The organism is Acinetobacter sp. YH1901141 (genome assembly GCF_013416935.1).
In the GTDB taxonomy this organism is placed as follows: domain Bacteria; phylum Pseudomonadota; class Gammaproteobacteria; order Pseudomonadales; family Moraxellaceae; genus Acinetobacter; species Acinetobacter towneri.
The window spans coordinates 1-46,141 of record NZ_VPEY01000021.1 but is presented as its reverse complement, the minus strand read 5'-3'; the positions used below and the strand labels follow the sequence as shown (position 1 = coordinate 46,141).

Below are 46,141 nucleotides of genomic sequence, written 5' to 3'. Positions count from 1 at the left end.
GACTGGCAGTACTTTTATAATCATGAACGACCTCATATGTCAGTAAATGGTTGTCCACCTATTTTTAAACAATAACAAGGCTTTAGATTTTCTACCCATTAATTCAATTAAAAATGGGGGTATTACCCTCTTTTTTTCCTTTATTTTATGCAGTTGTGAGCGCAAACTCGATCAAATATTGTCTATCAATCTGTGTGCTGCTTTAAAAATTCGCTGATTTTTATAAAGAAAAATTAATAAAATTGTGTTGAAAATATAAAGCGATATGAAACTTGAGAATTGCATAATTTTATACATCTATTTAATATAAAAATACAAGTTATTGAAAAATATGTGTTTATTTTTATATTTTTTGTCATAAATTGACATTGGGGTGGAATAAATAATGAAAAGTGTGACTCGGTTTTCGCTTAGTCTATTAAGTGTATGTATATTATCATCCATGCTTGCCGCATGTGGTGGTGGCGGTGGTGGCGAGGGAGATACCGCTGGGAATTCAAATCAAGAAAATCCAATACCACCGGAAAATCCTCAGCAACCACCTGTGGGCAATGTGGCTAATCCTTATCCTGAACCTAAACAAGATGTCATCAATCAATCGGTACTCGGGTTTTATGATTACAACGCTAATTCTGAATCACGTGAAGTGCGTAATGATTTAGATGGTGATTTTCAGGCAATGATTCAATTTGCTCAAGGGCATGTGGTTGACCCGAATGGTAACGAGGTGAAAAAAATGCCACGTCTAACCGCAGAAAAAGAAGCATTATTATTGGTTACGCCAAATCAAGGCATGGGCAATATCGACACTTTACAGCTTGAAGTGTATCAAAATGAGCGCTTGTTACGTCGTGTTGCTTTACTTGATCCAACCCAGATTACTGCTTCAGACCAGAGCAATCAAGATGGTCGTGCCGAGGTACTGTATAGTAAGCGTGCGTGGTCGGCTAAATTAAATTGGGATGAAGTACGTCCTAGTTTAAAGCTGCGTTTGGTTGATTCTAAAAACCGTAGTGGTGCACTTGACGCAGAAAAAATTGATTTTGCAGCACCGGGTGAATTGGTACTCAACAATATTCGTATTGGTCTACTAACTGCACCACCGAAATCGGGCGGGCATTATATGTTATTAGAGCCTGAAAAAGCGGGTACCGATTATTTCCAAACCATTCCTGCGGCACAAATGACCGTGGCAAAATATGATGACATTCAGCTAGATCGAGTGATGGTCGCCAACGGCACGATTTACGATACCCAAAGTGCGGGTGAAGGTGGTGTCTATTCGGGGGACATGCGGGAAAATACTGCAAAATCGACCTTTAGTGTGGGAATTAACTTAGCCAACTGGGGTGTGACCAGTGCCTCTATGCAAAGTCAGCAACAGCCACAACTTACACAAACTGTAATTGCCCATCATGCACGAGGTAAATATACAAATGGTGATCAAACGCATGGTTTAAGTGGCGGTAATGGTATGTTGACTCTGTATGATTCTGTGGGCAACGAGTTCAGCCATGAAATTGGACATCATTATGGTCTAGGGCATTATCCGGGTTCACAAGGTGAAAATATGTTCTGGGCTGCACACCATGCAGACAGCGGTTGGGGCTATATTGCGTATCGTAATAAAATGCGCGGTAATTTAGCGTGGCATACTCGAAACTTGGGTGATGGCAAAAATGGTGTGCCTAACTTCCTGAAACAATATGCTTATAGTTGGGATGCGATGTCAGGTGGTGCAACCAACAGTAGCATTTCGCGTTATACCCATTACACGGGTTACAGTACCCATATTCGGATTCAACCCCACTTTGGGGCGCGACATGTTTGGGATGAAAGCTCACCAAGTGGTTATAAAATTTGGAATAAAGACACACGCCAAATGGAAGTGGTTTATCCAAAAGTACCAAGCTCCAATCAGGTTTGGTACAACAGTGCCGATGGTTACTATTTAAAACCGCGCTTATTTGGTGTGCCTGTAATTACTATTATTGGCGGATATGATCCTGAAACTCAGCAAGGTGTGTTGTATCCTGCTGCACGCAGTAACTGGGGTAATGTTTATAATTTACCTGGGGCAAATCGTGCTGCTGAAAATGCCGCATGTTGGTTAGATGTTCAATATGCCAATCGTAATCAGAACGTGGCATTGGCACCTAACCGTATGACCAGCAATGCCAATAAACTGCATGTCAATTTAGCACTTGCTGAGCAGCCAAAACAGGTGAATTTATACTGTAAAAAAGCCAATCATGCCGAGAAGTTATTATCGACACTGAATATTCCGCAATATAGCGATAGTATTCAACCTGCGGTAAAAATTGGTCGTACACATGGCTATGAAGCTTTAAGAAAAGTTGAAATGCCTGATTTTCAGAAGCAGTTGGAAGCGCAAGCCAGTCAAGCTGTGGTGGCTTTAAAACCTGCTGCACCACTATTGTATGATTCTTATGCAGATTATCGTCAAGAGCTAAGTGCAACTGCACAGCAACAATTACAGCGTTATGAACAACAGCAAAATACGATTTATCGTTTAAACCGCTGGATGAATGTTTATCGTGCCGATTTAGAAAAGACTAAGCCTGAAGCGGAAACAGCATTGCACAATTTTGTGGAGCGATTGGGTTTAGGCAATGAAAATATTGTGGCTGAAGCAACACTAATGAAAAACAGAAATAACTGTTTGAAAGTTGAAACTTTGGCGAGTGGTCAGAAAAATGCTTACATTAGTGGAGCAAGTGGCTGTACAGGCGATGCAACTGAGCAGTGGATTTATGATGGTTTGGGGCGTATTCACAGCAAAGCAGAAATGGATCAGTGCTTAACCAACAACGGCAATGTGGTCTCACTTGCAAGCTGCAGTACATCTAAAGACAGTCAGGTCTGGGAAATGCACACAGCTTCGGGAACGATTCGTCAGGGGAGTCAGTGTTTTGATTTAGAGCATGGCTACCTAAAAGAAAACCGCGCGCGTTTAATTCGTTATGGTTGCACAGGTGGTGCGAATCAGCAATGGACGCAATTAAAGGCTAATAACAGTTTGCAACTGGCTTATTTAAGTCCACAAAATTTACGACTGATGCTGAAATAATTCTTCGTCTGAATTATTCATCTTCATTAATTTAAAACACCTTTTGACCAGTTCAGGAGGTGTTTTTTATTTTATGGTGGCAGGTGTATTTGAAGTGATGTAATTGGCGTGCAGAAACTAAAGATTGCTTAATTTGATAAATTATCGAAACAGCAGGCACAAAAAAAGCCCTTAACGGGCTTCTTTTGTTTAACACTTAGTTAGAAGCTAAAGCTTTAACTTGAGCGTTTAAACGGCTCTTATGACGAGCTGCTTTGTTCTTATGGATGATGCCTTTATCAGCCATACGGTCAATTACTGGAACAGCTTTTTTGTAAGCTTCAGTAGCAACCGCATAATCACCTGCAGCAATAGCAGCGATTGTGCGTTTTAAATAAGTACGAACCATAGAACGTAAGCTTGCGTTGTGTTTACGTGCTTTAACGTTTTGACGAGCACGTTTTCTAGCTTGAGCAGAGTTTGCCACTCGTGCACTCCTTGAAATAGATTGGTCTGGGCGGGCTGCAATTACTTCCGAAAACCAACATCAGAAGAATTATCACCAGCCCGTAAACAAGTGCCATATTTTGATGAAACTAGACAGTTAAGTCAAGTCTTGACATGCTTTGACAACATTTTAGCTGCAGAAAAATCAGAAAGAAACAGGTAGATTAGCTTTAAGCCTCAGAGATTGTTTAAAAAATGACAAATTCTATTCAAAATGCAATTGTAATTGGTGCGAATGGTTTAGTTGGGCAGCAATTGGTCAAACAGCTTAATCAGCTGCCTGAATGTAAAAATATCACCGTTGTTTTGCGTAGACCTTGCTCGGAATTAAATCGCTTAGAAAAAGTCCAGACGTTACTCCTCGAAGACTTTTTATTGCTCAATGATGAAGATGTGAGCGGTTATAGTCATGCATTCAGTTGTTTAGGCACAACCTTAAAAAAGGCAGGCTCAAAGCAGGGATTTTATGCTGTGGACTATACCATCAATGCACATTTTGCCGAATTATTGCAGGCGAAGGGTACGCATTACATATTGGTCAGTGCTTTGGGAGCAGAAGCCAAATCAGCCGTATTTTATAATCGTGTCAAAGGTGAGCTAGAACAATATATTGAAAGTTTGGATTTAGACAAAGTATCAATTTTGCGTCCATCTTTATTATTGGGTGAGCGCAACGAACAACGGCGTTTAGAAGATTTAGGACAAAAGCTGTATCTTAAAATATCACGATTTATTCCCGATCATTTTACATATAAGCCAGTAAGTGCTACGCAAGTGGCTCATACTATGGTCGAGGCAGCGCAATCGCAAATTCATAAATTTCAAATTTATGATAATTTACAAATACAAAAAACCAAGTAAAAGGGGAACAACGTGTCTACAGTACCATTCGTAACTTGTGACTTATTAGATGACCATCCAGAACATGACCTTCAAGTGGTGATTCCATCTTTGGATGGTAAATTTTTCAAAAGTTACGGTGCACGTAAAACTTTTGGTGGTCAAATTGTGACTGTAAAATGCTTTGAAGATAACTCACGTGTAAAAGAGTTATTGGCAACCGATGGCACAGGCAAAGTTTTGGTGGTAGATGGTGGGGCATCTATGCGCTGTGCCTTAATGGGTGACTTGATTGCTGAATCCGCAGTGAAAAATCACTGGAATGGCGTGATCATTTACGGCTGTGTACGTGATGTCGATGCAATTGCAGCACTTGATTTAGGCGTACATGCTTTGGCTTCAATTCCACAAAAAAGTAACCGCAAAGGCGTGGGTGAAGTAGATGTGAGTTTGCATTTTGGACAAGTCACTTTTAATTCGGGCGATTATGTCTATGCCGATAACAACGGTATTATTGTGGCAAAGGAAAAATTGGTCGATTTATAAGCGGTTTGATGGCACAGCCATCAAATTGCTGAGCACATCACAAGGAAAACAAAATGGTGCATCATCAAATTAAAGTCATTCAGGCAATGGCATCTATGCTTACCGAAGGTGGGCGCGGTGTGAATGGGACAGCATTTCCCAAGCAGCCCGAAAAAGCCTTAAAGTTATATGAGTTTGAAGGTTCACCATTCTGCCGTCGTGTACGCGAAGTCATGACCTTGTTAAATTTGGATTATGAAGTTTATCCATGTCCCAAAGGCGGCACAAAATATCGACCTTTGGTGAAACAATTAGGCGGTAAAACCCAGTTTCCATTTTTAATTGATGAAAATACAGGTGATCAGCTCTATGAATCACAGCAGATCATTTATCATTTATTCAAGCATTATGGCAAAAGTGGAAAAACGCCCAAAAAATACGCGCATTTTCCTAAAATTCCTTATGTTGCGCTTGCGGGCACATTATTGAATGGTGCACGTGGTGTGTGGATTAATCAGCAAATTGTAGAGCGCGCTGCACCTGAACAATTGATTGAACTGTGGGGTTTTGAGGGAAGTCCTTATACACGTGTAGTACGTGGTGTATTGACTGAACTGGAGTTGCCATTCAAATTTCATAATGTAGCCAAAGAGCGTTGGCAAGATCAAGGCTTGGCAAAATTACGTTTAAAACCGGGTAAATATGTGCCACTGGCAGGTGGTAAGCGTGAGCAGGTATTAAAAGTTATGGGTGATAATATTCAAGTCCCATTTTTAATCGATCCAAATACCCAGACTCAGCTTTTTGAATCGGCCAAGATTGTGAAGTATTTACAGCAAACTTATGGCAAATAAGCTTTAAGTCATTTTTTGATTGTTATAAAAGCATCTTCAAGATGCTTTTTTGCATTTGGCAGGATGCAAAATATGCATCATTATAAATAGCCTAAGCAAAGTGGGGTTGAAACACTGACTTATAACATCAGGGGAGCATAAATCACCCTGATCAGTTGCATCTATTTTAGTGAAGCATTTAAACTCTGCAGCATTCACTTTGATTTCGCCAATTTATAGGTTCAAAATGTTCAGCAAACTTACAGGGTTGTTTAAAAATAAAGCCAATCTCGAAGAAATTGCCTATTTAGAAGCACAGAATATTCAATGGGATGCGGAACAAGGCTATATTGTCGATGGTATTTTGCTTAACGATGTTTTGGCAGAGCGTTTAAATTATTTATCCAACCGCCGTATGCAGCAGTTTGATGATTTGGCACAGCTGTATTCTACAGCTATGATTATCAATGAAAAAATTGATCTGGAAATTGCGCAACAGCGTTTTAACACAATGCTTGGTAATACCGAAGAAAACTTACTGGAATTTAAAGCGATTGTTAAAAAATTGAATGATTATTATCGACAGTTTTTACGTGATCAAAAGTAAAGAGGCGTGTGTATCAAACTTTAAAGCTCGCTGTTTTATAAAATTTTGCAATTAAATACGCTGTAATGGTGGATGAAAAAAATTACGTAAAACCGTCAATTCATCGTGCTAGTATAAGCCCCATGTTGTTTAGACCCTAAAGCTATATACATGTTCCAACACGAAATTTCCCAACTCAATTTAGCACAACTGAAAGCTGGCGAAAAACGCTGGATTGGTAATCTACAAGGTTCTGCCGCAGCATTATTATTTAAAGAAATTGGTCAGCAGAATCAGCATTTATTTGTGATTGTCGCGCGCAATCAACAACATTTGGCGCAGTTAGAAAGCGAATTAGAATTTTACGGGGTAAAACCGACTATTTTCCCCGATTGGGAAATTTTGCCTTATGACCGCTTGTCACCGCATCAAGATATTGTGTCGGAGCGTTTGGCGATTTTATCCAATATGCCGCAGCAAGGTGTATTGTTGGTTTCGGCAACCACTTTGGCACAACGTGTTGCACCAACCTCATGGGTGTTAGGCGAGCATTTCGATATTCGTGTTGGGCAAAAGTTTGCTTTGGAACAACAAAAGCAGCGTTTGGTACAAGCAGGCTATCATCTGGTCGATACAGTCTATGATCATGGTGAATTCGCTGTGCGTGGCAGTATTATGGATATTTATGCTTCGGGACAGGAAGCACCCATCCGTATTGATTTATTTGATGATGAAGTTGAAACCTTAAAGTTTTTTGATCCAGAAACGCAGCGTACCACCCAAAGTTTGCAGAATTTTACGGTTTTACCCGCCAAAGAATTTCCATTAAAAGAAGGTCGTGCGATTTTCCGTGACCGCTATGCAGAAAGTTTCCCAACGGCAAACCCGAAAAAGAACCCTGTGTATCAGGATGTGTTAGAAGGCATTGCATCGCCTGGTTTAGAGTTTTATTTTCCGTTATTCTTCACTCAAGCACAGCTTGAAGGTCAAAATACATTACTTTCATACTTACCAAAGCATAGCATTGTCATTACAGATAAGGCGGTGGATGACTGTTTAACTCAATTTTGGAAAGATGTGCTGTATCGTTATGAGGACAGACGTCATAACATCGACCAGCCGATTTTGCCGCCTGAGCAATTATTCCTACAACCAAATCAATTATTAGAACAACTGAATCAATTTGGACGTGTGATTGCATCGCCCGAAGCTTTTGAGCAAAAAGCAGGTGTAGTGAACTTAAGCACACTTGTACCACCACGTTTGGCGGTTGATCCTAAACAAGAACAACCCTTTCATGCCGTTAAGCAATATATTGATGCGGCCAATCATCCTGTTTTATTGGTGGCAGAAAGTGCAGGTCGTCGTGAAACCTTAAAAGATGCGTTGCGTGCCGCTTTGGGTGAAATTCCACAAGTGGAGAGTTTTGAGGCATTTCAGCAGTCTTTACAAGCCATTGCGATTACCAATGCACCTTTAGATCGCGGCTTGGTCATTCAAGATCAATTGAGTGTAATCTCAGAAAATCAGTTGTATGAACATCGTGTGGTGCAGCGCCGTCGTAAACGTCAGCAGGAAGTTTCTGAAGAGTTTTTAATTCGCAGTTTGACCGAGTTAAGCATTGGTGCACCTGTGGTACATATTGATTATGGCGTAGGGCGTTATGCAGGTTTAATTACTTTAAATATTGATGAGCAAGAGCATGAGTTTTTACAACTTGATTATGCCGATGCTGCAAAAGTGTATGTACCTGTTACCAATTTGCATTTAATCAGCCGTTATAGCGGTGGTGATCCAGACCTTGCGCCTTTGCATAAATTAGGCACAGATGCATGGAATAAAGCCAAACGCAAAGCGTTGGAACAAATTCACGATGTGGCAGCAGAATTACTGCATATTCAGGCACGTCGTCAATCTAAACCGGGTTTTGCTTTTGAGTTGGATCATAGTCTTTATATGCAATTTGCCAGTGGCTTTGCTTATGAAGAAACCCTAGACCAAGCCAATGCAATTGAAGCGACTTTACATGACATGCAACTGGCAAAACCAATGGATCGTTTGGTCTGTGGTGATGTTGGTTTTGGTAAAACCGAAGTCGCCATGCGGGCTGCATTTGTCGCGGTACAGAATAATAAACAAGTCGCGGTATTGGTTCCGACCACATTGTTGGCACAACAGCATTATGAATCTTTTAAAGACCGTTTTGCCGACTGGCCTGTGCGTATTGAAGTCTTATCGCGTTTTGGTTCAAGCAAATCTCATCAAAAAACCATTGAAGATTTAGCTGAAGGCAAAGTCGATATTGTGATTGGGACGCACAAAATTCTGCAAGAAAATATTCAGTTCAAGCAGTTGGGTTTAATGATTGTCGATGAAGAACATCGTTTTGGGGTGCGTGACAAAGAACGTATTAAAGCGCTGCGCGCCGATGTGGATATGCTGACTTTAACCGCAACGCCAATTCCACGTACCTTAAATATGGCATTTAGCGGTATGCGCGATTTATCCATTATTGCTACACCACCTGCACGCCGTTTAGCGGTCAAAACCTTTGTGCAAGAGCATACAGGCGATACGGTGAAAGAAGCCATTTTACGTGAATTGTTACGTGGTGGTCAGGTGTATTTCCTGCATAATGAAGTGGAAACCATTGAGCGTAGTGCTGAAACCATTCGTGAATTGGTACCAGAAGCGCGGGTTGCAGTTGCGCATGGGCAAATGCGCGAGCGTGAATTAGAGCAAGTCATGCAGCAGTTTTATCATAAAGAATATAACGTGTTGGTTTGCTCAACCATTATTGAAACAGGGATTGATGTTCCAAATGCCAATACCATTTTAATTGAACGTGCAGATAAACTCGGATTGGCGCAGTTGCACCAACTACGTGGTCGTGTTGGACGTTCGCATCACCAAGCTTATGCGTATTTGCTGGTACCTTCCATTAAGGGCTTAAAAGGCGATGCTGAAAAACGCTTGGATGCGATTCAGCGTGCCTCAACTTTGGGTGCAGGTTTTATGCTGGCAACCGAAGACTTGGAAATTCGTGGTGCGGGCGAATTACTGGGTGAGCAACAAAGCGGTTCAATGCAAGCTATTGGTTATAGCCTGTATATGGAAATGCTGGAAAAAGCCACCAAAGCCATTCAAAAAGGTAAAACCCCTAACTTCGATGCACCATTGTCTTTAACTGCAGAAATCAACCTGCACATGCCTGCTTTAATTCCAGATGATTATTTGGGCGATGTGCATCAGCGCTTATTGTTCTACAAACGCATTAGTAATACCGATACTCAAGAAAAGCTTGATCATATCCGTATGGAGTTGATTGACCGTTTTGGTATTCCACCACAAGCGGTGAAACAATTATTTGCTGTACATCAACTGCGTTTAAAAGCAGAGCAGTTGGGCATCACTAAAATTGATATTGGTACAAATGGCGGTCATATCGAATTTTCACCAGATACACCTGTGCAAGCCATGAGCATCATTCAAATGATGCAAAAACATCCGACCTATTTCCGTATGGATGGTGGACAGCGTTTAAAAGTGATGGTGATGTTGGAGGAAGCTGAAAAGCGGATTCAATTTATTGCCGATCTATTAAACAGCCTGCTAAAAACTTTGCACAGCTGAGTTTAAAAATGCAAATTGATCCAAATATCATATCGGTAAATTTATGAATATTTGCTAAGAAACCTCTGATTCTATAATGAATATTATTCATGATGAATTTGGTTAAAATTGCACTTTATTTACATCGAAACATGATGGGAATCATACTCAGTTCACTAGGGATGTGATAGTATTACCCATCATTACAATTTGCGTCATTTATAAAGATATGTTTAGTTTGCATCCACAACTTGCTCAAGATACTTTTTTTGTAGGCGACTTTCCTCTGTCAACATGTCGTTTAATGAATGATATGCAATTCCCTTGGTTAATTCTAATTCCACGTGTGCCAGGGGTTACAGAACTATACGAATTAAGCCAGGCAGACCAAGAACAATTTTTACGTGAATCTAGCTGGTTATCTAGCCAATTATCACGTGTATTCCGTGCCGATAAAATGAATGTGGCGGCTTTAGGTAATATGGTTCCACAATTGCATTTTCATCACGTCGTGCGTTATCAAAATGATGTGGCTTGGCCTAAACCAGTTTGGGGTACGCCAGCTGTACCATACAGCAATGAAGTTTTGGCTCACATGCGTCAAACCTTGATGCTTGCTCTGCGTGGTCAAGGCGATATGCCATTTGACTGGCGAATGGATTAATTGAAATGAATTGCCACGCAGGATGCGTGGCTTTTTAATCCTAGATTGGAGTAGGCCGCGGTGTTCATGTACAATTGGATGGAAAGAGATCCCAAACAATTCGAATTTCTGCATCGTTTAGTCGGGTATGCAAGTTTATCCCTGATTATGGTGGTCTATCACTACACCTACGCCGATACCAATTATCAAATTTACCTTCCGTTTTTTCTTACTTTTTTATTACTGATAATTCCTAAATTTTCGCGTTGGCTGCAATATAAATATAGTCATCAAGCCAAGCGTAATATCCTGTTTATTATTGATATTGTGGTAGTCGCAGTATGTTTGTCTGCGGTACATCTGAATTTGGTACTTACTTTTGCCGCTTTATTTGCGCTGCTATATACCGCCATTTATATTAAAGTTTCTTTCTTTTTGGTGGCATTGGCATCCTTATTGGCGGTCACAGTTTTTTATTTTTGTAATATTTTTATTTTTGGTTTTAACGAATATTTTGAACAAAGCAGTACCGAACTTACGATTTTAGCCTTTTTATGTATGATCTTTTACTTTGGCATGGGCAGTGCCTATCAGGCACGTCGTATCCGCTATACCACGGCAAAGAAAGACCATTACTACACACAAATGAACCGCTATATGGAATTTGCGAATCAGCTTAGTCGCTATGCACCTTTGCAGTTGTGGCAATCGATTATGAAAGGTGAGTCGGAAGCGAAAATTGAATATAAACGTAAAAAAATGACGATTTTCTTTTCTGATATTCAAGGCTTTACTGAACTTTCTGAAACACTAATTCCAGATGATTTAGCATTCCTGCTCAATGATTATTTAAGCCACATGACCGAAATTGCCAAGCAATATGAAGCGACGGTGGATAAGTTTATGGGTGATGCGATTTTAATTTTCTTTGGTGATCCAAATACGCAAGGTGTTGAACAAGATGCTAAAACTTGTGTAGAGATGGCTATTGCGATGCGTCAGCAAATGAAATTGTTACGCGAACGTTGGGTCAAAATGGGCTATCCGCCTTTACATATTCGTATGGGTATCAGTACAGGATATTGCCACGTTGGGAACTACGGTGCAGCACATCGGATGGCATATACCATTGTTGGGCGTGATGCTAACTTAGCTGCACGTTTGCAAAGTGCGGCCGAAGTTGATGAAATTTTACTTTCAGATGACACTTATAAACTGATTAAAAATGATTATTTGTGTGCTCCGAAAGCACCGATCTTTTTAAAGGGGATTCAAGGTCCTGTAAAAACTTGGCAAGTGATGGAAAAATATGCGGCCAGCAAGTCGGATTATCAGCGTTGGTTTGACTACGAATATAAAGGTTTTCATTTGTTGCTTAATTTGGATGAAGTGCAGAATTTTGAATATCCTGAGCTAATTACCGTATTAGAAAAAATGATTAAAAGAATTCAAACGCAGCAAAAGCTGACCAACTCACAGGGCATTGTAAAACTTAATCTTGAAGATGAAGTGATTGAACATCCACCTGTTGAAGAAATTGCCAAAACTCATATTCCTGAAAAACACTAAAATTTTTCTTATAATGTAGATCTCGTTTAACTTTTAAATCCTCAAAAATTTTAAATCTAAAGTTGTGCAATAAAAAAACTGCGCCGTAGCGCAGTTTTTTAGAATTAGCATCATTTTATGATTAATGATTTTCTGAAGCATGGTTAATGGTGTATTTTGGAATTTCGACTTCCAAGTCTTCATTGACCACTTTAACCTGACAAGATAAGCGTGAATCAGGCTCTAAACCCCAAGCACGGTCTAATAAGTCAGCTTCAACATCATCCATTTCTTCTAGGCTGTCAAAGCCTTTACGAACAACAACGTGGCAAGTGGTACATGCACAAGACATATCGCAAGCATGTTCAATTTTAATGCCATTTTCAAGTAAGCTTTCGCATAAGTTGGCATTTTGTTCGACTTCAAACTCAGCACCTTCTGGGCAGAATTGCGCATGTGGAAGTACTTTAATACGTGGCATAATCTTTACCTTAAATTAGTTTGAGTTTGACCAGTCGTCGAGTTTAGTGCCTTTAAGTGCTGTATCAATATGTTGATTCATACGAATTGCAGCAAAAGCATCACTGTGTATTTTAAGCTGTTCAACAGCATGTTCAATGGCTTTAATGTCTTGTCCAGTCAATTCGGCTTCCAACTGCGCTTTGGCAGTATTTAAAGCTTCTAATTGTTCTGGGCTTAATAGTTGTGCATCTACTTTTAAGGCTTGTTGTAAAGCTTCAAGTTCACGTTGTGCTTCAACTTTGGTTTCATGCAAATGACGCAATTGCTTGTCTTCTTCTGCATATTTGAAACCATCTAGCAGCAAACGCTCGGTATCTGCTTCAGATAAACCATAAGATGGCTTGATGTCGATATTTGCAGTCACACCAGAAGTGGTTTCTTTAGCAGAAACACTGAGCAAGCCATCAGCATCGACTTGGAACGTAACTTCAATGCGTGCCTGACCCGCAGTCATTGGTGGAATACCGTGTAGCACAAAACGACCTAAGCTACGACAATGTTCTACCAAATCACGCTCACCTTGTACCACATGAATCAACATGGCAGTTTGGCCATCTTGATAAGTGGTAAATTCTTGGCGACGTGCTACAGGAATTGCAGTATTGCGTGAAATTAAGCGTTCCACCAAACCGCCCATGGTTTCTAAACCCAAAGACAGTGGGGTAACGTCTAATAGCAACGAACCATCTTTGCTGTTACCAATTAGTTGATTGGCGGTAATTGATGCACCAATTGCAACCACTTCATCTGGGTTAATTGTGCATAATGGTTCTTGATTAAATACTTCACGAACAGCTTTTTGCACGGCATAAGAACGTGTTGAACCACCAACTAAAACTACATTTTGAATGTCATCTAGGTCAAGTTTGGCATCGCGTAATACACGTTTGCATACACTAATGGTTTTATCTAAAGCAACCTGAATAATACTTTCAAAGTTTGCGCGGTCTAATTGCAGCGTGTGCTCTAACAGTTTTAATTCAACACTTTCTGCATTGCTGAGCGCTTCTTTGGCTTTACGTGCAGACACAATAAAGTGTGCATATTCTGCATCATCTAAACTTTCAATATTCAGCTGTTTTTTTGCCCATTTTACAATCAGACGATCTAAGTCATCACCACCTAAAGCAGTGTGGCCGCCTGTGGCTAAAACTTCAAAAACACCTTGAGAGAAACGTAAAATAGAAACGTCAAACGTACCACCGCCCAAGTCGTAAATCACATAGTTACGGTCTTGAGCCAAGTTGGTGTCTTGATCTAAACCGTAGGCAACCGCTGCTGCAGTCGGTTCATTCAATAAACGCAATACTTTTAAACCTGCAAGCTCGGCAGCGTCACGTGTGGCTTGGCGTTGAGCTTCATCAAAATAAGCAGGAACAGTAATCACTGCACCATTTACAGGGTTTTGTAAGCTGGCTTCTGCGCGGTCTTTGAGTTGTTTAAGTAATTCTGCCGAAATTTCAACAGGTGTTTTACGGCCTTGAGCTGTTTCAAAAGCAGGCATTTGATTGTCTTCACCCACTAACGTGTATGGATGTTGAAATTTAATGTCCGCTTTAGAACGACCCATAAAACGCTTGACTGAAACAATCGTGTTTTTAGGGTCTGTAGTAATAAATGGCGCAGCAGCATTGCCATAATGTGTATTTTGCTCTGCATAATGGACGATAGAAGGCAGTAGCACGCGACCTTGCTCATCATGCAAGACTTTGGCTTTACCAGAAAGAACTGTGGCAACCAATGAATGAGTGGTGCCTAAGTCAATGCCAATCGCAATGCGATGTTCATGCGGTGCACTTGATTGACCTGGTTCTGCAATTTGCAAGAGCGCCATTATGTAAAATCCTTTGCCCGTTAAATATTAAAATACAAACTAAAATTAAAAATCATCGTCTAAATCAAAACTGTCATCATCAAGGAAACGATCTTCAGCTTTGTCTAGGTCAGCCATAACTTTCATGAAAAAGCGTAATTTACGCACAGTGTCACGCGCTTCTGCCCAATCTTCTTCGGCATAGTCAATTTTAAATTCACGGACTAAGCCATCAACCCATTGTTGTACTTCAACCTTTAATGACTGTAAGTCATCGGCACAGTTGGCATCATCCAATTGCTCACGAATTTCCAAGGCATCTTGTAAAAATTCAAAGTCATGGATGGATTGATCGAGATGATAATCTTGCTTTTTCAATGAGAGTAAATATGCAGCACGACTGTCTACCGCAGAGAGTTGTTTAAACGCCTGATTAATTTTACTAGATTTAATCAAGGCTTGATCTTTGTCTTCGGCTTTGTCGGGGTGATATTGCTGCTGTAGCTTTAAAAATTCAGCTTTTAAAGTAGCGAAATCAATATCGAGTGCAACAGGAAGATTAAACAACTCAAAATGATTCATGGGAGATGGAATCCGCAATTAGTGTGCAAAATTGGCTGCATAAATGCAATTAAAACAGTGTATTGTACACTGTTTTAAGCTAAAAAGAGGGAGGTGGCGTTATACCGTGAACGATTCACCGCAGCCACATTCACCTTTTTTATTGGGGTTGTTAAACTCGAAACCTTCGTTTAAACCATTTTTGACATAGTCCATTTCCATGCCATCTAGGTAAACTAGGCTTTTCGGATCAACGAAAACTTTAACACCAAACTGTTCAAACATTTGGTCGTGCGTATCGACTTCATCTACAAATTCGAGTACATAAGCCAAACCAGAACAGCCTGAAGTTTTCACACCAACGCGAATACCTTGACCCTTACCGCGATTCTTTAAGTAATTGCTGATATGAGTTGCAGCATTTTCAGTTAAATTGATCATGAAAACTCCGTTTGTTTTTCCACAAAACTTAGCAAATTAAGCTTTGGTCTTTTTGCTGCGATAGTCTTCTACAGCAGCTTTAATTGCATCTTCTGCCAATACAGAGCAGTGTACTTTCACTGGTGGAAGGGCAAGTTCGGTAGCAATATCAATGTTCTTGATCGCTTGTGCTTCATCTAAAGTTTTACCTTTAAGCCACTCAGTAACCAAAGAACTAGAAGCAATGGCAGAACCACAACCATAAGTTTTGAAACGTGCTTCTTCAATCACGCCTTCGTCATTCACTTGAATTTGCAGACGCATTACATCGCCACATGCAGGTGCGCCCACCATACCTGTACCAACGTTTTCAGCATTTTTGTCTAAAACGCCAACATTACGAGGGTTTTCGTAATGATCAATTACTTTATCGCTATAAGCCATGTCGCTTCTCCAAACCTCGGGGTCAGCCTTAATATAAATATGGGGGTGAAATTACCTTTATCAATCTAATGGCTTCCTGTCAAAGCCATTAGATTTGGGATGAATTAGTGTTCAGTCCATTCTACTTTAGAAAGGTCAATCCCTTCTTTATACATATCCCAAAGCGGTGAAAGTTCACGTAACTTTTCAACAGCAGCTTTAGTCACAGTTAGGACATGATCAATATCTTCTTCAGTGGTGTATTTACCAAAACTGAAACGAATTGAGCTGTGTGCAAGTTCGTCTGAAAGACCTAGTGCACGTAATACATAAGATGGCTCTAAAGTCGCTGAAGTACACGCAGAACCTGAAGATACCGCAGCATCTTTAAGAGACATCATTAAAGATTCACCTTCAACAAAGTTGAAGCTGACGTTTAAATAGTTGGCTACGTTTAGTGTTGGGTGACCATTCAGGAAAACTTGTTCCATGGTGTTCAAGCCATTCCAAAGTTTGTCGCGCAATACACGTAAACGGGCTTGTTCAGAAGCCAAGTTTTTGCCTGCAAGTTCAAATGCTTCGCCCATACCTACAATTTGGTGGGTTGCAAGTGTGCCTGAACGCATGCCACGCTCATGACCGCCACCATGCATTTGTGCTTTTAAGCGTACGCGTGGACTGCGGCGTACAAATAGCGCACCAATACCTTTAGGGCCATAGATTTTGTGTGCAGAGAAGCTCATTAAGTCTACTTTTAAGGTAGATAAATCAATTTCTACCTTACCTGCAGCTTGCGCAGCATCAACGTGGAAGAAGATTTTTTTGGCACGGGTGATTTCGCCAATTGCAGCGACATCGGTAATCGTACCAATTTCGTTATTGACCATCATCAACGACACTAAAATTGTGTCTGGACGAATTGCCGCTTCAACCATTTCAGGTGTAATTAAACCTGTTTGTGGTTGTGGCTCTAAGTACGTGATTTCAAAACCTTCAGATTCAAGCTCACGGCAGGTATCTAAAATGGCTTTGTGTTCAATTTTAGAGGTAATAATGTGTTTGCCTTTAGACGCATAGAATTGTGCTACGCCTTTTAGTGCAAGGTTATCTGATTCTGTTGCACCAGAAGTCCACACGATTTCACGTGGGTCTGCTTTGATCAAGTTCGCAACTTGTTCACGTGCATATTCAACTTTTTCTTCTGCTTGCCAGCCATAAGCGTGCGAACGAGAAGCGGCATTACCGAAAGTCCCATCAAAAGTCAGGCACTCCATCATGCGTTCTGCAACTTGAGGATCTACAGGAGTGGTTGCTGCGTAGTCAAGATAAATTGGACGTTTCATGTCAAATACCTGTAACCGATAACAGAGCTGAATCAAACGGTGCTGTGTTCTGGCGAATGGCAACAGTTTGTACGTTGTCACGCGCAACTAAATCAGCAAGTGAGATTTTAGCGAGATAGTCGGCAATATGATGGGAGAGTTCCTGCCATAAGTCGTGAGTCAAGCACATTGCACCATTTTGACAGTTGCCTTTATGGTCGCAACGCGTTGCATCAACAGTTTCGTTTACGGCTTCAATGATTTCTAGCACAGTGATTTCATTTGCACTACGTGCTAAATGGTAACCACCGTTAGCACCGCGAACACTAGACACTAAGCCGTGGCGCTTAAGTTTTGCGAATAACTGCTCAAGATAAGCAACAGAAATAGTTTGACGGGCTGCAATTTCAGCAAGCGTGATCGTTTGTTCAGTTGGCTGCAAAGCTAAATCAAGTAGAGCAGTCACTGCGTAGCGACCGCGAGTTGTTAAGCGCATGATTCGATACACATGATTAGACTAGATATGGGTATTCTATGAATCCCGACTAAATTAGTCAAGTATTTTATTATGATATCGTGCGCGAGGATTTACGCTGTTTTTCTTGATATTTTAATGCGTTTAAACGATCCATAAATTATACACTAATAACGTAATTAATAGTACTGTTATTACACCAAAGGCGATGTTAATGCGCTTTTGACGGCGTTCAATGCGACGAATACGGTTTTTATGCTGTTTAAGCTCAACTTGTAGGGTGTTGATCTTAGAGCGTTGTTCATCAATTTTGTCTAAAAGTGGGGCAATGCGCTTTTTAGAACCAATCACTTCTTGTTCTTGCGGTGCTTCTTTCAGCCATTGTTTCCAGTCAGCTAAAACTTTGGGTGCACTAAAATGCAAAATTAGATCACGAAACTCATCTTTAAGGGTAATGTCACCATCTATACGCATGTGTTTAATACTGCGACGATTACCTAAAATAAAGATTTTAAATAAATCTATGAGGGTGGTGCGCACATCTAAATCGACAGCTTGTTCAGGTGCTTTGCTGTCAAATAAGATGCCGTTTGGATTGAATTCCACGTAAATGTCGAAATAAGGAATATAGCTATTAATTTTAATGGTGATTTTCTGGTCGACAAACTTTTTAGCCTGCAAAGCGACCACACGATCATGTTTTAGAATAAAGCTAAAAATTGTTTCCAGCACAATCATGAGCATGGTCAGCAACAAATGTGGATTACTTTGTCTTTGTTGCGAATCACTCATAAAATCAAGTCCCTAAATCTAAAGTTGAATTCCTTGTTTTGCGCTTCGTTGAGAATACATTCTAAGAAGCGCAGCGAATAATCTTGCTTTGTAGAACAGTTTAGCAAAACGATCAAGTATTTAATTTGCTATTATGAAAGCATTTTGTAGGTTTATTACATTTATGTGCGCATAAAATAAGCAGGAGAGAGGTTCATGGAAAAAACGAGGGATAGCGTAGAAGAGCATTTGCTTGAATCAGAAACCACATTGAAAAATAAAGATAAATTACGCTCAGGACGTAAATCATCACTCGATTTTCGTAAATATACCAAGCAAATTTGGCTAGCAGGTTTAGGTGCATTTTCACGCGCAGAAGAAGAAGGCAATAAATTGTTTGACTCTCTGGTCAAGGTGGGTGAGGAATTAGAATCTAAAACTACAGAAATTGCCGATCAAACAGTTGAAAAAGTGTCTGAAAAAGCCAAAGAGTCGGTCATTGATACTAAAGATAAAGTTGAGCGTTTAATTGACCATAGCGTCAATCATTCTTTAAATAGAATTGGCTTGGTGACAGCAAAAGACCTACAACATTTGGAGCAATTGGTACTGCAATTACATGCCAAAGTCGATGCGTTGATTGAAGAAAGTAAACAATTAAAAGAAGATGTTGCGAAAAAGTAATTCTGTGCAAAGGGGGCTTAAATGATGTTGCTTTATTATACATCGGGTATTTTAGGGCAAAACTGAATAGAGGCTAATAGTTCCATCGTTTTACCATTTATTTTGCATAAAAGCGTGCAGGGAGTATTGCTTTTACCCTCAAAGCATTGCTATAAAGGCGTTACGGTAATTTAAATTAAATCTCTGGACCTTAAATAAACGATATTAAGAGGACGTAATTTTCATGAATAAATCAGAATTAATCGATGCAATTGCAGAGAAAGGGGGGTTGTCTAAGACTGATGCAGGTAAGGCCTTAGACGCAACAATTGCTTCTATTACTGAAGCGCTTAAAGCGGGTGATACTGTAACCCTCGTTGGTTTTGGTACATTTAATGTGAAAGAGCGTGCTGCTCGCACAGGTCGTAACCCACAAACAGGTGCTACACTTGAAATTAAAGCAAGCAAAGTACCAAGCTTTAAAGCGGGTAAAGGTTTAAAAGATTCAGTAGCATAATCTTTTAAAATGCCAAGAAAGCGCGCCAATTGGCGCGTTTTTTATTAATAATGTCAATAAACGGCTTCAACGCATTCATTCGTTGAGGGTTTTCAGTTAAAATCTCGCACAAATAAAATATTGGAATACTTATGGAATCTTTTCGTAAAGTTATTAAGGGTTGGTTGGGCAAAGTTTTGCTCGTCTTGTTCTTGACCCCTTTAGCACTTGTAGGTATTGAAGGATATTTTAGTGGAGGTCAGTCTGAAGACACTGCACAAACAGTCAATGGTCAGCAAATTTCAAAACGAGAATTAGATAATCTGACCAATTCCTTGAAAGAACAATACTTGGCCTATACCAATGGTGATGAAACACTATTGAATCAAAATTATATTCAAAACAAAGCCAAAGATACGTTGGTTGCACGTACCTTGTTATTACAACAAGCTGAGAAATTAGGGATTTCTTTGAGCGATGCACAAATTGAACAAATGATTGCACAGCAACCGAATTTCCAACAAGATGGCAAGTTTTCTGAAAGCTTGTATGCGAACTATCTGCAATCTGTAGGCATGACCAATCAGGCGCTTGTGGCAAATTTACGCCAAGACCATGCGTTAAAAATGCTGAGTGCTAGCTTTACCGATTATGCTTTAGTTAGCCCGTCTGATATTCAGCAAATTGCCAATTTACAAACCCAGCAACGTACTTTGCATTTATCTAGCATTAAGTTAGATGACTACAAGAAAAACATCACCACAAATGCACAAGAGATTGCTGCGTATTATGAACAGCACGCCAATGCCTTTAAACAGGTTGCTAGCGTTGATGTCGATTACATTGTGGTGACTCCAGCCAATATTGCACCTGCAAATACGGCTGTCACTGACGCAGAGTTACAACAGGCTTATCAAAAGTTTGTCGAAACTCAAAAAGGTGCTGCTGTACCGACAGTGAAACATATTTTAATCACCACCGATGCGCGTGATGATGCCGCAGCTAAAAAACTTGCAGAGCAAGCCGCAGCTGAAATTAAGCAAGGTACAAGCTTTACTGCAGCTGCACAAAAGTATTCGGATGATCCTGAGTCTAAAGCCAAAGGTGGTGAGGTTGCAGGTTATGAAGCAGGCGTATTTGGCGATGCCTTTGACAAAGCCGTGGGTAGCTTAAAATCTGGTGAAGTATCACAGCCGATTAAAACTCAATATGGCTATCATGTGATTCAAACAGAAGGTGCTACAGTTCAAGTCCCTGCGTTTGAAACTCAAAAAGCACGTTTAATGGCAGAGTTGCAAAAAGCCAAAACTGAAAATGCGTATACCGATACCATCAACAGCTTAAATGAATTGGTGGTGAGTAGTGATGCTTTAGATGTGGTAGCGGAAGAAGTGAAAACAGCCAAAGTCGAATCTATCACTGGTTTAACTTTAGCGTCACAGCATCCTGTTTTAAGTCAGCCAACTGTCAAAGTTAAATTGTTTAATGATGATGTGAAAAATGGCGACCGTAACGCATCTAGTAATATTACTTTAGCGAATGGTGATGTGGTATGGGTTAAAGTGCGTAATTACCATGCTGCAGGTGTGCAAACTTTGGAAGAGGCAACACCACGCGTAAAAGCTAAATTGATTGAGAAAAAAGCCTTTGATGCAGCCAAAAAAGATATTCAAGCCACATTGGATGCCTTTAAAACTCAGCCTGCAGCGACCGTTTTGGCCAAAAACCAAATCCGTTTTGAAAATGCAGGCACATTCACCCGTGCAGATGGTTTGTTAAAGCGCGAAATTGAACGTGCTGCTTTTAGTGTACTTGCACCTAAGCAAGGCATGTGGTCAGTGACTACAGCATCTTTACCGAATGAACTGGTTGTGGTTGCTGTATCGAATGTAAATGACACCACTTCGAATGCTTTAACGCCTGAACAGCTCAAAGAATTGGCGCAGTTATATCAACAACTTCGTGCTCAGCAAGAGTTGGATGACTACACTCAATATTTGAAGTCTCAAGCGAAAATCAAATAGTCATATTTATCATCAAAGAAAAAACCAGCAAATTTGCTGGTTTTTTTGTGCTTGTGAAAGCGTTGACTAAGAATATTTGTGGCTCATTCAGCGCGGATTTTTAATTCATAACCTGTGTATTTGCGAATGTTAATCACGCCAGTATCTAATATGAGATATTGTCCTTTAATACCTTGTAACTTACCGCGAATAATTGGGGTTTTATCCAAATTATGCGATTTGATCTTTTCAGGATATTGCTCTACAGGATAGACAAACTCACGTGGTGGCTCTTGATCTAACAATTCAACGGTTTCATTGAATTCTAAGTTTTGACTAAATTCATCACGAATAGTTTGAATTTTAGGTGCAAACTCTTCAATGAGCTGTTCGCGCACTTCAATTAAGTTCAAAGGTGCTGCTTCACCTTTAAGCAGTTTACGCCAGTCCGTTTTATCTGCCACTTGTGAACCAAACATGATTTCGAGTTGCCCAGATAAACGGCGTGAACCAACTTTCATAATTGGCAAGGCTTGGGTTGCACCTTGATCAAGCCAGCGTGTTGGCATTTGTCCTAGACGGGTAATTCCCACTTTTAAAGCGCTGGAGTTGGCTAAATAGACAATATGTGGTTGAAAGCAGACCTCATGTGCAAAACTATCTTCACGACAAGTCCCTAAATGATAATGACAGGTTTCAGGTTTCATAATGCACATATCGCAAGAAGCCTTAGTTTTAAAGCATTTAAAACAATGACCCTGAGAATATGATTTTGGGGTTTTGACACCACAAGAAACACAGTAAATATTGCCTGTCCATTCCAGTTCAATTTCTTGACCAAGCTGAAAAGGCAGATCAATTTCTGAACGGTCTAGAATAAATTTATATTCAACATTTGCCTTGTGTACCTGTTCATCAGTTACACTATGGTCCTTAAGACCTGCGTGCATTTTATGGCAAATGCCTTGTAGTTCCATAAGAATACTCTCTCAAAAAATGAAGGAATGCAGTGATGGCTGAAATGCGTTTAATTCAAGCATTGATTGATGATTTGTCTCAACAACAGCCAATTTCGACTGCATTGTGTATAGGGCAAAATATTGAAGCAAGCCCGAAGCATAACAATCAAGCGGCTGATGAGCAGCCAACTATCCAATGGCAGTATTTTAGCGCATTGGCATTTTTAAATCTGCCTTTTACCCAACGTTTTGATTTGGCAGTTATATTTTTGGATGCTTCAGATTTTGCTTTGCAGACGCCGCAACACACCTCGCAAATTTTGGTGAAGCTACGTGACTTATTTGCAAAGCGTATTGTGGTGGTTGCTACGCGTCAAGATGAGCAATTGCTTAGAGCGCTTGGTTTTACGCAATTGATTGAACATCGCTTTGAGGAACATCATTTATGCTTATGGCAATTTAATATTTTGACTTATAAGCACGTGCCTGATTGGTTTAACTCTAAGTTTTGGGCGAACCCTGAAAATTGGGATAAATTCCGTTGGTAAGTGCTGGATTAAACTAACAAAAACTTAATAATGTTAAATGCTTAACATAAATTTAGGATATTGCAAAATTTAACAATTTCAAGCGCGAAATTCAGTCAAAACTTCGTATGCTGTCATAAGGGCATATTGAGGAACATAAAATGACCAATTTAAGCAATATTGTTGAAATTTTAGCAAAGCAGGCATTGGGCGCGAATCAGCAATCTAATCAATCTCAAGGTGGATTGGGCGATATTTTAGGCTCGGTTTTGGGGCAACTTGGTGCTAATAACCAACAATCTGCACAAGGGGGCTTGGGTGGGATTTTGGGTTCTGTATTAGGTCAGTTGGGTGGGCAACAACAGCGTTCTGCTGCAGGTGCTTCAGGTGCACAAAGTTTATTGATTGCAGTCTTGCCTTTAGTATTGGCATGGATTCAAAAACAGGGTGGGTTGCAAGGCGCTTTAGATAAACTAAAAGGACAAGGCTTAACCAGTCAGGTGGAGGATTGGGTGTCTACAGGCCCAGGTGAAAATGCGCATGTAGGTGCTGAACAAGTTCAAAGTTTATTTGATGATGCCGATGTAGAGCAGGTTGCACAGCAAACTCAGGCGCCAAAGCAAGATATTTATAATGCGATTTCTGCAGTATTGCCGCAAATTATTGATTCATTGACACCACAAGGTGAGCAAACGAGTAAGCAAGAAGCCAATGACGATATTCAGCAAGTGATGAATTTAGTGTCTGGGTTTTTAAAACGTTAATATTGAAAAATTCAGCTTGGTAAAACTGACTTTAATAAACAAAGCCAGCACATTTGCTGGCTTTGTTTTATTTGGTTTTTTAAGCATGCATTAAAAAAACACGCCGAAGCGTGTTTTTATGTTTTAAGTGTGGTTTAGACTTAGAAGTCGTAACGGAAACCTAAAGAAAGACCTAAGGCATCTTCGTCAGCCACACCAGCAACGCTGTTAGAGCGACCTTGTGACCATGGTGTTAGGTTAGATTTAGTGTCATTAAGCATTGTTGCAAGGTTAGCATATACGCGCACTGCCTTGTCTAAACGGTGCTCAACACCTACTGCTACTAATGTTGCGTTTGCATCATCAGCATCTACGTCACGGTGGAAGACTTGACCACGTACATAAGTTTTCGGTGCAACTTTATAGTCAGCCGCTACACCAAATACTTGCACATCTGGGTTTGCAGTATCATTGTCATGTGTTAAATACTGGTATAAAGCACCTAAGTTAAATTCAGGTGTGATTTTATAGGCAGCTGCAACACGGAAGCCATCACGTTCACCGCGGCTTGCTTCTTCTTCATAGTGCTCATAAGCTGCTGCAAAGTCTACGTTACCTTCTTTATAAGTTAAAGCTAAGTCGTAAGCTTTATCTTTATCTTTTGCAGCATCAGGGCTGTTTTGTTCGTGTAGTGATAAAGCACCAGTTACGTTAAAGCCGCCACCAAATTTAGGAGTTTGATATTCAATCGTATTGGCATTACGCTCATCAAAACGTAAATTACCCGCACGGGTTACGTTACGGATGTCACCCACCATGTCACCAAAGAAGTTGACTGGACCACGTGCAGCTTTAAATGGGCTGTCAAAACGACCTACACGCGCTTGACCAAAATCACCTTTTAAACCAACAAAAGTATCGCGCGTAGCAAACTCTAAATCATCATTTGCAGAGCCGCTAGCAAAGTTAATTTCTTGCTCGATTTGACCGAAAACAGTCATGCCATTTTCTAATTTTTGTTCAGCTTTAAAGCCTAAACGTGATGAGTTTGAAGAAAGACCAACTTCGTTATAGTCTTTACCATCATCAAGATAGTCTAAAGATACGTGTGCACGACCATAAACTTTAACATCAGCAGCCATAGCTAATGCTGGTGTTAAGAAGGTTGCCCCAACTGCTAATGCGCAAAGCGTTTTTTTCATGTGTAGCTCCAATACAGACTATTGTTTTTAGTCCTAAACATTGTTCAGAAGTAGAGTTGATCTACCGCTGTTCTCTATTGGTGCTAAGTATTCCTTACAAATGCGACAGTAATATTAAGGAAATATTTCTAAATTATTAAAAAGAACAAATTAGATCAAAAACTTACTTTTATTCGCATTTTTTTAATGACTGAGTTTTAAATTTTAAAAAAATATATGAAATGAATAACTTAATTGTAAGCCGATTGACATGTTATTGTCATAAACAACTTTAAAACATGCAGAGTCAAAGCTTGAGACGAAAAAAATGGAGCAGCTGCTCCATTCATTTTGTATGACATTTTTGAAATTTTTAAAGCGCTGCTTTAATTTTTTCTGCTTGGGCTTTAATTTTTTCTTGATCGCCCATTTGTGCAGCATGTTTCCCAAGTTGATGAACCGAGGTCGGAATTAAGTGAAAATGCACGTGGGGGACAGTTTGACCTGCGCTTGTACCTGACAATTGCATTAACACGATACCATCTACACCTAAAGCTTGCTCCATTGCTTTCGCAATTTTTTGCACAATTTGAATAGTATAGGCTGCTGCATCTGCAGGTAAATCTAACAAAGTCACTGCAGGCGTTTTAGGAATCACGAGAGTGTGACCATCGGCTTGCGGCATGATGTCCATAAACGCAAGCACTTGATCATCTTCATACACTTTAATTGCAGGAAGCTCGCCACGTAGAATTCTTGCAAAAATATTTTGATCATCGTAAGCCATTATGATTCCTTAAATTCAGCCTATGCTATTTCAGAACGGTTATTTACAGTTCAGTTCTTTTTGACGTTCTTTGATTGCGTCAAGACGTTGTTGTTCTTTTTCAGAAAACTTAGGTTTGGTTGTATAGCAGTTGTCATTACCAAAACGTGCTTTAGCTTCTGGGTCTTTGAAGCAGAACCCTTTAGATGCATAAATAACATCGTGGTCATTTTTAAGTTTTTGACATTCTTGTTCAGATGCAAAAGCAGTTGAACTTGCCCCAATTAAAGTTGCAAGGCTTGCAAATACGGCAATGCTAAACTTGTTCATAAGAGTTTCCTCTATTTAATGATGGTGTGACTAGCCACTTAATACACATTATTGGGTTTATGGCTGTATATTCAATGGCGAGTTCTTACTCTAGGGTAATATTACTCCATAATTCATACATTTTCACAGCAGTGGAAAAATCACTGTCTTTTTCTGCGGTTAAATTCGCTGCTTGAATCAGGCTTTGGGTTAAAGCCAATACAGGTGCAGGCAAAGCTGCTTCATGGACTAAATTTAATGCGATACCTGTGTCTTTAGCCAGTAAAGGGAGTGCAAAAGTATTTGGAAAAGCGCGATTCAGTACTCGCTGCGGCAAAATCATTTCCGTTACTGCGCTTTTACCACTTGAAGCATTTATGCATTGCAAGGCCTGATTTAAGTTTACGCCATGTGCTTTTAAGGTGGTAAAACCTTCAGCTGCAGCACACAAACTCACTGCCATTAACATATTATTCACCGCTTTTACGGCAAAGCCAGCACCGGGTTCCCCCACATGCTGAATCACTTTACCAAAAGCCTGAATTGCAGGTAAGGCTTTTTCAAAAGCAGTTGCTTTACCACCAATCATGACTGTTAAGGTGGCATTTTCTGCACCAATCGTTTGTCCACTTACAGGTGCATCTAAAAAGTCGATCTGTTGTGTTTCAAGTTGTTGTACCAATTTTTTAGCACTTTCGGGTACGCCACTGGTGCAATCGACCCAGACTGAACCTGCTTTCAGCGGAACTTGTGCAATCAGGTTTTCAACTTCGGTACTGGTAGGCAAGCAAGAAAAAATAATATCTGCCTGAACCGCTTGAGCCAATTCAACCGCTTGTGTGCCGTATTCAGCAGCATGTTGCTCGGCTTTGGCAAAGTTACGATTCCAGACATAGACCGTATCAAAATGTTTAGGTAAATGGGCTGCCATGCGGTAGCCCATTGCGCCTAAGCCAATAAATGCAACAGATTGAATCATGTTTTTGCTCTCTTTATGCAATTTTGCTAGATCGTTGTTCTAACCAAGTGGTCAGTTTAGGCCAGAATTCATTGGCACTTTTTTGACTGGACATTAAACCCAAATGTCCACCTGGAATAAGAGTAAACGTGACATCGGTACTACTTGTCAATTCACATAAAGGTTGAGCAGCTTCAGCAGTGACAATTTGATCGCTATCACCCGCACCGACCAAAAGTGAACAATGAATATTTTTAAGGTCTATCTGATGTTGTTTGAGTTGAATATGACCTTGTTTGAGTGGGTTTTGCAGCCATACATTCAATACCATGTCCTGATTAATCCCACCCGGATAATCAATCATATTATTTAAAAAATTGGCTAAAGTTGCGTTTTCATGCAAGGTTTGTAAGTCGTGCAGATTCGACAGCATCTGTTTATTGCTTTCCAGCCATGCTCTAGGGTCTAAAATCTTAAAACCAATCGCATTGATTAAACCCGGTGTATGAATTAAATGCTTTGGAATTTTTCCTGAATAAAAGGCATGTTGCAATTTGGGATATTTAGAAATCAGTTGATTGGTCAGTTGAAAGAGTTTACCAACCCGCCCCGAAGCATAGCTATCTACAGGGCTACCCAAAACCATCAAGTTTTTAATATGAGTTGTTTGTTGGTCGGCGGTATAAAGCATGGCAAAAATACCCGCCATACTCCAACCATGTAGTGAAATTTGTTCGACTTTGGCGTGTTGTAAAATGAGTTGAATACAATTAGGGATTGCATCCTGAATAAAAGCCATAAAATTTAAATGACAATGTTGATAGGTCAATTGTCCCCAATCAACCAAATACACATCAAAACCGCTATGCTGAAAATGTTTCACTAAAGAGCGATAAGGATATAAGTCATAAATCGACATGGTAATTGCTAAAGGCGCAACAAAAACCAGCGGCTCTTTATATTGCTTATCTGGCGAAGCGTAATAGCGAATCTGCGCATACTTATAACGTGCCACGATGTCGTATGGCGTGGTCTGAGATAAGATCAAATCACGGCTTTTAAATAAGCGAGTGCTGAGGTTTTTAAGCTTTTTTCGGTGCGGATTAAATTTTCTTTGTAGCTGATTCATGAGGTGTTCCATCACACGTGGCGCCGATTTGAATGAAGTCTAAGCGATATTTATACATTTTACCTTGACCTTAAATGCGCTTGGCGCTCAAAATGTTGGCAATTATTTAACAAACAGGTCTTAGGACTAAGTTTAGGGCTGAGCAGTAAAGATGAGTCAACACGACGACATTGAATATCAATTAGATACTTTGGCAATTCGTACCGGACACAACCGTACAATTGAAGGCGAACACAGTGAGCCAATTTTCCTGACTTCATCATTTGTTTGTGAAAATGCTGCCGATGCAGCTGCAAAATTCTCAGGTGAAATTGAAGGCAATACCTATTCACGTTATACCAATCCAACTGTACAGGCTTTTGAAAAACGCTTGGCAGTATTAGATGGTGCAGAACGTGCGGTTGCGACAAGTTCGGGTATGGCGGCCGTTCATGCGATCACTTTGGCTTATCTTAAAGCGGGTGATCATGTAGTCTGTTCACGTGCTGTATTTGGCTCGATCATTTCACTATTTGAAAAATACGTGATGAAGTTTGGTGTCGATGTCACTTTTGTTGATTTAGAAGATTTAGACAGTTGGAAGCAAGCGATTCGTCCAAATACGCGTTTGTTATTTATTGAAACACCATCAAATCCATTGGCTCAGGTGGGTGACTTGCAAGCGATTGCCGATATTGCACATGCACATGGTGCGTTATTTGCGGTAGATAACACTTTCTGTACGCCCGTTTTGCAACAACCACTAAAATTTGGTGCAGACCTTATTATTTATTCATCAACCAAATATATTGATGGTCAGGGGCGTGCTTTGGGTGGTGCGGTTGTTGGTAAAGACAAGTTGGTCGAAGAAATCAACAGCGTTATTCGTACCTTGGGCAATTCATTAAGTCCGTTTAATGCATGGATTTTCTTAAAAGGCTTGGAAACATTAAGCCTGCGTATGAAAGCGCATTGTGCCAGCGCACAAAAACTTGCAGAGTGGCTAGATGCACATCCAAAAGTGGAAAAAGTGTATTATGCGGGACTGCCACATCACGTAGGGCATGAACTCGCGAAAAAACAACAGTCTGGTTTTGGTGGTGTTGTATCGTTTGTAGTGAAAGGCGAGCGTGAAGGCGCGTGGACTGTGATTGACAACACACGCTTCCTATCTATCACCAGTAATTTGGGCGATGTAAAATCAACCATTACCCATCCTGCAACAACATCGCATGGCAGAATGACCCCAGAAGCCAAACAAGCAGCAGGTATCAGCGAAGGTTTAATTCGTGTTTCTGTTGGCTTGGAAGATATTGATGATATTATTCGCGACATCGAGCGCGGTTTAGACCTCATTTAAAACTAAATAGATCATTTGTTCGGAGATTTTTATGAACATTAATATGTTGATGCAGCAAGCACAGCGCATGCAAAAAGAAGTGGAAAACAACATTAAAAAAGCCAAAGAAGAACTTGCGCAAACTGAAGTGCATGCAGAAGCAGGTGGTGGTTTAGTGAAAGTGACTATGACCTGCCGTAATGTGGTCAAACGCATTGAAATCAACCCTGAATTATTGCAAGACGATGCAGACATGATTGAAGATTTGATTGCCGCTGCAATGAATGATGCTGCCCGTCAAGCCGAAGCAATTTCTGAAGAAAAAATGAAGTCTGCAAACTCAGGCATGGGCTTGCCACCGGGCTTGGCTGGTTTATTCTAAGGAACGGCGTATGTTTAGTGATCGTTTTGATCAACTGGTACAAGCGCTACGCATTTTGCCAAGTGTTGGGCCTAAATCGGCTCAACGCATGGCATTGCACCTGATTATGAAAAATAGAGAAGGTGCAGTCGGTTTGGCTCATGCTTTGAATGAAGCCACTAGCTATATTCACGAATGTTCGATTTGCCATTCATTAACTGAAGATGAAGTTTGCAATATTTGTGCCTCACATGATCGGGATGCACATTTGCTGTGTGTCGTGGAGTCTCCAGCCGATGTGATGGCCATTGAGCAAAGCGGTAGTTTTCGTGGAAAATACCATGTCTTGGGTGGGCATTTATCGCCTTTAGATGGCATTGGGCCTGACGAAATTGGTATTCCATATTTGGTTCAGCGTTTAAGTGATGGCAACATTACTGAGGTGATTTTGGCGACCAATGCAACCGTAGAAGGTCAGGCGACAGCACACTATTTGGTAGAAGCGACCAAACATTTGCCTGTGCAGATGACCCGTATCGCGCAAGGTGTGCCGCAAGGTGGCGAACTTGAATATGTCGATAGTCATACTTTAAGTCAGGCGGTGCATAATCGGATGCGAATGAAATAAGCATTTAGGTGCTTATTTCATGTGGATGTTTATTTCGCATGTGTGGCTATTTTATATGAATAATCAATTGATAAATCATCCATGAAAAGGATTACTTGCCTTTAAAGCCAATAAAAATCAAATTAAGATAAAAAAACGATAAAAAATTTAAATTTTCACTGTATCGACTTAGAAATAAGATAAAAATTGAAAATACTGGACATATTTTTATAGCTAAATGCTATTTAATGTTTAAAATGAACACCTAGAGAATCCTGTTTTACCTGCTCGCTATGTTCCAATTTATTCACCAACAAAAAGACTTTGAAAATGTCTTGGCATTAATGAGCCAAAACAGCATTTATGGTTTAGACACCGAATTTATTAAGGTCGATACTTTATGGCCAAAATTGGGTGTATTCCAAATTAATGTGAATGATCAGGTCTATTTGTTAGATGGGACTTCGTTAAATTTAAGTGCATTTTGGGAAAAACTGTTTCAAGCGCAGCAAAATATTTTTCATGCCTGCGGTGAAGATATTGATTTAATTTATCATTATGCGCAGCAAAAAAACTTAGATAACGTGTTTGATACCCAAGTTGGCATGTCATTTTTAGGGCATGGTTTACAAGTCAGTTATCAAAACGCTTTAAAAACCATGCTCAATGTCGATATTGATAAAGGGCAAACTCGCTCAGACTGGCTTGCACGTCCGTTGTCCGATGAGCAGTTAAATTATGCTGCCAATGATGTGTTGTATCTAATGCAATTGGCAGATAAGGTACAAACCGACTTAAAACAAAATTATTTACTGGATTTTGCACAAGAAGATTGCCGCAATTTAACTCAGGAAATTGGTGAAGAAACACCTTTAGAGTTGTTGTATCAGGATGTGGGCAACTATCGTCATTCACGCCGTCAACTCATGCAATTGCAACAATTGGCCGTTTGGCGTGAGCAAATGGTAAAAGCCTTAAACCAACCACGTAGTTTTATTTTGCGTAATTCTACTATGCTGGACTTGGTCGAGAAAAATCCTAAAAATCAGTTCCAGCTCAGTACTATTAAAGATTTACGTGCGCATATTGTGCGTGAACATGGCAAAACTATTTTAGATTTAATTAAATATTTGCCTGATCAATCACAATGGCCATTACGTATGGCGCGACCAATTCGTCATTCTTCAAAAGAAGTGGGCGAAAATGTAGAACAGGTGATTCAACGTGCCGTACAGGAAACTCAAATTCCAAAAGAAGTTTTGCTGCGTAAAAAATGGCTCAATGCGCTTTATCAGCATGTGGTATTTCATAACGATGAGCAAGATTTGCCTAACTATTTGTTAGGTTGGCGTTATGAATTACTCACCAAGCCTTTAATTGAAGTTTTACATGCCGACGAGCGTTATTTGTCTGGTCAGATGAAAGTTGCTGAATAAATCAAACCGATCCACATTTTAAATAAAGCCGTTTTTCACCTGAAAATGGATGAATTTTCACGCCATTCTTTGTTTGAGTGTAAACATAGACCAATGCGTTAATAATGGTTAATGTATCTCGGTTTTTTTTGTTGTATCCTTTGCCTGAGTTTTTAGAGTTTTGTTGTTTATGCACTGTTCAATTTATAAATCGAGCAAAAAAGATGAGATGTATTTATACATCGCCCGTCCTGAGCAAACTGAAGATCAAGCAGAAGCGTTTAACCCGCTAGAGGTTTTACCTGAGCCAATGCGAGTTGCATTTGGTCGTGCGACATTTGTAATGGATTTGCAACTGTCTGAAAGCCGTAAGTTGGCACGTGTGAATGTTTTGCATGTCATGGATTCTATTCAAACACGTGGCTTCTTTATTCAAGTGCCACCAGAAGGCTTAATTAACCCAAATGCCGTTGAACCAGAAGGTTTACGTGGTGCTTAAGCTTTATTCAGGAGTTGAGAAATGAATAGTGTGATGACTGGATTGGATTCAATTCCTGAAACTGCAATTGCTGTTTCTGTTTATTTGTTGGGGAGTGCCATTATTTTATGGTGCTGGTACGAAATTGCCAAACGCTTGCCCAATCCGTTAGGTGGTATCACTTGGATTGTGCTGTTTGCAATTTTACTTACCCCAACAGTATCAGAAGGCAGCAATGCAGCACTTGCCCCAGCCATCTTTGGACTTCTTTTTGGTGTTTTAACCAAAGAAACCCCATTGGTTTGGTCTAATTTATCTGCCATTTTATTTGTGATCGGTCTTGGCTTATTGATCGGTTATTTCTGGTCAAGATACTGTCTTAAACAAACGACTTATAAAGCCAAGAAAAATACCTCACCACTGTAACTAAAACAATTAAGGTAAAATCATGTCTGTTGATGCGCAACAATTTTCGGGTACAGATCAGTACATTGCGACTGATAGTTTAAAACTTGCGGTGAAAGCCGCACGTGCTTTGCAAAAACCGCTTTTGGTGAAAGGTGAGCCAGGTACAGGTAAAACCTTATTGGCAGAGCAAGTTGCTAAAAGTTTGGGTTTAAAGTTGATTACATGGCACATTAAATCGACCACCAAAGCGCAGCAAGGTTTATATGAATATGATGCAGTGTCGCGTTTGCGTGACAGCCAACTGGGCGATGACCGTGTGTATGACGTTAAAAACTATATTAAACCCGGGAAATTGTGGGAAGCATTTACCAGCGAAGAACGCTGTGTGTTGTTGATTGATGAAATTGACAAGGCAGATATTGAATTCCCAAATGACCTGCTACATGAACTCGATAAAATGTCGTTTTATGTTTATGAAACAGGCGAAACCATTACGGCAACACAACGTCCAATCGTGATCATCACATCAAATAATGAAAAAGAGCTGCCAGACGCTTTTTTACGTCGTTGTTTCTTCCATTATATTGATTTCCCAGATGAAGCGACCATGCGCGATATTATCGATGTGCATTTCCCGAATATTTCAAGCACATTGGTTTCAGAAGCTTTACAAGTTTTCTTTAAATTGCGCCAAGTTCCGGGCTTAAAAAAACCACCATCTACGTCTGAATTAATTGATTGGTTAAGCCTATTGATGGCAGATGACATGCCGGAAGATATTTTGCGTAATAGCGATAAAAGCAAAGCCATTCCGCCTTTATACGGTGCATTAATCAAAAATGAACAAGATGTGCAATTGCTTGAGCGTTTAGCCTTTATGTCGCGCCGTTAAGGGAGGACAACGCCATGTTCGTGCGCTTGTTTTATACCTTGCGACGTTACGGTGTACCTGTCACCACACGTGAATTGATTGACTTAAATCAGGCGGTGGCATCGGGTCTGGTTTTTGCAGATCAAGATGAATTCTATCAACTTGTTAAAACCGTCATGGTCAAAGATGAGCGTTTTTTTGACAAGTTTGACCGTGCCATGAAAGATTATTTTGATGGCATTTCCACTTTTGATTTAGATGATTTACTGCAGCAAGTTCATCAATTGCCTAAAGACTGGTTCGACTTAGAACTATTAGAAAAACATCTCACGCCAGAACAACGCGAAGAGCTGAAAAAAGCAGGTTCTTTAGAAGAATTGATGAAAATGCTGGAAGAGCGTTTACGCGAGCAGCATAAAAAGCATCAGGGTGGCAACCGTATGATTGGTACGGGCGGTACATCACCGTTTGGTGCTTTTGGTGATCATCCTGAAGGTGTACGCATTGGTGGGCCTGGACGTAAGCGTTCAGCTGTTAAAGTCTGGGAGCAGCGTCAGTATCGAAATTTAGACGATGAACAGATTTTAGGTACACGACAAATGCAATTGGCACTGCGTCGTTTGCGTAAATTTGCCCGTCAAGGTGCAGCTGAAGAATTGGATATTGATGGCACTATCCGAGAAACTGCCAAACAGGGCATTTTAGATGTGCAATTGGTGCCAGAACGTCGTAATCGCGTCAAAGTGTTGATGTTGTTTGATGTGGGTGGCTCGATGGATGCACACATCGCCCAATGTGAAAAACTGTTTAGTGCGGCCAAAACTGAGTTTAAAACCCTCGAATATTTTTATTTCCACAACTGTTTATACGACTATGTTTGGAAAGACAATTTACGCCGTAGCAGTACCCGTATGAATACGTGGGATTTATTTAATACCTATGGACGCGACTATCGGGTAATTGTGGTCGGTGATGCGAGTATGGCACCTTATGAGCTGAATTCGATTGGTGGTTCGGTAGAATATATGAATGATGAGGCAGGGCAAGTTTGGTTACAACGTCTGCGTCAGCATTTTGAAAAAACCGCATGGCTGAATCCTGAACAGGAAGGCTATTGGCATTACACACATACCATTGGTTTAATTCGACAAATTTTTGAAAATCATATGTATCCAATGACTTTAAAAGGCATTGAAGATATGACGAAATATTTGGCGCGATAAGCGCCATTTTTTCCATTAATTTTTTATCAATATCAGTTATTGCATGCATATTGATGAAATAGCAATACGATAAGCAACGTGAATTTCAATTTGAGGGGATCGAGATGGAACATCAAATTAATGGCATCGCATTACCGAATGAAGAAGGTTTTTTCGGACAATATGGCGGGCAGTTTATTCCACCGCATTTAAAAGAAGCCATGGATGAAATTAACCTTGCTTATGAAGAAATTCGTCATACAGCAGAATTTCAAAATGAATTAAAAGATTTATTTGCAAATTATGTAGGGCGCCCGAGTCCTTTGTTTCATGCAAAGCGTTTATCTGAACAGTTGGGTGGTGCGCAAATTTATTTGAAACGTGAAGATTTAAATCATACAGGTGCACATAAAATCAATCACTGTTTAGGTGAAGCATTGCTAGCCAAATATATGGGTAAAACCAAAGTGATTGCAGAAACAGGTGCGGGACAGCATGGTGTCGCGTTGGCAACAGCATGTGCGCTTGTGGGCATTCCATGTGAAATTCACATGGGACAAGTTGATATTGAAAAAGAACATCCAAACGTCGTGAAAATGAAAATTTTAGGTGCTAACCTGATTTCAGTCACACGTGGTACAGCGACTTTAAAAGATGCTGTAGACAGTGCTTTTGAAGAATACTTAAAAGACCCGAAAAATTATATTTATGCAATTGGTTCGGTGGTTGGCCCACACCCATTTCCAAAAATGGTACGTGATTTCCAAGCAATTATTGGCGATGAAATTAAAATGCAAAGCCAAGAACGCTTTGGAGTAAATCCAGATTATATCGTGGCATGTGTGGGCGGTGGTTCAAACGCAGTGGGTGCATTTACCGCATTCTTAAATGACCCAGAAGTTAAGCTTGTGGGTGTAGAACCTGCAGGTCATGGTTTAGATACAGATCAGCACTCTGCAACCTTAACTTTGGGTAAACCGGGTCAATTACACGGTATGGCGTGTTATGTGCTTGAAGATGAACAAGGCGAGCCATTGCCAGTACATTCAATTGCTTCAGGTTTGGATTATCCGGGTGTGGGGCCGCAACATAGCTTCTTAAAAGACATTGGTCGCGTGGAGTATTCAACGGCAACTGACCAAGAATGTTTAGATGCCTTTATGACGTTGTCACGTGTAGAGGGTATTGTACCTGCTTTGGAAAGCTCACATGCGGTGGCGTGGGCATTACGTGAAGCACCAAAAATGGCAAAAAACGTGAAAATTGTGGTTAATCTTTCAGGTCGTGGTGATAAAGATTCAGACTATGTAGCAGAAAAATTAGGTTTGAATTAATTCTACTGAATATGAAAAACCGCCTAAATGTGTAAGTTTAGGCGGTTTTTTTATCTTTACTTTATATTTGGCAGGTTTTATAAAACAGTGTCTTAGCTTGCAATATATTGTTGTAACTGCTCGATCAGTTTGCGCTGATCATCCATAGTCGCTTTCACCAAGTCACCAATCGACACTAAACCTACCAACTGCTCACCTTCAAGTACAGGTAAGTGACGTAAATGATGGTCAGTAATTAAGTTTAAGCATTCTTTCACACTGGTGTTTTTGGTCACGGTCAGTACTTTAGCAGTCATAATTTCACTAACCGTTGTGCTTTTAGAAGTTCGTTCCATCAAAATAACTTTACGGGTGTAATCACGCTCAGACAGAATACCAACCACATGATTGTTTTGATCGGTAACCACCAACGCACCAATGCCTTTTTCAGCCATTAAACTAATTGCTTCTAAAACCGTTGCTTCTGGGCGAATTGTGTAAATTTCGTGATGTGCTTTATCTTGTAAAACGTGAGTTACCTTGGTCATATTCTGTGTCCTGATTTGTTGTTTATTGTTTGACTTTTAAAGTAACGTGAATTGTAAAAATTGCAAATACTTTAGAGTCACGATTGTTGATTTTTACGTCAATTCTATTCAGTTTTTATTTAAGCAATATTTAACGCAGGTTCATTAAAAAAGAAATGCTTCATTTGTGAAGTGGTCAGTTTAATTTTTTGACTTGACGAACCAAACAAGGTTGGCGTGACATTTAAACGGGTGAGCGTTGGTAATAAAAAAGTTTCAAAATCCTGCGCGGAAATTTTACGAGGACTATATTGTGGCCAGTGTTTAGCAGCATATTTATGCGCTTGTACCGCATTTAACCAAAAAGGGAAAATATAATCATCGTGATCTGAACTCATTGCCCAACCTTGATGGAATAAACCCCAAAGTACACCGCAGTACATCATTGATTTTAATAGTGTAACTTTAAGCAGAAAATCCTTTGGTAAAGGGTGGAGTTGGTTAATCTGATTCATAATCAAGCAAGGTTGTAAAATTTGGCTATATTGTAAAAAGAATTGATGAATATACCGTTTAAGCTTTGCTTAAAATCGTAAACAAATATGTATTTATGGTTGGAGCATCTAAAAAAAGGGTCAAAAAAAACGCCACCTAAGTGACGTTTTATTATGCTTGCATGGTGGCCATGTTTTGCCAGTATTGCGCTTTCAATGAATCACGTTCTACGCGGAAACCTTGATAATACAGTTCTGCTAAGAACATTGCCGCTTTACCATGTCCTGCACGTGCAGCTTCTTCGAGTTGTTTTACCGCGTCTTGGAAGTTCATTTGTGAATGAATCGTGTTTACTGCATTTGCATAAACATGCTCTAAGTCATGGTGAGAGATCGTTTGAATCATATTAAACTCCTTATTGTAATTATGATTACTTATTTAAGCCTACCTTTTAGGCTTCATATCAATTTAACGCTTTATTGTTAAACTAATATTACAATTTGATTGAATTGTCAAATAATTATCGGGGTTAATGAGCATATTTCAAGTTTACATGATTAAACATTGAACAAGTTTAATTTTGATTAAACTAAAGCTCTAAGCATGATAAAAAAGGAGAACAACATGACAAGATCCGTAGACGGATGTGCTTTTGATGTACCTCCATTGACTTCTCAAATTATTGAGTTGGCACATCATCACCGTAAAAAACTAGATGAGGTAATTTTCCGTCGAGATGTTCATTTAGGTGAATACTGCTTGGCGCAACGTAAACGTGTGGCTGACTTTGCTAAAACTTTAGAGCGAAGCGATCGTATAGAGTTTTATCGTAATTATGATGGTGAATTACTCCGTATTGCCGATGAAGATGAACTGCATCCTGCCGAAGCAGAGGGCGGTGTCAGTGTATTTGCTATTTTCTTGGTGCTTGCAGTCATTGCATTGGTTTTATACTTTGCGGTAATTCGTGGCACGATTGGCTAAAGCTAAATCCTTTGTAGAATTTGTAGAAAAAGGCTCAATTTTTACTGTGACGATACAGTAAAATTGAGCTGTTTAACTTGTACATCTCACAAGGGCATCCTACACTAAGGCGATTAGAGGTAGGTCATGCACAACGCAATTCAAAAAACGATTCAATTTATTTCTCAACTGAAACTCGAGCAAATTTATAATATTGTTGTGCTGAGTATCATTTTTATTATTTTAACTTTAGCAAGTGTTGCGCTTTATCGCCCAGTTGGGGTGCAACAATTTCAAAATGTTGAGCGTTTGTCACAACAATCTATGTATGCCAATACCCAAGACATGGCAGTTCATTTACTCAATCAACGTCCGATTCGTTATGTGCATTATTTAAAGTTGATGCAGGCACATCAAATGGAGCAAGATCGGGCTCAACAACTTCCTGCCTTGGTGCAAGAGTAATTTTTTCTGTTGGCATGTTATTCATATTGTGCGGTGTCGGTGTTAAAGATGTTGGTGCGAGTAAATTGTCCTGCAGCATTTTTACCAATGCGGCTTTATCTAAATGTTCGCTCACAATTACTAAAGTTAAACGATCAGGATGCAAATGTTTGCGAATTGCACGTTGCACATCTTCAGCGGTAACTTTTTCCACTCGTTCTGCATAATCACTTAAATAATTTGCAGGAAGTCGATAAAAACCGATGTGCCCAAGCTGGGCATTAATACTGGCATTGCTGCTGTATTGATTCGGAAATGCACGAATTAAACCTGCTTTGGTTTCTTTTAATTGTTCTAAATTCATAGGTTGTTGTACAAACTGAATTAAGCTCTGGTGAGCGACTTGAATACTATCGAGTAACTGATCTTGGCGCGTAGAATAGCCTAAGCTAAACAAACCCGCTGCTTGGGTAAAACGAAACGAACTGCTAACACCGTAAGTGTAGCCACGTTTTACTCGTAATTCTTTCATCAAAATTGAATTGAAACTGCTGCCGCCCAGCATTTTATTGGCAATTTCTAAAGCCAAATAGTCAGGATCATCCCGTGTAGTCGCAAGTTGTGCAATACTGACATGCGCCTGTTGTGACCGGTAGGGAATATGCTGGATGTTGAAACGTGTTGCAGGTGTAGGCTGTGGCAAAGCTGTTGCTGCAACACCTTGGGCAATATGTGCGCTGATGGTATTGGCAAGTTTTTCTGCTTCTTTTAAGGTTAATTTGCCTGTAATGGCAATGTTCATATTTTGCGCGACCAGAAACTGATCTCTAAATTGTTGTAAGTGCTTTGGTTGAATCCGTTTGATGCTGCCATTGGTGCCTGTAATGGGTTCTGAATAGGCATGTTGTCCGTAAATTGCGCGATATAAGCGAATATTCATTAAACGGCTTGGATTTTCTTGCAGTTGTTTTTGCCCAATTTGTGTATTGCTTTGCACACGCTGGATATTAGAACGCTCAAAAGTTGCATGTTTCAGTATTTCCAGCATCATTTTGACGGCAGTTTGCATTTTCTGCGGATCAGACAGTGTTCTTAGCCGTACCACAAACATATCGCGGTACGCCGTGGTACTAAAACGTGCGCCTGTGGTTTCAAAGGCTGCGGCAATTTCCTCTGCCTTATAACGCTTGGTGCCTTCATCAATCAGTTGGGCTGCCATATTGGCAACGCCAAATAAACCTTTTTCAATTTCTGCATCGCGGGCAGAACCTGCATTAAAAGTCAGTTGGATATCAACCATTGGCAAAGCAGGATTTTCGACAAATAAAGTGCGTACGTGTCGATGATTTTTTAATTCATATACCTGTGGAGCGCGAACATCGACCAATTCATTTACGGCATTTAAACTGTGCAGCAAGCTCAAAGATTGTAAAGGCGTACTTACATCTGTTTCAGCAAAATCATGCGCTGCTCTGGTGGCAGTTTCCATCGCAAAGCCAGCAGAACATAGGCTAAAACTAGTGCTTAAAATAAGCGTGCTGAATAGATGTTTTTTCATGAAAATCACAGTTTAAGGTGTTGTGCTTTGAGGTAATAAATACAAGGTGCTAAGTCTGTCTTTGTTAAAGTAACTTTGCGCAACACGTTGCAGATCCTGGGCAGTAATCGCTTGGAAGTGTTGTGGTAAAACATCGATTAAACGGTGACTGAATCCATTGACTTCCAAATTGCCAATGGTTCGGGCTTGTCCTGCCAAATCATCCTGACTATAAATCCAATTGGCCACAAATTGAGTCACCACGCGCTCAATTTCACTTGAATTGACCAAATCCTGTTTTAGCGTATCCACTTCGTTTTGAATCGCGACCTGTGCTTCGCTTAACGTTACACCTGCTGCAGGCAATGCTGAAATACTAAACAAACTATCCCCACGTTGATACGGGTCATAACTGACACTGACTGAGCTAAGAATCTTATTGTTTCTGACCAAGCGCTGTTCTAAACGTGAAGTAATTCCACTGTCTAACAGTTGTTTGATGATAGTGAGCGCGAAGGCATCTTGAGGATTTTTAGCTGTTGCCAATGAACCGACATTCCAAGCCATATATAAATTAGGAACTTGCACAGTCGCAGACAATTCCATGTGCCGATAACCTAATTGTTCAAACTCCAACACATCATTGCGCGGTGGCGTAGGTGCTTTCGGAATATCTCCAAAATACTTTTGGACTTGCAACAATGCGGCTTGATGATCTACATCGCCCACAATCACTAGAATAGCATTATTGGGGCGATACCATTTTTTGTACCACGCCTGTACATCTTGCAGCTGAATGCTTTGCAAGTTTTTCATGTGCCCAATAATGGGTTGGCGATAATGACTGGTTGGGTAGGTAATCCATTTAAAGCGTTCAAAAGCCAAAGCCCGTGGATTATCATCGGTACGTTGCCGCCGTTCTTCCATCACCACCTTAATTTCAGGCTCAAAGTCTTGTTGGCGAAGTAACAAATTACTCATTCTGTCGGCTTCCAACTCTAAAGCCAGTGGGAAATAAGTTTTGGGATAGAGCTGATAATAATTCGTGTAATTGGTAAAGGTTGCTGCATTGACACTGCCACCATAAATACGACTTAAACGGGTAAATTCATCATTCGGCACCTTGGCTGTACCTTTAAACATCATGTGTTCAAGTACGTGCGAAATCCCAAGTGTATTTCCCGACTCATCGCTACTGCCCACTTTGTACCAAATTTGAGTCATCACCATGGGAGAACGATGGTCTTCACGGATAATGACTTTTAAACCATTGTTGAGTGTGGTTTCAAAAGTGTTATTCGCAGCTAAAACTTCAGCATGGCTAATCGAAGCTGTTAAACCCCAAAGCAACGCACAAACAGACTTCATCGAAAATTGGAACATAAGCAAGTGGAGATCAATCGTTATCGGCTTATCTTTCAGAAATTAAAGCGGAAAGGCAAGGATTGCTGTAGGTATTTTTTGTATGCGGCTATGTGGTTGGAATACGAGGTAAAAGCAATTGGTTTATGTTAGAATCCGATTTTTTAACGCGATGCTTTTCAAGGATTCGGCATGCAACAGCAATCTAATGGGCAAAATAAATTTTTGATTGATGCTGATATCGGAGATGATGATGTCACATTACCGAATTTACCAGCGGTAAATATTCCGATTGTTGAAACAACACCTCTACAACAAGCAGAAACCTCTGAACATGCTGCAGAAACATCATCAGACACGGATGCGCCTGCGAAAGGTGGTTTCTTTAGTCGCATGAAAGAAGGGTTAACCAAAACCCGTAAAAACTTTGCCGATGGCATGGTGAATATTCTGATTGGCGGTAAAGAAATTGATGATGAATTATTAGAAGAAGTCGAAGAACAACTGTTGGTTGCAGATATTGGTGTAGATGCAACGAAAACCATTATTGCCAATTTGACCGAGCGTACTGCGCGTGGCGACTTAATTTATTCACATTCTTTATATAAGGCTTTGCAAGAAGAATTAGTGGCTTTGCTTGCGCCACGGGTAAAACCTTTACATATTGATGCCAATAAAACCCCTTATGTGATTTTAGTCGTGGGTGTGAATGGTGTAGGTAAAACCACAACCATTGGCAAGTTAGCGAAACGCTTACAAGGCGAAGGTAAAAAAGTCATGTTGGCCGCAGGGGATACTTTCCGTGCTGCAGCGACAGAACAATTGCAGATTTGGGGTGAGCGTAACGATGTTGCCGTTGTTGCACAAGGTCACGGTGCAGACAGTGCTTCTGTTATTTTCGATGCGTTTGAAAGTGCGCGTGCCAAAGGCATTGATGTGTTAATTGCAGATACTGCTGGACGTTTGCATAACAAAAGCAACCTGATGCAAGAATTGACTAAAGTTAAGCGTGTGATGCAAAAAGTTGATGCGACTGCACCGCATGAAGTGATGTTGGTCGTAGATGCAGGCACAGGTCAAAATGCCATTAACCAAGTGGAAATGTTTGATGAGGCTGTTGGCTTAACAGGCATCACCATCACTAAACTGGATGGTACGGCAAAAGGTGGCGTGTTATTTAACATTGCAAGCCGTAGCCATGTGCCAATTCGCTTTATTGGTGTGGGTGAAAAAATTGACGATTTACGTCCATTCTCAGCCAAAGCATTTGTTGCAGCACTGTTTGAAACTGAGAAATAAGTTTTAAAATAAGTTTAAAGCTAAAATGTAAAAATGCTGTAAGTTTCACACAAACTCCGCAAAATGCGGAGTTTGTTGTTTTTAGCGGGTTTGAGTGTTGTAAAAAGCAGCAGCTAAAAATACGAATGTGAATAAAAGCACTTTCGTCTATATAGAATAAGAAAAAATATTAGATTGATTTTGATTGATTTTTTGGGGAAGTCAAAATGACACTGTTAAATAAAATTGGTCATGTGCTTACAGCAGATATCACGAAAGACTTTAAGCTTAAGAAAAAGCCGAACTATGACGCAAATGAACTGACTTTCATCGATCAATTAAAAAAGCGCCGTAGTATTTATGCTTTAGGAAAACGCGTTCATTTTAGCCAAACTTATATGACCGAGCTGATTCAGGAAGCTGTGCGTAGCTGTCCATCGGCACATCATTCACAAAGTACGCGCGTGGTTATTTTATTTTCTGAATCACATAAAAAATTTTGGAATTTAGTACAGGAAGTACAACGTCAGTTTGTACCAGAGCAGGTTTTTCCAGGTACTAAAATGAAAATCGAACAATGTGCAGCAGCTTTTGGCACGGTATTGTTCTATGAAGATCAACAAGTGATTCGTCAATTGCAAAAGAAAATTCCATTTAATGCTGCAGAATTTCCAATTTGGTCGGAGCAAACTTCAGGCATGGCGCAATTTGCAGTGTGGACAGCATTGGCAGATTCAGGCGTGGGTGCATCTTTACAGCATTATAATCCAAACATAGACCGTGCTGTGGCAGAGCATTTTGATATTCCAGATACATGGTTGTTACGTTCACAACTCGTTTTTGGATCAATTGAAGAAGAAGTAACCGAACGGAGTCATGCACACTATCAAAATCAATTTAAAGTCTATGCTTAAATAACAGCATTTGATGAAGATTGGTCAAATCAGCTTATTATTATGTGCTACAAAGAGCGAACCGCAGCATATTTATATTGCAATAGACTATATCTATAGAATAAAAGGTAATAGGGTCTGTTGACACTTCGTCTATGTTTGCGACGTGAGAGATATATCTCGCAAGGTTTTTTAGCTGATATAAGGCATGAGGCAGGAAATTTAGTCATTCTAAATGACTGACTCATAACGCAATAGCAGCAAAAAATATGCTCGTCCTTCGCTGCGCCTTGCGCTGCAAACAAAGCAGTGCTTGTTTTTGCTCAGGCTGTGGCTAAAACTTTCTCAGATTGCGTTATGAAACTTGGCAATAGTCTCGCTATTCCCTGCGTTTCATGCCTGATCTGCTCAGTTTTAGCCTACAGCGCAAGCCATTTATGAAATGTCAACAGACCCTAAATGCAGTCACATACATTTGTCACTTTATATAACTATAATCGTTCTATACATAAAACACACTGTCGTATTTTTTGTAATGTTTATGCTGAATAAAAAGCTTAATATCGCTGTATCAATTAATTTATACAAAATTCTGCAGAGGAATTAAAAATGTCATTTTTAAATCAATTAGAAAAACGCCGTTCAATCTATGCACTTGGTAAAAATGTTTCTGTAGATCAGGCAACTATTGAAAGTACAATCAAACAAGCAGTTCGTTTAAGCCCATCTGCATTTAACTCGCAAACTTCACGTGTTGTGACTTTATACGGTGCATCGCATACACAATTTTGGAACATCGTTTTAGAAACTTTACATAAAATGGTTCCTGCAGAAGCATTTGCAAACACTGAAGCAAAAATTAATAGCTTTATTGCAGGTTTTGGTACAGCTTTATTTTTTGAAGATCAAGATGTTGTAAAAGGTCTACAAGAGCAATTCCCGCTATATGCAGACAACTTCCCAGTATGGTCAGAACATTCGACAGGGATTGCACAATTCGCAGCGTGGACAGCTTTATCTGAAATCAATGTGGGTGCATCATTACAGCACTACAATCCAATCGTAGATGAAGAAGTTGCGCAAACTTATGACATTCCTGCAAACTGGAAACTACGTGCACAATTAGTGTTTGGTTCAATTGAAGCACCTGCTGGTGAAAAAACATTTATGGATGATGCAGCACGTTTCAAAAGCTTTAACTAAGCTCTAGCAACACATACTGCACAGACAAAAAAGTAGGATGATGATTCATCCTACTTTTTTGTTTCTGGGGGTAGTGATGTGCCTTACAACTTACTTATTCATGTGCAAATGCCTAAACCCATGAATTGTCATAAAACTGTCATTTATACATTGCATAGTGCAATCAAACTTTAATAAATGATACAGAGTGAAATATGGCATTTAAATTAGGCCTAGCAAGTATTGCATTGATGGCTTGCGGTTCAGCATTTTCAGCAGTAATTATTGCAGTACCTGAAGAAATTAAGTTGCTCGCTGTAAATGATCAAGAAGTTCGTTCAGGTTTATTCAGTTCAGCACAGCAAGTGAAAGTCAATGCGGGTGAAAATGTCATGAACTTGCGCTATCAACAATATTTTGAACATCATAATGGCGCACACGATATTTTAAAATCAGGTGTTATTACACTCAAAACCCCAATTCTTCAAGATGGTGAAAACTATCGACTTGCTTTGGTAAACCCACCTAAAGATTTCGATGCTGCAAAAGAGTTTAAAGATCAGCCTAGTGTTGGCTTATATAATCAAAAGAATCAATTGTTGGTACAACAAACAGGTGCCAAAGCAAGTTCAACTGGTTCGTTAGGTGGTAGTTGGCTTAATAAAACTTTAGATACCACTCAAAACAGTGCTGCAATCAATCAACCAGCAGCAGTTTATACCGCGGCAGCAGTGTTGCCATCTGAGAAAACCACCTCAGTAACATTGCCTACAGCAAAACAAACACAGGGCAAAGAGCAACAATTGATTCAATTGTGGCAACAAGCTAGTAAAGTAGAGCGACAAAAATTTATGTCATGGCTTGCAGAACAAGCCAATTAATGTTGATTTGCAACCAGCTCCATTGAGCTGGTTGTTTTTTGTTATCGCCTTAAAAGGATTTATTTAAAAACCAATCCAGTAACGTGCGAAAAAAAGACAAATTATAAGAAAAGTGTGATAAAAATATGAAATGCGTCTAAAATTTGGGCGGATGGTGCTTTTTTTGAAAAAAAACTAAAAAATATATTGCGTCTATTCAAAAACTGTATAGAATACGCAACACACCAACGCAGTGTTGATTGAATTGGTGCTGTTATTGACGAAATAACAGGAAATCATTAAGAGATTATGAAGAACAACTTGTGTGGATTTTTACTGATTGATTAATCGAACATATTTCATTGATTGATTGGTTTAAATTACTCGAAGTTTATTTGAGCGAAATTTAAGTCAGAAAATTG

The 46,141-nt window shown here is 39.9% G+C and carries 48 protein-coding genes; 28 read left to right on the top strand and 20 right to left on the bottom strand.

Features of this window, described 5'->3' with window-relative positions; all coding sequences use genetic code 11:
• Nucleotides 1-385 precede the first annotated feature (385 nt).
• The gene (locus FTV52_RS11265; protein WP_179990818.1) at nucleotides 386-3,091 is read left to right on the top strand and encodes a M66 family metalloprotease; all 2,706 of its coding nucleotides are present in this window, start codon (nucleotides 386-388) and stop codon (nucleotides 3,089-3,091) included.
• Nucleotides 3,092-3,287: 196 nt separating this feature from the next.
• On the opposite strand, the gene rpsT is transcribed toward FTV52_RS11265, so the two are convergent.
• Nucleotides 3,288-3,557, bottom strand: coding sequence for a 30S ribosomal protein S20 (rpsT, locus tag FTV52_RS11260; RefSeq protein WP_004976669.1), 270 nt, complete (start codon nucleotides 3,555-3,557; stop codon nucleotides 3,288-3,290).
• 215 nt (nucleotides 3,558-3,772) lie between these two features.
• On the opposite strand from rpsT, the gene FTV52_RS11255 reads away from it, so the two are divergent.
• The 7 genes from FTV52_RS11255 to FTV52_RS11225 all read left to right on the top strand — a co-directional run bounded on the left by FTV52_RS11255 (nucleotide 3,773) and on the right by FTV52_RS11225 (nucleotide 12,185).
• Complete coding sequence (locus tag FTV52_RS11255) at nucleotides 3,773-4,438, top strand: NAD(P)H-binding protein (protein WP_131261459.1); 666 nt, start codon at nucleotides 3,773-3,775, stop codon at nucleotides 4,436-4,438.
• 12 nt (nucleotides 4,439-4,450) lie between these two features.
• Nucleotides 4,451-4,963 carry a ribonuclease E activity regulator RraA gene (rraA, locus tag FTV52_RS11250; protein ID WP_004976667.1) on the top strand — a complete coding sequence of 171 codons (513 nt, stop codon included), beginning with the start codon at nucleotides 4,451-4,453 and terminating at the stop codon, nucleotides 4,961-4,963.
• Nucleotides 4,964-5,016: 53 nt separating this feature from the next.
• Nucleotides 5,017-5,796 (top strand): glutathione S-transferase N-terminal domain-containing protein, encoded by a 780-nt coding sequence (locus FTV52_RS11245; RefSeq protein WP_179990817.1) that lies wholly within the window; start codon nucleotides 5,017-5,019, stop codon nucleotides 5,794-5,796.
• A 226-nt stretch (nucleotides 5,797-6,022) separates the two neighbouring features.
• Nucleotides 6,023-6,382, top strand: coding sequence for a hypothetical protein (locus FTV52_RS11240; RefSeq protein ID WP_004976663.1), 360 nt, complete (start codon nucleotides 6,023-6,025; stop codon nucleotides 6,380-6,382).
• 150 nt (nucleotides 6,383-6,532) lie between these two features.
• The gene (gene mfd, locus FTV52_RS11235) at nucleotides 6,533-9,994 is read left to right on the top strand and encodes a transcription-repair coupling factor (protein ID WP_179990816.1); all 3,462 of its coding nucleotides are present in this window, start codon (nucleotides 6,533-6,535) and stop codon (nucleotides 9,992-9,994) included.
• A gap of 208 nt (nucleotides 9,995-10,202) precedes the next feature.
• Nucleotides 10,203-10,637, top strand: coding sequence for an HIT domain-containing protein (locus FTV52_RS11230; protein ID WP_004976660.1), 435 nt, complete (start codon nucleotides 10,203-10,205; stop codon nucleotides 10,635-10,637).
• Between the two features lie 66 nt (nucleotides 10,638-10,703).
• On the top strand, nucleotides 10,704-12,185 hold the full coding sequence (locus FTV52_RS11225; RefSeq protein WP_004976658.1) for an adenylate/guanylate cyclase domain-containing protein: 1,482 nt from the start codon (nucleotides 10,704-10,706) through the stop codon (nucleotides 12,183-12,185).
• 121 nt (nucleotides 12,186-12,306) lie between these two features.
• Here FTV52_RS11225 and fdx read toward each other — a convergent pair whose 3' ends face one another.
• The 8 genes from fdx to FTV52_RS11185 form a co-directional block, all read right to left on the bottom strand.
• On the bottom strand, nucleotides 12,307-12,645 hold the full coding sequence (fdx, locus tag FTV52_RS11220; RefSeq protein WP_004976656.1) for an ISC system 2Fe-2S type ferredoxin: 339 nt from the start codon (nucleotides 12,643-12,645) through the stop codon (nucleotides 12,307-12,309).
• 15 nt (nucleotides 12,646-12,660) lie between these two features.
• Nucleotides 12,661-14,520: a Fe-S protein assembly chaperone HscA gene (gene hscA, locus FTV52_RS11215; RefSeq protein WP_179990815.1), complete on the bottom strand. Its 1,860-nt coding sequence runs from the start codon at nucleotides 14,518-14,520 to the stop codon at nucleotides 12,661-12,663.
• 45 nt (nucleotides 14,521-14,565) lie between these two features.
• Nucleotides 14,566-15,081, bottom strand: coding sequence for a Fe-S protein assembly co-chaperone HscB (hscB, locus tag FTV52_RS11210; protein WP_004976652.1), 516 nt, complete (start codon nucleotides 15,079-15,081; stop codon nucleotides 14,566-14,568).
• 99 nt (nucleotides 15,082-15,180) lie between these two features.
• Complete coding sequence (iscA, locus tag FTV52_RS11205; protein ID WP_004976650.1) at nucleotides 15,181-15,501, bottom strand: iron-sulfur cluster assembly protein IscA; 321 nt, start codon at nucleotides 15,499-15,501, stop codon at nucleotides 15,181-15,183.
• A 36-nt stretch (nucleotides 15,502-15,537) separates the two neighbouring features.
• Complete coding sequence (gene iscU, locus FTV52_RS11200) at nucleotides 15,538-15,924, bottom strand: Fe-S cluster assembly scaffold IscU (RefSeq protein WP_004976649.1); 387 nt, start codon at nucleotides 15,922-15,924, stop codon at nucleotides 15,538-15,540.
• Between the two features lie 104 nt (nucleotides 15,925-16,028).
• Nucleotides 16,029-17,246 carry an IscS subfamily cysteine desulfurase gene (locus FTV52_RS11195; RefSeq protein WP_136143974.1) on the bottom strand — a complete coding sequence of 406 codons (1,218 nt, stop codon included), beginning with the start codon at nucleotides 17,244-17,246 and terminating at the stop codon, nucleotides 16,029-16,031.
• Between the two features lies 1 nt (nucleotide 17,247).
• Nucleotides 17,248-17,721 (bottom strand): Rrf2 family transcriptional regulator, encoded by a 474-nt coding sequence (locus FTV52_RS11190; protein ID WP_004976645.1) that lies wholly within the window; start codon nucleotides 17,719-17,721, stop codon nucleotides 17,248-17,250.
• A 123-nt stretch (nucleotides 17,722-17,844) separates the two neighbouring features.
• Nucleotides 17,845-18,492, bottom strand: a complete 648-nt coding sequence (locus tag FTV52_RS11185; RefSeq protein WP_104851923.1) for a hypothetical protein — start codon at nucleotides 18,490-18,492, stop codon at nucleotides 17,845-17,847.
• Nucleotides 18,493-18,687: 195 nt separating this feature from the next.
• Here FTV52_RS11185 and FTV52_RS11180 point away from each other — a divergent pair, with 195 nt between their 5' ends.
• From FTV52_RS11180 to FTV52_RS11170, 3 genes are all read left to right on the top strand, one after another.
• Complete coding sequence (locus tag FTV52_RS11180) at nucleotides 18,688-19,155, top strand: phasin family protein (protein ID WP_179990814.1); 468 nt, start codon at nucleotides 18,688-18,690, stop codon at nucleotides 19,153-19,155.
• A 223-nt stretch (nucleotides 19,156-19,378) separates the two neighbouring features.
• Nucleotides 19,379-19,651 carry an HU family DNA-binding protein gene (locus tag FTV52_RS11175; RefSeq protein WP_004976639.1) on the top strand — a complete coding sequence of 91 codons (273 nt, stop codon included), beginning with the start codon at nucleotides 19,379-19,381 and terminating at the stop codon, nucleotides 19,649-19,651.
• A gap of 131 nt (nucleotides 19,652-19,782) precedes the next feature.
• Nucleotides 19,783-21,654, top strand: a complete 1,872-nt coding sequence (locus tag FTV52_RS11170; protein WP_179990813.1) for a SurA N-terminal domain-containing protein — start codon at nucleotides 19,783-19,785, stop codon at nucleotides 21,652-21,654.
• Between the two features lie 83 nt (nucleotides 21,655-21,737).
• Here the strand turns inward: FTV52_RS11170 and FTV52_RS11165 are convergent, their stop codons facing one another.
• A complete protein-coding gene (locus tag FTV52_RS11165; protein ID WP_168542052.1) occupies nucleotides 21,738-22,610 on the bottom strand; it encodes a DUF2797 domain-containing protein in 873 nt (290 codons plus the stop codon).
• A gap of 35 nt (nucleotides 22,611-22,645) precedes the next feature.
• Here FTV52_RS11165 and FTV52_RS11160 point away from each other — a divergent pair, with 35 nt between their 5' ends.
• Nucleotides 22,646-23,140 (top strand): DUF6231 family protein, encoded by a 495-nt coding sequence (locus FTV52_RS11160; protein ID WP_179990812.1) that lies wholly within the window; start codon nucleotides 22,646-22,648, stop codon nucleotides 23,138-23,140.
• A gap of 140 nt (nucleotides 23,141-23,280) precedes the next feature.
• On the top strand, nucleotides 23,281-23,883 hold the full coding sequence (locus FTV52_RS11155) for a YidB family protein (RefSeq protein ID WP_179990811.1): 603 nt from the start codon (nucleotides 23,281-23,283) through the stop codon (nucleotides 23,881-23,883).
• Nucleotides 23,884-24,023: 140 nt separating this feature from the next.
• Here the strand turns inward: FTV52_RS11155 and FTV52_RS11150 are convergent, their stop codons facing one another.
• The 5 genes from FTV52_RS11150 to FTV52_RS11130 form a co-directional block, all read right to left on the bottom strand.
• Complete coding sequence (locus FTV52_RS11150; protein WP_179990810.1) at nucleotides 24,024-25,064, bottom strand: porin; 1,041 nt, start codon at nucleotides 25,062-25,064, stop codon at nucleotides 24,024-24,026.
• Nucleotides 25,065-25,416: 352 nt separating this feature from the next.
• Complete coding sequence (locus FTV52_RS11145; protein ID WP_096901443.1) at nucleotides 25,417-25,830, bottom strand: HIT family protein; 414 nt, start codon at nucleotides 25,828-25,830, stop codon at nucleotides 25,417-25,419.
• Between the two features lie 39 nt (nucleotides 25,831-25,869).
• Nucleotides 25,870-26,139 (bottom strand): YARHG domain-containing protein, encoded by a 270-nt coding sequence (locus FTV52_RS11140; protein WP_136144520.1) that lies wholly within the window; start codon nucleotides 26,137-26,139, stop codon nucleotides 25,870-25,872.
• 85 nt (nucleotides 26,140-26,224) lie between these two features.
• Nucleotides 26,225-27,097, bottom strand: coding sequence for an NAD(P)-dependent oxidoreductase (locus FTV52_RS11135; RefSeq protein ID WP_179990809.1), 873 nt, complete (start codon nucleotides 27,095-27,097; stop codon nucleotides 26,225-26,227).
• 13 nt (nucleotides 27,098-27,110) lie between these two features.
• On the bottom strand, nucleotides 27,111-28,205 hold the full coding sequence (locus FTV52_RS11130; protein WP_131261453.1) for an alpha/beta fold hydrolase: 1,095 nt from the start codon (nucleotides 28,203-28,205) through the stop codon (nucleotides 27,111-27,113).
• 151 nt (nucleotides 28,206-28,356) lie between these two features.
• Between FTV52_RS11130 and FTV52_RS11125 the strand changes: the two genes are divergently transcribed.
• The 9 genes from FTV52_RS11125 (at nucleotide 28,357) to trpB (ending at nucleotide 36,199) form a co-directional block, all read left to right on the top strand.
• The gene (locus tag FTV52_RS11125; protein WP_179990808.1) at nucleotides 28,357-29,544 is read left to right on the top strand and encodes an O-succinylhomoserine sulfhydrylase; all 1,188 of its coding nucleotides are present in this window, start codon (nucleotides 28,357-28,359) and stop codon (nucleotides 29,542-29,544) included.
• Between the two features lie 31 nt (nucleotides 29,545-29,575).
• Nucleotides 29,576-29,905 (top strand): YbaB/EbfC family nucleoid-associated protein, encoded by a 330-nt coding sequence (locus FTV52_RS11120; protein WP_004976621.1) that lies wholly within the window; start codon nucleotides 29,576-29,578, stop codon nucleotides 29,903-29,905.
• A 10-nt stretch (nucleotides 29,906-29,915) separates the two neighbouring features.
• Nucleotides 29,916-30,512, top strand: a complete 597-nt coding sequence (gene recR, locus FTV52_RS11115) for a recombination mediator RecR (protein WP_019837914.1) — start codon at nucleotides 29,916-29,918, stop codon at nucleotides 30,510-30,512.
• A gap of 272 nt (nucleotides 30,513-30,784) precedes the next feature.
• Nucleotides 30,785-31,927, top strand: coding sequence for an HRDC domain-containing protein (locus FTV52_RS11110; protein WP_096901447.1), 1,143 nt, complete (start codon nucleotides 30,785-30,787; stop codon nucleotides 31,925-31,927).
• Between the two features lie 169 nt (nucleotides 31,928-32,096).
• On the top strand, nucleotides 32,097-32,405 hold the full coding sequence (locus FTV52_RS11105; protein WP_004976615.1) for a YcgL domain-containing protein: 309 nt from the start codon (nucleotides 32,097-32,099) through the stop codon (nucleotides 32,403-32,405).
• 21 nt (nucleotides 32,406-32,426) lie between these two features.
• Nucleotides 32,427-32,810: a hypothetical protein gene (locus tag FTV52_RS11100; protein ID WP_096901448.1), complete on the top strand. Its 384-nt coding sequence runs from the start codon at nucleotides 32,427-32,429 to the stop codon at nucleotides 32,808-32,810.
• A 22-nt stretch (nucleotides 32,811-32,832) separates the two neighbouring features.
• Nucleotides 32,833-33,684 carry a MoxR family ATPase gene (locus FTV52_RS11095; RefSeq protein WP_004976610.1) on the top strand — a complete coding sequence of 284 codons (852 nt, stop codon included), beginning with the start codon at nucleotides 32,833-32,835 and terminating at the stop codon, nucleotides 33,682-33,684.
• Between the two features lie 14 nt (nucleotides 33,685-33,698).
• Nucleotides 33,699-34,886 (top strand): VWA domain-containing protein, encoded by a 1,188-nt coding sequence (locus FTV52_RS11090; RefSeq protein ID WP_178319350.1) that lies wholly within the window; start codon nucleotides 33,699-33,701, stop codon nucleotides 34,884-34,886.
• A 104-nt stretch (nucleotides 34,887-34,990) separates the two neighbouring features.
• Nucleotides 34,991-36,199, top strand: coding sequence for a tryptophan synthase subunit beta (gene trpB, locus FTV52_RS11085; RefSeq protein WP_167845989.1), 1,209 nt, complete (start codon nucleotides 34,991-34,993; stop codon nucleotides 36,197-36,199).
• Between the two features lie 92 nt (nucleotides 36,200-36,291).
• Here trpB and FTV52_RS11080 read toward each other — a convergent pair whose 3' ends face one another.
• The 3 genes from FTV52_RS11080 to FTV52_RS11070 all read right to left on the bottom strand — a co-directional run bounded on the left by FTV52_RS11080 (nucleotide 36,292) and on the right by FTV52_RS11070 (nucleotide 37,605).
• Complete coding sequence (locus FTV52_RS11080; RefSeq protein ID WP_004976604.1) at nucleotides 36,292-36,726, bottom strand: CBS domain-containing protein; 435 nt, start codon at nucleotides 36,724-36,726, stop codon at nucleotides 36,292-36,294.
• 119 nt (nucleotides 36,727-36,845) lie between these two features.
• Nucleotides 36,846-37,220, bottom strand: coding sequence for a DUF2750 domain-containing protein (locus FTV52_RS11075; RefSeq protein WP_004976601.1), 375 nt, complete (start codon nucleotides 37,218-37,220; stop codon nucleotides 36,846-36,848).
• 151 nt (nucleotides 37,221-37,371) lie between these two features.
• Entirely contained in the window at nucleotides 37,372-37,605 is a 234-nt protein-coding gene (locus FTV52_RS11070; protein ID WP_004976599.1) for a hypothetical protein, read from the bottom strand.
• A gap of 219 nt (nucleotides 37,606-37,824) precedes the next feature.
• Here FTV52_RS11070 and FTV52_RS11065 point away from each other — a divergent pair, with 219 nt between their 5' ends.
• Both FTV52_RS11065 and FTV52_RS11060 read left to right on the top strand, forming a co-directional pair.
• Complete coding sequence (locus FTV52_RS11065; protein ID WP_004976597.1) at nucleotides 37,825-38,184, top strand: hypothetical protein; 360 nt, start codon at nucleotides 37,825-37,827, stop codon at nucleotides 38,182-38,184.
• Nucleotides 38,185-38,310: 126 nt separating this feature from the next.
• Entirely contained in the window at nucleotides 38,311-38,628 is a 318-nt protein-coding gene (locus FTV52_RS11060) for a hypothetical protein (RefSeq protein WP_004976594.1), read from the top strand.
• Here FTV52_RS11060 and FTV52_RS11055 read toward each other — a convergent pair.
• Together FTV52_RS11055 and FTV52_RS11050 are read right to left on the bottom strand one after the other, a co-directional pair.
• The gene (locus tag FTV52_RS11055) at nucleotides 38,525-40,165 is read right to left on the bottom strand and encodes a pitrilysin family protein (protein ID WP_131261451.1); all 1,641 of its coding nucleotides are present in this window, start codon (nucleotides 40,163-40,165) and stop codon (nucleotides 38,525-38,527) included. The two genes, FTV52_RS11060 and FTV52_RS11055, sit on opposite strands and share 104 nt — an antisense overlap.
• A 12-nt stretch (nucleotides 40,166-40,177) precedes the next feature.
• Complete coding sequence (locus tag FTV52_RS11050) at nucleotides 40,178-41,527, bottom strand: pitrilysin family protein (RefSeq protein ID WP_179990807.1); 1,350 nt, start codon at nucleotides 41,525-41,527, stop codon at nucleotides 40,178-40,180.
• Between the two features lie 171 nt (nucleotides 41,528-41,698).
• On the opposite strand from FTV52_RS11050, the gene ftsY reads away from it, so the two are divergent.
• The 4 genes from ftsY (at nucleotide 41,699) to FTV52_RS11030 (ending at nucleotide 45,740) form a co-directional block, all read left to right on the top strand.
• Nucleotides 41,699-42,805: a signal recognition particle-docking protein FtsY gene (ftsY, locus tag FTV52_RS11045; RefSeq protein WP_179990806.1), complete on the top strand. Its 1,107-nt coding sequence runs from the start codon at nucleotides 41,699-41,701 to the stop codon at nucleotides 42,803-42,805.
• A 206-nt stretch (nucleotides 42,806-43,011) separates the two neighbouring features.
• Nucleotides 43,012-43,698: a nitroreductase family protein gene (locus FTV52_RS11040; RefSeq protein ID WP_154320761.1), complete on the top strand. Its 687-nt coding sequence runs from the start codon at nucleotides 43,012-43,014 to the stop codon at nucleotides 43,696-43,698.
• 588 nt (nucleotides 43,699-44,286) lie between these two features.
• Nucleotides 44,287-44,880: a nitroreductase family protein gene (locus FTV52_RS11035; RefSeq protein ID WP_004976581.1), complete on the top strand. Its 594-nt coding sequence runs from the start codon at nucleotides 44,287-44,289 to the stop codon at nucleotides 44,878-44,880.
• Between the two features lie 194 nt (nucleotides 44,881-45,074).
• Nucleotides 45,075-45,740, top strand: a complete 666-nt coding sequence (locus tag FTV52_RS11030) for a DUF2057 domain-containing protein (RefSeq protein ID WP_179990805.1) — start codon at nucleotides 45,075-45,077, stop codon at nucleotides 45,738-45,740.
• The last annotated feature ends 401 nt before the right edge of the window (nucleotides 45,741-46,141 follow it).

What these genes read in the sequence shown, in the direction of transcription:
- FTV52_RS11225 (WP_004976658.1), top strand. Translation starts at nt 10,704, where the DNA reads ATGTACAATTGGATGGAAAGAGATCCCAAACAATTCGAATTTCTGCAT.
- FTV52_RS11230 (WP_004976660.1), top strand. Translation starts at nt 10,203, where the DNA reads ATGTTTAGTTTGCATCCACAACTTGCTCAAGATACTTTTTTTGTAGGC.
- FTV52_RS11055 (WP_131261451.1), bottom strand. Translation starts at nt 40,165, where the DNA reads ATGAAAAAACATCTATTCAGCACGCTTATTTTAAGCACTAGTTTTAGC.
- hscB (WP_004976652.1), bottom strand. Translation starts at nt 15,081, where the DNA reads ATGAATCATTTTGAGTTGTTTAATCTTCCTGTTGCACTCGATATTGAT.
- FTV52_RS11265 (WP_179990818.1), top strand. Translation starts at nt 386, where the DNA reads ATGAAAAGTGTGACTCGGTTTTCGCTTAGTCTATTAAGTGTATGTATA.
- FTV52_RS11160 (WP_179990812.1), top strand. Translation starts at nt 22,646, where the DNA reads ATGGCTGAAATGCGTTTAATTCAAGCATTGATTGATGATTTGTCTCAA.
- FTV52_RS11150 (WP_179990810.1), bottom strand. Translation starts at nt 25,064, where the DNA reads ATGAAAAAAACGCTTTGCGCATTAGCAGTTGGGGCAACCTTCTTAACA.
- FTV52_RS11030 (WP_179990805.1), top strand. Translation starts at nt 45,075, where the DNA reads ATGGCATTTAAATTAGGCCTAGCAAGTATTGCATTGATGGCTTGCGGT.
- FTV52_RS11065 (WP_004976597.1), top strand. Translation starts at nt 37,825, where the DNA reads ATGACAAGATCCGTAGACGGATGTGCTTTTGATGTACCTCCATTGACT.
- FTV52_RS11035 (WP_004976581.1), top strand. Translation starts at nt 44,287, where the DNA reads ATGTCATTTTTAAATCAATTAGAAAAACGCCGTTCAATCTATGCACTT.
- FTV52_RS11105 (WP_004976615.1), top strand. Translation starts at nt 32,097, where the DNA reads ATGCACTGTTCAATTTATAAATCGAGCAAAAAAGATGAGATGTATTTA.
- FTV52_RS11140 (WP_136144520.1), bottom strand. Translation starts at nt 26,139, where the DNA reads ATGAACAAGTTTAGCATTGCCGTATTTGCAAGCCTTGCAACTTTAATT.
- FTV52_RS11195 (WP_136143974.1), bottom strand. Translation starts at nt 17,246, where the DNA reads ATGAAACGTCCAATTTATCTTGACTACGCAGCAACCACTCCTGTAGAT.
- FTV52_RS11145 (WP_096901443.1), bottom strand. Translation starts at nt 25,830, where the DNA reads ATGGCTTACGATGATCAAAATATTTTTGCAAGAATTCTACGTGGCGAG.
- iscU (WP_004976649.1), bottom strand. Translation starts at nt 15,924, where the DNA reads ATGGCTTATAGCGATAAAGTAATTGATCATTACGAAAACCCTCGTAAT.
- FTV52_RS11075 (WP_004976601.1), bottom strand. Translation starts at nt 37,220, where the DNA reads ATGAATCAGATTAACCAACTCCACCCTTTACCAAAGGATTTTCTGCTT.
- iscA (WP_004976650.1), bottom strand. Translation starts at nt 15,501, where the DNA reads ATGATCAATTTAACTGAAAATGCTGCAACTCATATCAGCAATTACTTA.
- FTV52_RS11175 (WP_004976639.1), top strand. Translation starts at nt 19,379, where the DNA reads ATGAATAAATCAGAATTAATCGATGCAATTGCAGAGAAAGGGGGGTTG.
- FTV52_RS11110 (WP_096901447.1), top strand. Translation starts at nt 30,785, where the DNA reads ATGTTCCAATTTATTCACCAACAAAAAGACTTTGAAAATGTCTTGGCA.
- ftsY (WP_179990806.1), top strand. Translation starts at nt 41,699, where the DNA reads ATGCAACAGCAATCTAATGGGCAAAATAAATTTTTGATTGATGCTGAT.
- FTV52_RS11155 (WP_179990811.1), top strand. Translation starts at nt 23,281, where the DNA reads ATGACCAATTTAAGCAATATTGTTGAAATTTTAGCAAAGCAGGCATTG.
- recR (WP_019837914.1), top strand. Translation starts at nt 29,916, where the DNA reads ATGTTTAGTGATCGTTTTGATCAACTGGTACAAGCGCTACGCATTTTG.
- hscA (WP_179990815.1), bottom strand. Translation starts at nt 14,520, where the DNA reads ATGGCGCTCTTGCAAATTGCAGAACCAGGTCAATCAAGTGCACCGCAT.
- FTV52_RS11130 (WP_131261453.1), bottom strand. Translation starts at nt 28,205, where the DNA reads ATGAATCAGCTACAAAGAAAATTTAATCCGCACCGAAAAAAGCTTAAA.
- FTV52_RS11170 (WP_179990813.1), top strand. Translation starts at nt 19,783, where the DNA reads ATGGAATCTTTTCGTAAAGTTATTAAGGGTTGGTTGGGCAAAGTTTTG.
- FTV52_RS11060 (WP_004976594.1), top strand. Translation starts at nt 38,311, where the DNA reads ATGCACAACGCAATTCAAAAAACGATTCAATTTATTTCTCAACTGAAA.
- fdx (WP_004976656.1), bottom strand. Translation starts at nt 12,645, where the DNA reads ATGCCACGTATTAAAGTACTTCCACATGCGCAATTCTGCCCAGAAGGT.
- FTV52_RS11185 (WP_104851923.1), bottom strand. Translation starts at nt 18,492, where the DNA reads ATGAGTGATTCGCAACAAAGACAAAGTAATCCACATTTGTTGCTGACC.
- FTV52_RS11125 (WP_179990808.1), top strand. Translation starts at nt 28,357, where the DNA reads ATGAGTCAACACGACGACATTGAATATCAATTAGATACTTTGGCAATT.
- FTV52_RS11095 (WP_004976610.1), top strand. Translation starts at nt 32,833, where the DNA reads ATGTCTGTTGATGCGCAACAATTTTCGGGTACAGATCAGTACATTGCG.
- FTV52_RS11070 (WP_004976599.1), bottom strand. Translation starts at nt 37,605, where the DNA reads ATGATTCAAACGATCTCTCACCATGACTTAGAGCATGTTTATGCAAAT.
- trpB (WP_167845989.1), top strand. Translation starts at nt 34,991, where the DNA reads ATGGAACATCAAATTAATGGCATCGCATTACCGAATGAAGAAGGTTTT.
- FTV52_RS11120 (WP_004976621.1), top strand. Translation starts at nt 29,576, where the DNA reads ATGAACATTAATATGTTGATGCAGCAAGCACAGCGCATGCAAAAAGAA.
- FTV52_RS11190 (WP_004976645.1), bottom strand. Translation starts at nt 17,721, where the DNA reads ATGCGCTTAACAACTCGCGGTCGCTACGCAGTGACTGCTCTACTTGAT.
- FTV52_RS11255 (WP_131261459.1), top strand. Translation starts at nt 3,773, where the DNA reads ATGACAAATTCTATTCAAAATGCAATTGTAATTGGTGCGAATGGTTTA.
- FTV52_RS11165 (WP_168542052.1), bottom strand. Translation starts at nt 22,610, where the DNA reads ATGGAACTACAAGGCATTTGCCATAAAATGCACGCAGGTCTTAAGGAC.
- FTV52_RS11090 (WP_178319350.1), top strand. Translation starts at nt 33,699, where the DNA reads ATGTTCGTGCGCTTGTTTTATACCTTGCGACGTTACGGTGTACCTGTC.
- FTV52_RS11135 (WP_179990809.1), bottom strand. Translation starts at nt 27,097, where the DNA reads ATGATTCAATCTGTTGCATTTATTGGCTTAGGCGCAATGGGCTACCGC.
- FTV52_RS11040 (WP_154320761.1), top strand. Translation starts at nt 43,012, where the DNA reads ATGACACTGTTAAATAAAATTGGTCATGTGCTTACAGCAGATATCACG.
- FTV52_RS11240 (WP_004976663.1), top strand. Translation starts at nt 6,023, where the DNA reads ATGTTCAGCAAACTTACAGGGTTGTTTAAAAATAAAGCCAATCTCGAA.
- FTV52_RS11100 (WP_096901448.1), top strand. Translation starts at nt 32,427, where the DNA reads ATGAATAGTGTGATGACTGGATTGGATTCAATTCCTGAAACTGCAATT.
- mfd (WP_179990816.1), top strand. Translation starts at nt 6,533, where the DNA reads ATGTTCCAACACGAAATTTCCCAACTCAATTTAGCACAACTGAAAGCT.
- FTV52_RS11050 (WP_179990807.1), bottom strand. Translation starts at nt 41,527, where the DNA reads ATGTTCCAATTTTCGATGAAGTCTGTTTGTGCGTTGCTTTGGGGTTTA.
- FTV52_RS11180 (WP_179990814.1), top strand. Translation starts at nt 18,688, where the DNA reads ATGGAAAAAACGAGGGATAGCGTAGAAGAGCATTTGCTTGAATCAGAA.
- FTV52_RS11080 (WP_004976604.1), bottom strand. Translation starts at nt 36,726, where the DNA reads ATGACCAAGGTAACTCACGTTTTACAAGATAAAGCACATCACGAAATT.
- FTV52_RS11245 (WP_179990817.1), top strand. Translation starts at nt 5,017, where the DNA reads ATGGTGCATCATCAAATTAAAGTCATTCAGGCAATGGCATCTATGCTT.